This is a genomic window from Cupriavidus sp. 01L46 (genome assembly GCF_056399905.1).
On sequence record NZ_JBFTSF010000022.1, the window covers coordinates 1 to 57,172 of the forward strand.

General features: G+C 66.6%; 53 protein-coding genes and 2 tRNA genes (1 of these 55 cut by a window edge). 35 read left to right on the top strand and 20 right to left on the bottom strand.

The features are described from left to right. The first annotated feature begins 327 nt into the window (after positions 1–327). The 4 genes from AC1DS3_RS05980 (at position 328) to AC1DS3_RS05995 (ending at position 4,681) form a co-directional block, all read left to right on the top strand. A complete protein-coding gene (locus tag AC1DS3_RS05980; protein ID WP_441636119.1) occupies positions 328–618 on the top strand; it encodes a hypothetical protein in 291 nt (96 codons plus the stop codon). Positions 619–907: 289 nt separating this feature from the next. Next, positions 908–2,077: a 4-hydroxybenzoate 3-monooxygenase gene (pobA, locus tag AC1DS3_RS05985; protein ID WP_441636121.1), complete on the top strand. Its 1,170-nt coding sequence runs from the start codon at positions 908–910 to the stop codon at positions 2,075–2,077. Between the two features lie 98 nt (positions 2,078–2,175). Continuing rightward, on the top strand, positions 2,176–3,582 hold the full coding sequence (locus AC1DS3_RS05990) for an aromatic acid/H+ symport family MFS transporter (protein WP_477126840.1): 1,407 nt from the start codon (positions 2,176–2,178) through the stop codon (positions 3,580–3,582). A 265-nt stretch (positions 3,583–3,847) separates the two neighbouring features. Continuing rightward, on the top strand, positions 3,848–4,681 hold the full coding sequence (locus AC1DS3_RS05995) for a hypothetical protein (protein WP_441636125.1): 834 nt from the start codon (positions 3,848–3,850) through the stop codon (positions 4,679–4,681). A gap of 176 nt (positions 4,682–4,857) precedes the next feature. Here the strand turns inward: AC1DS3_RS05995 and AC1DS3_RS06000 are convergent, their stop codons facing one another. Then, the gene (locus AC1DS3_RS06000; RefSeq protein WP_441636127.1) at positions 4,858–5,385 is read right to left on the bottom strand and encodes a metal-dependent hydrolase; all 528 of its coding nucleotides are present in this window, start codon (positions 5,383–5,385) and stop codon (positions 4,858–4,860) included. Positions 5,386–5,547: 162 nt separating this feature from the next. Between AC1DS3_RS06000 and AC1DS3_RS06005 the strand changes: the two genes are divergently transcribed. From AC1DS3_RS06005 to AC1DS3_RS06015, 3 genes are all read left to right on the top strand, one after another. Then, a complete protein-coding gene (locus AC1DS3_RS06005) occupies positions 5,548–5,949 on the top strand; it encodes a hypothetical protein (protein ID WP_441636129.1) in 402 nt (133 codons plus the stop codon). A 426-nt stretch (positions 5,950–6,375) separates the two neighbouring features. Continuing rightward, positions 6,376–6,451 (top strand) — tRNA-Glu (locus AC1DS3_RS06010). Between the two features lie 78 nt (positions 6,452–6,529). After that, positions 6,530–6,606, top strand: a tRNA-Asp gene (locus AC1DS3_RS06015). Positions 6,607–6,821: 215 nt separating this feature from the next. On the opposite strand, the gene AC1DS3_RS06020 is transcribed toward AC1DS3_RS06015, so the two are convergent. Continuing rightward, positions 6,822–8,459 (bottom strand): sensor histidine kinase, encoded by a 1,638-nt coding sequence (locus tag AC1DS3_RS06020; protein ID WP_441636131.1) that lies wholly within the window; start codon positions 8,457–8,459, stop codon positions 6,822–6,824. Positions 8,460–8,539: 80 nt separating this feature from the next. On the opposite strand from AC1DS3_RS06020, the gene AC1DS3_RS06025 reads away from it, so the two are divergent. The 6 genes from AC1DS3_RS06025 to AC1DS3_RS06050 all read left to right on the top strand — a co-directional run bounded on the left by AC1DS3_RS06025 (position 8,540) and on the right by AC1DS3_RS06050 (position 16,478). Then, entirely contained in the window at positions 8,540–9,145 is a 606-nt protein-coding gene (locus tag AC1DS3_RS06025; RefSeq protein ID WP_441636133.1) for a response regulator transcription factor, read from the top strand. Between the two features lie 173 nt (positions 9,146–9,318). Then, positions 9,319–10,017, top strand: a complete 699-nt coding sequence (locus AC1DS3_RS06030) for a transposase (protein WP_441636135.1) — start codon at positions 9,319–9,321, stop codon at positions 10,015–10,017. Between the two features lie 575 nt (positions 10,018–10,592). Then, on the top strand, positions 10,593–11,915 hold the full coding sequence (locus AC1DS3_RS06035; RefSeq protein ID WP_441636137.1) for a TolC family protein: 1,323 nt from the start codon (positions 10,593–10,595) through the stop codon (positions 11,913–11,915). Between the two features lie 21 nt (positions 11,916–11,936). Next, the gene (locus tag AC1DS3_RS06040) at positions 11,937–13,136 is read left to right on the top strand and encodes an efflux RND transporter periplasmic adaptor subunit (protein ID WP_441636138.1); all 1,200 of its coding nucleotides are present in this window, start codon (positions 11,937–11,939) and stop codon (positions 13,134–13,136) included. Position 13,137: 1 nt separating this feature from the next. Next, positions 13,138–16,233: an efflux RND transporter permease subunit gene (locus AC1DS3_RS06045; protein WP_477126841.1), complete on the top strand. Its 3,096-nt coding sequence runs from the start codon at positions 13,138–13,140 to the stop codon at positions 16,231–16,233. Positions 16,234–16,295: 62 nt separating this feature from the next. Further along, positions 16,296–16,478: a hypothetical protein gene (locus AC1DS3_RS06050; RefSeq protein ID WP_441636142.1), complete on the top strand. Its 183-nt coding sequence runs from the start codon at positions 16,296–16,298 to the stop codon at positions 16,476–16,478. A 14-nt stretch (positions 16,479–16,492) separates the two neighbouring features. Here the strand turns inward: AC1DS3_RS06050 and AC1DS3_RS06055 are convergent, their stop codons facing one another. Then, positions 16,493–17,416 (bottom strand): LysR family transcriptional regulator, encoded by a 924-nt coding sequence (locus AC1DS3_RS06055; RefSeq protein WP_441636144.1) that lies wholly within the window; start codon positions 17,414–17,416, stop codon positions 16,493–16,495. 157 nt (positions 17,417–17,573) lie between these two features. Here AC1DS3_RS06055 and AC1DS3_RS06060 point away from each other — a divergent pair, with 157 nt between their 5' ends. From AC1DS3_RS06060 to AC1DS3_RS06075, 4 genes are all read left to right on the top strand, one after another. Beyond that, complete coding sequence (locus AC1DS3_RS06060; RefSeq protein WP_441636146.1) at positions 17,574–18,317, top strand: SDR family oxidoreductase; 744 nt, start codon at positions 17,574–17,576, stop codon at positions 18,315–18,317. A gap of 57 nt (positions 18,318–18,374) precedes the next feature. Continuing rightward, a complete protein-coding gene (locus tag AC1DS3_RS06065) occupies positions 18,375–18,512 on the top strand; it encodes a hypothetical protein (RefSeq protein ID WP_441636148.1) in 138 nt (45 codons plus the stop codon). Beyond that, the gene (locus AC1DS3_RS06070) at positions 18,509–19,066 is read left to right on the top strand and encodes a cyclic nucleotide-binding domain-containing protein (protein WP_441636150.1); all 558 of its coding nucleotides are present in this window, start codon (positions 18,509–18,511) and stop codon (positions 19,064–19,066) included. Before AC1DS3_RS06065 ends, AC1DS3_RS06070 begins: the two co-directional genes overlap by 4 nt. Before the next feature lie 86 nt (positions 19,067–19,152). After that, on the top strand, positions 19,153–19,992 hold the full coding sequence (locus tag AC1DS3_RS06075; protein WP_477126842.1) for a DUF3047 domain-containing protein: 840 nt from the start codon (positions 19,153–19,155) through the stop codon (positions 19,990–19,992). Positions 19,993–20,071: 79 nt separating this feature from the next. Here the strand turns inward: AC1DS3_RS06075 and AC1DS3_RS06080 are convergent, their stop codons facing one another. From AC1DS3_RS06080 to AC1DS3_RS06100, 5 genes are all read right to left on the bottom strand, one after another. Further along, entirely contained in the window at positions 20,072–20,278 is a 207-nt protein-coding gene (locus AC1DS3_RS06080) for a FitA-like ribbon-helix-helix domain-containing protein (RefSeq protein WP_441636154.1), read from the bottom strand. A gap of 165 nt (positions 20,279–20,443) precedes the next feature. Then, positions 20,444–21,226, bottom strand: coding sequence for a 3-oxoadipate enol-lactonase (gene pcaD, locus AC1DS3_RS06085; RefSeq protein WP_441636156.1), 783 nt, complete (start codon positions 21,224–21,226; stop codon positions 20,444–20,446). A gap of 7 nt (positions 21,227–21,233) precedes the next feature. Continuing rightward, positions 21,234–22,220, bottom strand: a complete 987-nt coding sequence (locus AC1DS3_RS06090; protein WP_183037122.1) for a tripartite tricarboxylate transporter substrate binding protein — start codon at positions 22,218–22,220, stop codon at positions 21,234–21,236. Between the two features lie 91 nt (positions 22,221–22,311). Next, positions 22,312–22,590: a muconolactone Delta-isomerase gene (gene catC, locus AC1DS3_RS06095; RefSeq protein WP_416051144.1), complete on the bottom strand. Its 279-nt coding sequence runs from the start codon at positions 22,588–22,590 to the stop codon at positions 22,312–22,314. 37 nt (positions 22,591–22,627) lie between these two features. After that, positions 22,628–23,749 (bottom strand): muconate/chloromuconate family cycloisomerase, encoded by a 1,122-nt coding sequence (locus AC1DS3_RS06100; protein ID WP_477126843.1) that lies wholly within the window; start codon positions 23,747–23,749, stop codon positions 22,628–22,630. A 116-nt stretch (positions 23,750–23,865) separates the two neighbouring features. Here AC1DS3_RS06100 and AC1DS3_RS06105 point away from each other — a divergent pair, with 116 nt between their 5' ends. Together AC1DS3_RS06105 and AC1DS3_RS06110 are read left to right on the top strand one after the other, a co-directional pair. After that, positions 23,866–24,762, top strand: a complete 897-nt coding sequence (locus AC1DS3_RS06105) for a LysR family transcriptional regulator (RefSeq protein WP_441636159.1) — start codon at positions 23,866–23,868, stop codon at positions 24,760–24,762. 106 nt (positions 24,763–24,868) lie between these two features. Next, on the top strand, positions 24,869–25,453 hold the full coding sequence (locus AC1DS3_RS06110) for a hypothetical protein (RefSeq protein ID WP_477126844.1): 585 nt from the start codon (positions 24,869–24,871) through the stop codon (positions 25,451–25,453). A 66-nt stretch (positions 25,454–25,519) separates the two neighbouring features. Here AC1DS3_RS06110 and AC1DS3_RS06115 read toward each other — a convergent pair whose 3' ends face one another. Continuing rightward, positions 25,520–26,224 carry a FadR/GntR family transcriptional regulator gene (locus AC1DS3_RS06115; RefSeq protein WP_477126870.1) on the bottom strand — a complete coding sequence of 235 codons (705 nt, stop codon included), beginning with the start codon at positions 26,222–26,224 and terminating at the stop codon, positions 25,520–25,522. Positions 26,225–26,650: 426 nt separating this feature from the next. Between AC1DS3_RS06115 and AC1DS3_RS06120 the strand changes: the two genes are divergently transcribed. The 14 genes from AC1DS3_RS06120 to AC1DS3_RS06185 all read left to right on the top strand — a co-directional run bounded on the left by AC1DS3_RS06120 (position 26,651) and on the right by AC1DS3_RS06185 (position 41,732). Beyond that, positions 26,651–27,898, top strand: coding sequence for a branched-chain amino acid ABC transporter substrate-binding protein (locus AC1DS3_RS06120; RefSeq protein ID WP_477126845.1), 1,248 nt, complete (start codon positions 26,651–26,653; stop codon positions 27,896–27,898). 117 nt (positions 27,899–28,015) lie between these two features. Next, complete coding sequence (locus tag AC1DS3_RS06125; RefSeq protein WP_477126846.1) at positions 28,016–28,957, top strand: branched-chain amino acid ABC transporter permease; 942 nt, start codon at positions 28,016–28,018, stop codon at positions 28,955–28,957. A 2-nt stretch (positions 28,958–28,959) separates the two neighbouring features. Next, on the top strand, positions 28,960–30,255 hold the full coding sequence (locus tag AC1DS3_RS06130) for a branched-chain amino acid ABC transporter permease (protein WP_477126847.1): 1,296 nt from the start codon (positions 28,960–28,962) through the stop codon (positions 30,253–30,255). Next, on the top strand, positions 30,252–31,010 hold the full coding sequence (locus AC1DS3_RS06135; RefSeq protein WP_477126848.1) for an ABC transporter ATP-binding protein: 759 nt from the start codon (positions 30,252–30,254) through the stop codon (positions 31,008–31,010). The genes AC1DS3_RS06130 and AC1DS3_RS06135 overlap by 4 nt, the downstream gene beginning before the upstream one ends. Next, positions 31,007–31,741 carry an ABC transporter ATP-binding protein gene (locus tag AC1DS3_RS06140; RefSeq protein ID WP_441636169.1) on the top strand — a complete coding sequence of 245 codons (735 nt, stop codon included), beginning with the start codon at positions 31,007–31,009 and terminating at the stop codon, positions 31,739–31,741. The genes AC1DS3_RS06135 and AC1DS3_RS06140 overlap by 4 nt, the downstream gene beginning before the upstream one ends. Then, on the top strand, positions 31,738–32,562 hold the full coding sequence (locus AC1DS3_RS06145; protein ID WP_441636171.1) for an SDR family NAD(P)-dependent oxidoreductase: 825 nt from the start codon (positions 31,738–31,740) through the stop codon (positions 32,560–32,562). The genes AC1DS3_RS06140 and AC1DS3_RS06145 overlap by 4 nt, the downstream gene beginning before the upstream one ends. Positions 32,563–32,620: 58 nt before the next feature. Next, positions 32,621–34,810 carry an alpha-ketoacid dehydrogenase subunit alpha/beta gene (locus AC1DS3_RS06150; RefSeq protein ID WP_441636173.1) on the top strand — a complete coding sequence of 730 codons (2,190 nt, stop codon included), beginning with the start codon at positions 32,621–32,623 and terminating at the stop codon, positions 34,808–34,810. A gap of 45 nt (positions 34,811–34,855) precedes the next feature. Next, entirely contained in the window at positions 34,856–35,341 is a 486-nt protein-coding gene (locus AC1DS3_RS06155; protein ID WP_441636175.1) for a VOC family protein, read from the top strand. A gap of 1 nt (position 35,342) precedes the next feature. Continuing rightward, on the top strand, positions 35,343–36,587 hold the full coding sequence (locus tag AC1DS3_RS06160; RefSeq protein WP_477109345.1) for a pyruvate dehydrogenase complex dihydrolipoamide acetyltransferase: 1,245 nt from the start codon (positions 35,343–35,345) through the stop codon (positions 36,585–36,587). A 10-nt stretch (positions 36,588–36,597) separates the two neighbouring features. After that, the gene (gene lpdA / locus AC1DS3_RS06165) at positions 36,598–37,998 is read left to right on the top strand and encodes a dihydrolipoyl dehydrogenase (protein ID WP_477126849.1); all 1,401 of its coding nucleotides are present in this window, start codon (positions 36,598–36,600) and stop codon (positions 37,996–37,998) included. 14 nt (positions 37,999–38,012) lie between these two features. Beyond that, a complete protein-coding gene (locus AC1DS3_RS06170; protein WP_441636181.1) occupies positions 38,013–38,753 on the top strand; it encodes an SDR family NAD(P)-dependent oxidoreductase in 741 nt (246 codons plus the stop codon). A gap of 138 nt (positions 38,754–38,891) precedes the next feature. Continuing rightward, the gene (gabD, locus tag AC1DS3_RS06175) at positions 38,892–40,340 is read left to right on the top strand and encodes an NADP-dependent succinate-semialdehyde dehydrogenase (RefSeq protein ID WP_441636183.1); all 1,449 of its coding nucleotides are present in this window, start codon (positions 38,892–38,894) and stop codon (positions 40,338–40,340) included. 112 nt (positions 40,341–40,452) lie between these two features. Next, positions 40,453–41,289 (top strand): shikimate dehydrogenase family protein, encoded by an 837-nt coding sequence (locus AC1DS3_RS06180; RefSeq protein WP_441636185.1) that lies wholly within the window; start codon positions 40,453–40,455, stop codon positions 41,287–41,289. Between the two features lie 140 nt (positions 41,290–41,429). Further along, complete coding sequence (locus AC1DS3_RS06185; protein WP_441636187.1) at positions 41,430–41,732, top strand: HigA family addiction module antitoxin; 303 nt, start codon at positions 41,430–41,432, stop codon at positions 41,730–41,732. Positions 41,733–42,040: 308 nt separating this feature from the next. Here AC1DS3_RS06185 and AC1DS3_RS06190 read toward each other — a convergent pair whose 3' ends face one another. The 10 genes from AC1DS3_RS06190 to AC1DS3_RS06235 all read right to left on the bottom strand — a co-directional run bounded on the left by AC1DS3_RS06190 (position 42,041) and on the right by AC1DS3_RS06235 (position 53,515). Beyond that, on the bottom strand, positions 42,041–43,006 hold the full coding sequence (locus AC1DS3_RS06190; protein ID WP_477126850.1) for a CaiB/BaiF CoA transferase family protein: 966 nt from the start codon (positions 43,004–43,006) through the stop codon (positions 42,041–42,043). A gap of 133 nt (positions 43,007–43,139) precedes the next feature. Beyond that, on the bottom strand, positions 43,140–43,895 hold the full coding sequence (locus AC1DS3_RS06195; RefSeq protein WP_441636191.1) for a lipoyl protein ligase domain-containing protein: 756 nt from the start codon (positions 43,893–43,895) through the stop codon (positions 43,140–43,142). Positions 43,896–43,960: 65 nt separating this feature from the next. After that, positions 43,961–44,737 (bottom strand): SDR family NAD(P)-dependent oxidoreductase, encoded by a 777-nt coding sequence (locus AC1DS3_RS06200; protein ID WP_477126851.1) that lies wholly within the window; start codon positions 44,735–44,737, stop codon positions 43,961–43,963. Between the two features lie 132 nt (positions 44,738–44,869). Continuing rightward, on the bottom strand, positions 44,870–45,982 hold the full coding sequence (locus AC1DS3_RS06205) for an acetoin dehydrogenase dihydrolipoyllysine-residue acetyltransferase subunit (RefSeq protein ID WP_477126852.1): 1,113 nt from the start codon (positions 45,980–45,982) through the stop codon (positions 44,870–44,872). Then, positions 45,982–46,998, bottom strand: a complete 1,017-nt coding sequence (locus AC1DS3_RS06210; protein WP_441636197.1) for an alpha-ketoacid dehydrogenase subunit beta — start codon at positions 46,996–46,998, stop codon at positions 45,982–45,984. Before AC1DS3_RS06210 ends, AC1DS3_RS06205 begins: the two co-directional genes overlap by 1 nt. A gap of 60 nt (positions 46,999–47,058) precedes the next feature. Further along, positions 47,059–48,063, bottom strand: a complete 1,005-nt coding sequence (locus AC1DS3_RS06215; protein ID WP_477126853.1) for a thiamine pyrophosphate-dependent dehydrogenase E1 component subunit alpha — start codon at positions 48,061–48,063, stop codon at positions 47,059–47,061. Between the two features lie 11 nt (positions 48,064–48,074). Beyond that, complete coding sequence (locus AC1DS3_RS06220) at positions 48,075–49,199, bottom strand: ATP-NAD kinase family protein (RefSeq protein WP_441636199.1); 1,125 nt, start codon at positions 49,197–49,199, stop codon at positions 48,075–48,077. Positions 49,200–49,460: 261 nt separating this feature from the next. Continuing rightward, positions 49,461–51,485, bottom strand: coding sequence for a sigma-54-dependent Fis family transcriptional regulator (locus AC1DS3_RS06225; protein ID WP_477126854.1), 2,025 nt, complete (start codon positions 51,483–51,485; stop codon positions 49,461–49,463). Between the two features lie 263 nt (positions 51,486–51,748). Then, positions 51,749–52,522: a haloacid dehalogenase type II gene (locus tag AC1DS3_RS06230; protein WP_441636203.1), complete on the bottom strand. Its 774-nt coding sequence runs from the start codon at positions 52,520–52,522 to the stop codon at positions 51,749–51,751. 27 nt (positions 52,523–52,549) lie between these two features. After that, positions 52,550–53,515: an aldo/keto reductase gene (locus AC1DS3_RS06235; protein ID WP_441636205.1), complete on the bottom strand. Its 966-nt coding sequence runs from the start codon at positions 53,513–53,515 to the stop codon at positions 52,550–52,552. Positions 53,516–53,825: 310 nt separating this feature from the next. On the opposite strand from AC1DS3_RS06235, the gene AC1DS3_RS06240 reads away from it, so the two are divergent. Beyond that, positions 53,826–55,397, top strand: a complete 1,572-nt coding sequence (locus AC1DS3_RS06240) for a methyl-accepting chemotaxis protein (protein WP_441636207.1) — start codon at positions 53,826–53,828, stop codon at positions 55,395–55,397. A 128-nt stretch (positions 55,398–55,525) separates the two neighbouring features. On the opposite strand, the gene AC1DS3_RS06245 is transcribed toward AC1DS3_RS06240, so the two are convergent. Beyond that, the gene (locus tag AC1DS3_RS06245; protein WP_477126855.1) at positions 55,526–56,308 is read right to left on the bottom strand and encodes an AraC family transcriptional regulator; all 783 of its coding nucleotides are present in this window, start codon (positions 56,306–56,308) and stop codon (positions 55,526–55,528) included. Between the two features lie 115 nt (positions 56,309–56,423). Here AC1DS3_RS06245 and AC1DS3_RS06250 point away from each other — a divergent pair, with 115 nt between their 5' ends. Then, positions 56,424–57,172 carry the 5' portion of an EamA family transporter gene (locus AC1DS3_RS06250; RefSeq protein ID WP_441636211.1) on the top strand. The gene runs 130 nt beyond the window's last position, so only the first 749 of its 879 coding nucleotides appear in the window; the start codon lies at positions 56,424–56,426; its stop codon lies beyond the right edge, outside the window.

Here is a 57,172-nt window from a genome sequence, read left to right on the forward strand (position 1 = left end):
AGCCAGCTTCCTGCCGCACAAGCGCGGCGGCCCCGATGAAGTGGTCCACCATCGCGTTGGTACTGCTCGGCTGGCTGGGCGGATGTACCGCCATCRGATGGCTGCTGATGGCCTGCGCGGGCATGTTGTCCCAGTAAGCCACAACAGCGCGCGGGCAGGCATCTCACCGCTCTGCCACCGATTCACCGGGCTATCGGACCCTCGGCCACACGCCATTTCGTAACGGGGTATTTCAGYGGCGCGGCCGGATCCGGCTGCGCACCCCAATCATCACTGGCCCATTTTCCTCATTTCCCCATTTCCCCATTCCGAAGGCAAGGAGAGACCATGTACGATCACGCCGCCATGCCGCGCGAGAGCCACGGCGCCCTCACCGCAGGCGCCATGCAAGACACGCCAGCACCGCGCACGAGCCCCGCGCGCCGTGCTCGCGCCGCACGGGCGAACGTTGCCTGCGCCGACGTCCTGATGTCCGATATCGGCCTGCTCAAGCTGTGCCGCCACTGCGCAGAGCACTGGCCGGCTGACGGCGAATTCTTCGCGCGGGACACACGCCGCCGGGACGGCCTTGAACACATCTGCAAGGCTTGCCGCAAGGAACAACGCTCGGGCCGTTGAAGCGCGGCGCGCATGTACGGAATGTGAAGGCCGTCGCGCGCGGATGGCGCCCTCGGACGCGTCGCCGCACACACTGGCAAATATCACAATTCCAGCCAAATTCAATCAAAAACTAGGGTTTTCCCCAACATCGACAGGATATTCCGGCATATTCCACGCCAGATACGGATGTTCGTTTTGTCCTGTTGATGGTTCGTTCCGTCTATTCCCTCCCGTCCCTGGCGCCGCTATTGTTACGTTCAATAGTTACGTTCAATAACAATCCCCATCCCGCACCAGGAGACACGCGATGCGCACACAAGTCGCCATCATCGGCGCCGGCCCCGCCGGCTTGCTGCTCGGGCAGCTACTCGCAAAAGCGGGCATCGATGCGGTTATCGTCGAGCAACGCAGCCCCGACTACATCCTTGGCCGTATCCGCGCCGGCATCCTTGAAAGCGTGACCGCCGATGCGCTGGAGCGCGCTGGCGTGGCGCAGCGGCTGCAGCACGACGGCCTGGTCCACCATGGCATCGAACTGTCCTATGGCGGCAAGCGCCACCACATCGACTTCCACGCGTTGATTGGCCGCTCGGTCACGGTCTACGGCCAGACTGAAGTCACGCGCGACCTGATGGCTGCCCGGCAAGCCGGCAATGCCGTCACCATCTACGACGCGCAAGATGTCAGCGTGCACGATTTCGATACGGCCACGCCCGTGGTGCGGTATCGCAAGGACGGCCAGCAGCACGAACTGCGCTGCGATTTCATCGCTGGCTGCGACGGCTTTCATGGCGTCACGCGGCGCAGCGTGCCCGAGCCGTCCAAGCGCATCTTCGAGCGGGTCTATCCCTTCGGCTGGCTCGGCGTGCTCGCCGACACGCCGCCGGTGGCGGATGAACTCATCTACGCGAGCCACGAGCGCGGTTTCGCGCTGTGCAGCATGCGCTCGCTCACGCGTAGCCGCTATTACGTGCAGGTGAGCGCCGACGAACGGGTCGAGGACTGGTCCGATCAACGCTTCTGGGACGAGCTGCGCAGCCGGCTCGACGCCGGCGCCGCCGAGGCGCTGGTGACGGGCGCGAGCATCGAAAAAAGCATCGCGCCGCTGCGCAGCTTTGTGTGCGAGCCGATGCGCTTCGGCAACCTGTTCCTGGCAGGCGACGCCGCGCATATCGTGCCACCGACCGGCGCCAAGGGACTGAACCTGGCCGCCAGCGATGTCCTCTACCTGGCCGACGGCCTGATCGCGCGCTACCTGCACGACGATGCCAGCGAGCTGGACGCGTACTCGCAGAAATGCCTGTGCCGGGTCTGGAAGGCGGAGCGCTTCTCGTGGTGGATGACATCGCTCTTGCATCGCTTCCCCGATGCCGATGACTTCGCGCTGCGCATCCAGCAAGCCGAGCTGGACTACCTCACTGGCTCGCACGCCGCCCAGATGTCGCTGGCGGAGAACTACGTCGGCCTGCCGTATTGAAACCGCTCAATACGCGCGCGGCCATGCGGCACGCCTTGAGATACCAAGAAAACCAGAGCATTCGCCGCCAACGAGCGGCATAGCAGGAGACCCGCACCATGACGCCCCCAACCAGCGGCCAGCCGGCCGCCTCCCCTGACCGTGCGCGCCATCCCGGCGCCGGCATCGACGTCCAGCAGTTCATCGACAGCCAGCCGTTCTCGCGCTTCCAGTGGATCATCCTGATCCTGTGCTTCCTGATTGTCGCGGCCGATGGCTTCGACACCGCGGCGATCGGTTTTATCGCGCCGATGCTGGCCAAGGAATGGGGCGTCAGCCGCGCCCATCTCGGGCCGGTGATGAGCGCGGCCTTGTTCGGCCTGGCTGCCGGCGCGCTGGTGGCGGGGCCGCTGGYCGACCGCTTTGGCCGCAAGGGCGTGCTGGTCGGCTCGGTGCTGTGCTTCGGCGGCTGGAGTGTGGCATCGGCCTTCTCGAGCTCGCTCGAAGCGCTCACCGTCCTGCGATTCCTGACCGGCCTTGGCCTGGGCGCGGCCATGCCGAATGCAGTCACGCTGATGTCGGAGTACGCGCCCACGCGGCGCCGCTCGCTGGCGGTCAACGCCATGTTCTGCGGTTTTACGCTGGGCTCCTCGGCCGGGGGTTTTGCCGCGGCCTGGCTGATTCCGCACTATGGCTGGCATTCGGTCCTGCTGGTGGGCGGCGTAGCGCCGCTGCTGCTGGCCGTGCTGCTGATCCTCTTCCTGCCGGAGTCCGTGCGTTTCCTGGTGGCGCGCAAGGCCCCGGACGCGCGCATCGCCGCCGCGTTGTCCAAGGTGCACCCGGGCGTGCTGCGCGCAGACGAGCACTTTCACGTGCAAGAGGCCGCGCCTACCGGCGCTTCCTCGCTGCGCACCATCCTGATGCCGCAGTTCCGCACCGGCACCGTGTTGCTGTGGACAACGTACTTCATGGGGCTGCTGATCTTCTACCTGCTGACGAGCTGGCTGCCGACGCTGTTCGCCGACGCGGGCTACCCCATCGAGAAGGCCGCGCTCATCACCGCGCTCTTCCCGCTGGGCGGCGGCATCGGTACGCTGACCGTGGGCTGGCTGATGGACCGCGGCCATCCGTGGCGCATCGTGGCCGGCACCTACGCACTGACTGGCGCGCTGGTCTATGCAGTGGGCCACGGCGCCGGGGACGTGTTCCTGCTCGGCATACTGGTGTTTGCCGCCGGCACCTGCATGAACGGCGCGCAATCCTCGATGCCCACGCTGGCCGCCGGCTTCTATCCCACGCAATGCCGGGCCACCGGCGTGGCCTGGATGCTGGGCATTGGGCGCTTTGGCGGCATCGTCGGCGCGCTGCTGGGCGCGCAGATCCTGGGATTGGGATGGAGCTTCGGCAAGATCTTCGGCCTGCTCTCGCTGCCTGCATTTGTTGCCACCGCCGCGCTGCTGATCGCCTCGGCGCGGCCACGCACCGCGGCGCGCCCTGCCATTGGCCAGCACGATGCCGCGCACTGATCGCCGCGCCCGCCTTCAAACCTTCGATCCGATATTCGCCATGAACTCGCCACGAATGCCCGGGTAGCCCGGTTGCGTCCATCCATCATTGGGATGGTGTACCCGCACGGTTGGTTCGCTGGCCCACACACCCTGTGTTGCCACAGGCAGGAAACGGCACCGCCCGCTTTGCCTGCCGCCCGGCCGCCGCCTACCATGCTAGCAAAGGTAAGCCCGGTTACAGGGCGGCTGTACCAGAGAGAAATCGTGGTGAGGCGGGGACATTTTGGCGAATTACCTGGAAGAGTACTGCGCACGCATCCGGCGCGCAGCGGCAACGGCCGTGATCGACAAACCAGTGCTGGTGGCTCGCGATGGCATCTACGCGATGTGCTACGTGCCGTTCGAGCACAGCCATGAGCGCGCTCGGCTGATATTGGTGAGCACCACGCCCGGGCACACCCACGTGCAGCTGGCGGCGGAGCTGACCGAGAGCCTGCTGCAGCGGCATGCGCCCGGGCGCACCATCCAGCGCGAGAACAAACGGCGCGTGGAACTTGGCGGCCCGCTCGTGCGGCCCAACCTGATTCGCATGCTGGATCATTTCGGCATCGCGCAACTGGTCGGGCTGCCCGACGCCGTATCGCTTTGGGATGATGGTTTCGAGCGGCTGCAGCCGCTGGCCTTGCTGCCCTATGCCACCACGCGGCGCGGCCTGGCTTTCGATGGCGACCTGGAAGAGCTGATGGCGGTGCCGATGCTGCGCAGGGTGTTCGAGAACCTGTTCCTCGGCGCGCTCAGGCAGATGGATGACCAGGCGCTCTACCTGGCGCTGGGGCGCACTGCGTGGGCCGCGCTGGGCCATGCCGTCGACCGCGGCCTGCTGCAGCGCCGGCAACTGCTGGGCATGCTGCCCGTGCCCGCGCGCGCGGGCAGCATGGTGAAGTACTTCCTGCGCGAGGTCAGCGTCGACGCACTCTCCCCGCGAGACCCTGTGCGCCATCGCACCGCGTGGCTCGACGCCGCGCATGACGAACTGGTGGCGGCAGTGTGCCGGCAAAGGCAGCATGCTGCGGACGCGAGCCAGCCCGGCACGGCGCAGACCTGCCTGGAGGCTTGAAGCCGGCCATCGGCCACTTCCCGATATGCCGAAGCCATCACCCCACGTCGGTGGGGTTCATTTGGCACTTTGGCGCGCCGTTAGCCTTCTGTGAGGGAATTGCCTCCCTCGACATTCCCGATCGGCGGCCCCTTGTGGCCGCCTCTTTTTTTGTGCGGGCGCTTGCGCCCAGCCATTCAAACCCGCAGGTGCCAGGCCCGCAAGTACTGGAACAGGTCCAGCCCGTGCGTGCCGTGGAACCAGACGTGGCGCGACAACGCCAGTGCGCCCATCCACGAGGCCGCAACCACCAGCAGGTCGCATCGTCCGCTCTTCCACCAGTTCAGCGAATGCCGCCCGAGAATCCAGGGCACGCCGAGTGGGTTGGGCCAATCGGCCAGCAAGTGCATCAGCCCGCCACAGGCAAACCCGAATGCCGGCGCGGCCAGCGCATGCGCGCCCAGGGCGCGGTGCGCGAACACCAGCAGCGCCAGCCAGGCGATGCCCCAGTGCGTCCAGGTACGGTGCGTGATCCACAGCCGGCGGGACCTGGACCACCAGGCAACCTCCAGCCAGTCGGGCGCGCCGCCGCCGGCCACGCCCGCGAAAAAGGCAAGCACCGCGGACATGTGATACGGGCCGCCGGCACCGGACTGGGCGACCACCGCGGCGGCGATCAGGCCTGCCGCCCATCCGGTGGCGTGGTGTGCTTTGCTGGAAGCCATTACGTAGATGCGCTCATCGGGAGCCGTGAAATGAAGGGGGCGCAATGGTGGCAGATCGCACCGCAAAAGAACAGGGCGCGGAGCGCGGCTTGCACCTATGCGCCGCGCGCGCTAAGTTGGAAGTTGCTTGCGGCAAACGCGCCGCGCACCTTGGGAGGTGTCATGAGATCGCAAATTGCCCGGCAGGCCCGCGCAATCCTGGCGGCATCCCTGTGGCTAGCCGTGGCGGCGCATGGGCAGCCGGTGGAATCCGGGCCGCTCACCATCGGCGGCTCGCTGGTGGTGGAAGGCCCCCTCACCGTCCATGGCACGCTGACCGTGGATGGCAGCGTCCTTGCGCACGGCCCGCTGACCGCGGCCTGGTTTGCCAATCGCCCACCGGTCTATGGACAGCCGCCTGGCGCAGGGCGGCAAAAGGTGTTTCACGGCCCGCTCACCGTGCACGGGCCCTTGGTGGTGGAAGGCAACATGCTGGTCAACGGGCCGGTCAACGTCGATGGGCCGCTTAGCGCGGGCGGCAGCATCGACGCCGACGGCCCCATGCGCGAGCGGCGGCGCCAATGACGCGCATGGGGACCAGGCCGATTGAAGGCGCGCGGACGTGCGCCGGCCGGTCATCGCGAACGCCGCGCCGCCGATGATGAGCGCGGCCGCGGCCGGCAGCGTGGCAAAGCCGAACCACACCAGCAGCAGCGCGAAGGCGCCGATGGCGGTGGGGCCGATCAGGCGGCCGGCTGGATGGGAGTGGGTCGGCATGGCAGTGGTGTCGAGAGTCGGTGCGAGAGCCAACGCGAGACGCAGGCGATCCCGCATGGACTGCATGSGTGGYCATGCCCCTGCCGCCTGTCTTGGCAAATACGGCTATGCGATGCGCGCGCCGTTTGACGATTTGCGAGGGAGAATAAACAGGGGCTTCCCATCGCGAAAAAAGGGCGCTATAATCGCGCCCCTCGCGACACGAAATGTACATGACGTAGCGAGCAAGTCTCAGTCCCCATCGTCTAGAGGCCTAGGACATCACCCTTTCACGGTGAGTACAGGGGTTCGAATCCCCTTGGGGACGCCAGTTTCGAGAGCAACGCCACCAAGCGCAGCCTCAACACGAGCGTCGGAAACCGCAACAAGCGGGTTCCACAGCCACTGCGGAGTGGTAGTTCAGTTGGTTAGAATACCGGCCTGTCACGCCGGGGGTCGCGGGTTCGAGTCCCGTCCACTCCGCCAGTCAGTATAAGTAAGGGTTTGCTGCAATCGAAATAGCAGCAAGCCCTTTTTTTATTCCAGATCCGGAATGCCTGCCCTTGATGCGGCACCCGGCGCGAGTCGCATTTGAAGGCGCCGCCCGGCGTCTGCGCGGAGCGCTAACGCCGGCACCAGTGCCTGCAGATCAGGCCGAGCGACGCACACCTGCGCACCGCCATGCCGCCCCGCCCACGCCTTCAGCCCAATGCCGCCGCGCGCGGCAGCCTGACCACGAAGCTCGCCCCCTGCCCTTCCTTGCTGGTGACCACGACCTCGCCCTGGTGCAGGTCGACCGCCAGCCTGACCAGGTAGAGGCCAACGCCTGCGCCTGCCGTGCCGGCGACATTGCCGCCGCGCACAAATCGCTCGAAGATATGCTCGCGGTCCTTGTCCGGGATGCCCAGGCCGTGATCGGACACGGACACGCGCATCATGTCGGGGCCGCCGGAAATATGCACGGTGACCGGGGTGCCTGCGGGCGAGTACTTGATCGCGTTGCCGACAAGGTTGCTGAAGGCCTGGAACAGCAGCTTGGCGTCGCCATGGAAGATCTCGTTCAAGCCCGGGTCGATGATCTCCTCGATGACGGCCGCGGGGGAACTCTCGCGGTGCATCTCGCAGACTTCGTGCAGCAGCAGGGTCAGTGAGAAGTCGACGCCTTGCAGCGTGGCAAGGCGCCCGCCGTCCAGCAGTTGCGAGGAATCGAGCAGGTGGTCGATCAGGTTGGTCATGCGCCGCACGGCAACCCGGATCCGCCCGCAGCGCTCGCCGAGGACTTCGGCGCTCGGCGCCTCCTTCATGCGCATGAGCCGCTGCGCGTGGCCGTCGATCACATTGAGCGGCGTGCGAAACTCGTGCGAGGCCATCGAGACGAAATTGCGCTGGAGCACTGCCAGGCGCCGCTCGTTTTCCAGCGTGTCCAGCAGCATCGTGGTTTGGGCGGCCAGCGCCGCCTTGCTGCGCTCCAGTTCGATCGTATTGTCGCGAAAGCGCACCACGGCGCGGGCGATTTCACCGATCTCATCCTTGCGCCCGGCCCCGGGGATCTCCACGTGAGGATCGTTGTCCATGATGCGGTGCATGCGCTCGACCAGCCCCGCAATGGGGTTCGACACCGCCCTGACCAGATAGATCACCGCCGCGATCACGAGCAAGCCCGACACCAGGATGACGCCGGCAATCAGTTGCCGGGCCTCGTGATAGGCGTCCGCCTCGCGCTCGGTTGCCTGCGCGGCGCCGACGACGTTGCGCTCGGTCAGCACGCCCAGCGTGCCATTGGCCTGCTCGAAGGCGCGGCGCGACTCGCCGCGATAGAGCGCCACGGCCTGCGTCGTGTCTTTCTGGTGGGCCAGCGAGACCACGCGGTCGACCAGTTGCCGGTAAGCCGACCATTGCGTCATGAACTGCTCGTAGAGCGCCAGCTCGGCCGGATCGTGCTCGATCTTGCCATAGCGGGCCTCGACCTCCTTGATCACATCGTCCAGCCGGCTGATCTGGCCCTCGGCCGCGCGCAGGTCGGCACGCGTCGTCGCGATCAGCGCGTCGCCCTCGAACGCGCGGTAGTCCGAAATATAATTGTTGAGGTCGCCCAGGATACGGTTGCTCAGCAGCCAGCGGCCGCTGATCTGTGCCGACACGCTGTGAAAGCTGCTGAGCCGGTTGATGCCGAACAGGCCCACACCCACCACCAGCAGCAGAAACAGCACGAACACAAGCGACAGCCGGACGCGAATCGGCCTGAGCATGGGCACTGAATCGGGCAGCCCGACCAGGCGCCGCCCCAGGCCGCGACGCACTCGCCGGCTGGCGGGCGCCGGACGAATCGAGTGATTCATAAGACTTTTATCCAGAATTTCGCTACGCTGTACGTTGGCGGGCCGCAAGACGCGGCTCGCTGCCGCCACCAAGGACCAGCATGACCGATGCCCGCCGGAAGATCCTCTGCATCGAGGACGATGCCGAAACGGCCGCACTGATCGCCGAAGAGCTGATCGAGCGGGGCTTTGCCGTGAACATCGCGCACGACGGCCAGCAAGGTTTTGCCGCCATCCTGCGCGACACGCCGGACCTTGTCCTTTGCGACGTGAGTATGCCAGTGATGACCGGCTTCGAACTGCTGGAGAAGATCACTTCGCTGGCGCCGCGCTTTGCCGACATGCCCTTCGTGTTCCTCACGGCACTGGCGCAGCGCGAGGCCGAGCTCAGGGGGCGCAGGCTCGGGGCCGACGACTACGTGACCAAACCGGTTGATTTCGACATATTGTCCAGCATTGTCGAGGCTCGCCTTGCCCGGGTTGCGCGCACACGGCCGGCCCTGCCTGCCGTGCAACTCAGCGAGCGCGAAGTGGAAGCGCTGGTTTGGTCGGCACGGGGCAAGACCTCGGGCGAGATCGCCACCATCCTGGGCCTGTCCAAGCGCACGGTCGACTTCCACATTGACAACGCACGCCTGAAACTCGGCGTGGCCACCCGCATCGAAGCGGTCGTCAAGGCCGCGTCCGCCGGCATCATCAAGCCCTAGCAGCGCGGCGCCGCCCGGCCTACTGTGATCAATCACAGTACTCGGCGGCGGCCAATCCTCATAGAATCGGCGCAATTTCATCGCTCCCGGAACACGGGTTAGCGGGATTTTGCGACCAGGGCGCCAGCCCCGGGGTCCACGGCGTCATGGCCGGATCTACCCGCGCCGACGATATGAGCAGACTTCAGCAGCAACGACCCACGCGAACCGAGGTTGATCCCACCGCCAGCCGCGCGAGCGCGCCTGTGTATCCCCATGCGGATGATCAGCGCCGCGCCACGACGCTGATCCATGTGCGCGCAGGCGGCGCGGCAGGCACCTCCGATGCCGACCTGACCGCCTTCCTGCTGGCCGCGTGGCGCAAGCTGCAAAGCGCGAGCCACCGCCCGCCGCAGTGCCCGCGTTGCCGCGCCCGCAAGTCGACCTTTGACGGCATCGATGGCAGCGGCCTGCCGCTCTTTCATTGCGCCGGCTGCCGCCAGCGCTTCAGCCGGCTGACCGGCACGCCCATGGCGCGGCTCAGGCTGGAGGACAAGGCGGAGGCCTTCTTCAACCTGGCCTCCCAGCAGGTGTCGGTCGCCGAAGCGGCGCGGCGCCTGGGGATCAAAAGCGAAACCGTCAGGCATTGGTCGATCCAGGCCCGCTTGTGGCTGCTGAAACTGGATCGGCAAGGCGACTGGGAGCGGCGCGTGCAGCTAGGCGTGCGCTACGCTGTCCTGCCGGCAAGCACCCGCGGCGAGCCCGCAAGCGCGGCGCGCGAATGCAAATGCAAATGCACCATCGCCTCCGACGATAGCGACGCGCTCGCCGAGATGGAAAGCGCGCCCCTGTTGATCCGGGTGTGCCCGCTATGCGAACAGATGGCGCATTAGCATGGAATAAAACAGCCCAAGGAAAGGCGGGATCCTCTTTCAATCTATCCTCGACCTGATTTAACTCTCAATACCATCGATCTGAATTTATTTCGATGTGGATATTCTGTCTCCTTTAAATACAGGCATCTATTAATTTCGCACGCCTGATATAAAGCGCACCGCGAAATAGATAGTCCCGGCCGCCTTCTCCTTCGCCCCCCAATTTTGCTGGGAATCGCACACGAACAAGCGCCAACACGCGTCAAAACACACTGACCGGCTTGCGACAGGACATGGCAATCCGATGGATTTCGATTGCGCATTTCGCCATCTCCATCCGGAATTTTCGACGCTTTACCCCAATACTCCATGCGGGTAATCCACTAAATTTCCGAAAGCCATTTTCAATGTTCTGGAAGGGCAATTGAAAGCTTGCCCTGTCATAACTGTTACAAGTAGCGATGGGAGTGTTTATGATTAAAAAACCAACTAATAGAAAAGTTGGAGCAGCCGTCATCCTGGCCTTTTCGGCTCGGGTCGCATGGGGTGTTCAACTGAGCGGAGATACCGATCCGGTCCCGCTTGTTCCGCCTGTGCAAAAAGCGCCTGCTGCCGGCAAAGCGCCAGCCAGCGGGTGGGATCAGGCGGCGCCGCGCGGCGCCGGCGCGAGCGCCACGCCGGCGGCCACGCTCAGTGCCGAAGAAAAAACAAAGGGCCTCGTTGGCCCCGGGTTCTCGCTGTGGGAGCTGTCGGAGGAGTTGCGCGCCAACAACCCGCAACTGATCCAGGCGCGCTCGCTCTATATGGCGGCCAAGGCCACGGTGCCGCAGATCGCCGCGCCAAACAACCCGCAGGTGGGCTTTATCTGGGGCAACCTGCCCAAGAACAGCCCGCTGGCGCTGGCGCGCGCCGAGAGCTTCAGCTATACGCTCACGCAGTCGATCCCGTTCCCCGGCAAGAAGGCGCTGGCCGCCGATATCGCCAACACGCAAGCCGAATCGATCGACGCGCAGCGCGACGCCCTGTACCTGCAGCTCTACGCGCAATTGAGCACGACCTACTTCCAGGCGCTGGCGCAGAAGGCGCAGCTCGATGTGCTGCGCCTGAACCTCAAGCGGCTGGAGCAGGTCAAGCAGGTGGCACGCATCCGCTACGCCAACAACGCGGCGGGCTATGTGGACTACCTCAACGCCCAAGTGGCACAGAGCAGCGCGCAGAACGATATGTTTGGCCTGGAGCGCCAGCATGACAACGCGCTCAAGGCCATCAACACGCTGATCGGCAAGAACCCCGAGTTCCCGCTGGAGCTGCGCCCGGACGCCAGCGCGGCGCGCCTGCCGCCCACGCCGTTGCCCGAGCTGGAAGACATGGCGCTGCGCGATCATCCCAATGTGCGGACATCACGCTTCCTGGTGGAAGCGGCCGAGAAGGGCGTGCGCCTGGCCCGCAAGGCCTACCTGCCGGACTTCCAGATCATCGGCACCTTCAACGGCAGCAACCCGCCGCTGGGCTTCAAGCCGGCCAGCTACGGCATCGAGTTCGACGTGATCATCCCGCTGTTCTTCTTCACCAAGGAGAAGTACGGGGTGGATGAAGCCGTGGCCAACAAGGTGGCGTCCGACGCCAATGACCAGTCGGTGCGCCAGCAGACGCTGCTGGCCGTGGATACCGCGCACAACAACCTGCGCCAGTCGGTGAACCAGGCGGAGTTCCTGCGCCAGCGGCAACTGCCGGAGGCCATGACGGCCTACAAGATGGCCTTCACCAACTACGCCAACAACAACGCCGATTTCACCGATCTGCTGACCGCCAGTTCCGCGCTCAAGAATGCCGAGCTGGCCGTGACCCAGGCCGAATCCGATGCGCGCCAGGCGTACTACACCCTCGCCGCCGCGCTGGGACAAGAGAAATTCTGACGGTCGCGAGGCCTTGAACCTATGAACAAGAATCTGATGATCGGTGCCGGCTTCGTGGTGGTCCTCGCCGGCGGTATCTGGGGCGGGAAATACTGGGCCCTGGCACAACAGCCCGAACAGGCACAACAGGCACAACAGGCCCAACGGGCACAACAGGCGGAGCGAGCCGGCAAGGCCGGCATGGCCGCGCCCTACGCCAAGCCCGAGACGGCGAAACCGCGCCGCGTGCCGTCGCTGCTGACGCTGCCTGAAGGCGGCTTCGACCCGAACGCGGTCAAGTCCGCGGTGTTCAGCGCGCAAGCCGTGACGGTCGACACGCCCACGCCCGGCAAGCTGGCCTACAACGTGCAGCAGGCCAAGCTGGCCTCGGCCCGCGTGGCCGGCCGCGTCGAGCGCATCCTGGTGTTCGAGGGGGCCGTGGTGCGTGCCGGCCAGCCGCTGGCCGAGCTGTACTCGCCCGAGTACATCTCCGCGCAGAACGAATTCCTGCTCTCGCATAACGCCTTCAAGACGCTCAACAACAGCGACCTGAAGGAACTGGTGGACGATGCCCGCCTGACCATGCAGTCGTCCGAGAACAAGCTGCGCGTGCTGGGCGCGACCACCGAGGACATCGCCCGCATCCGCGAGCGCGGCGTGGCTTCCGACACGCTGACCATCCGCGCGCCGATCGGCGGCACCATCGTCAAGCGCGACATGGACCCCGGCTCCTACCTTAACGTCGGCGATTCGCTGATGAGCATCATCGACACCCGCTCGATCTGGTTCACCGGCAACCTGTACGAGAACGACATCAAGAACGTGCGCCTGGGCCAGGTCATCGAGATCGAGACCCCGGCCTACCCGGGCCGGCACTACCGCGGGCGCGTCAGCTTTATCGCGCCCAATGTCGACGCCGATACGCACACCCTGCAAGTGCGCTGCGACGTGCCCAACCCGGATGGCACGCTCAAGCCGGAGATGTACGCCACGGCGCGCATCGTCACCGGCAGCGCGCAGGCGCTGGTGGTGCCGCAATCGGCCATCGTCAAGGACCAGGGCAAGCTCTACCTGATGACGCAGCCGGACGACAAGCACATCGAGCGCGTGGCCGTGCAGGGCACGCCACGTAGCGATGGCACCTTCCAGGTCACCGAAGGCGTGCCGGCCGGCGCGTCGGTGCGGGTGGTGACGCAGGGCGGCATGCTGCTCAACGAAATGCTGCTCAAGCAGGAGGCCTGAGATGGTCTTCTCGCCTATCAGAAGCATCCTCAAGCGGCGCCTGGTGATCGTCTTCCTGGCCGTTGGCCTGCTGGCGGCCGGCGTGCTGAGCTTCCTGCAGCTGCCGCTGCAGGCGTACCCGGGCGTGGCGCCGGTCACGGTGCAGGCCATTACGCAGTGGCCTGGCCGCAGCACGGTGGAGGTCGAGCAGCAGATCACGATCCCGGTGGAGAACGCGCTGGCCAGCGTGCCGGACGTGCAGTCCTTCCGCTCGGTCTCGCTGTTCGGGCTGTCGGTTGTGACCGTCAAGTTCAAGGAGGGCGTGGATAACTTCAAGGCCCGCCAGAACTTCGTCACCTACCTGTCGCAAGCCAACCTGCCGCCGGGCGTGCAGCCCAACCTGTCCCCGGACGGCGACGCCACCGGCGAAATCCTGCGCTACCGGATCGAGGCCGACGGCATCGACGTGACCACGCTGAAGACCTACCAGGACTACAACGTCTACAAGGAAATCAAGCACGTCCCGGGCGTGGCCGACATCACCGCCTTTGGCGGCAAGGTCAAGCAATACCAGATCGTGCCGACGCCCGAGAAGCTGCAGGCCTATGGGCTCTCGCTCAAGCAGGTGGTGGATGCGGTGTCGAACGCCAACGCCAACACCGGCGGCGGCCTGATGAAGGCCGGCGAGCAGCAGTTCGTGGTGCGCGGCGTGGGTCTGCTGCAAACGCTCGACGACATCCGCAACGTCACCGTGTCGGTGTCCAGCGGCGTGCCGGTGCGGGTGCGCGATATTGCCGAGGTGCGGGTGGGCAACACGCCGCGCCTGGGCATGGTGCAGTTCGACCAGTACGACGATATCGTCGAAGGCATCGTGCTGATGAAGCGCGACGAGAACGCCACCGAGGTCCTGGCGCGGGTGCGCGACAAGATCGCCGACATCAACCAGAACGTGCTGCCCAAGGGTATCCAGGTCAAGACGTTCTATGACCGGCAGAACCTGCTCGACATCACCATGGGTACCGTCGAGCATGCGCTGTTTGTCGKCATCTCGCTGGTGCTGATCGTGCTGTTCATCTTCCTCGGCAGCTTCCGCGCCGCAGCGGTGGTGGCGGCGGTGATCCCACTGGCGCTGTGCGTGTCGTTCATCAACATGGCCCACTTCAAGGTGCCGGCCAACCTGATCTCGCTAGGGGCGATCGACTTCGGGCTGATCGTGGACGCGGCGGTGATCGTGATGGAGAACATCATGCGCCACCTGGAGGAGGGCGAGACCAACGTGGAGGATGGCATCGTCAAGGCCACCAGCGAGGTCCAGCGCGCCATGATCTTCTCCACCGGCATCATCATCGTGGCCTACTCGCCGCTGTTCTTCATGGGCGGGGTGGAAGGCATCATCTTCAAGCCGATGGCCTTCACCATGGGCTTCGCGCTGCTGGCCTCGATCGTGCTGGCACTGACCTTCGTGCCGGCGGTGACGTCCTTTGTGTTCCGCGGCTCGCTGCGGCCGCACTCGCCGAAGTTCATCGCGGTGATCCTGCGCGCCTACAAGCCCCTGCTGCGCAAGCTGCTGAAGAAACCCGGCCTGGTGTTCCTGGCTGCGTTCATCGGCTTGGCCGGCACGCTGTACAGCTCGCGCTACCTTGGCACCGAGTTCCTGCCCACGCTGGAGGAGAACAACCTGTGGCTGCGCATCACGCTGCCCAACACCGTGGATCTCGACTATTCGGCGTCCATCTCGCGCGACCTGCGCGGCTTCTTCCGCCAGCAGCCCGAGGTGAAAACCGTGTCGGTGCAGATTGGCCGGCCGGACGACGGCACCGACTCCACTGGCGTGTTCAACCAGGAATACGCGCTGTACTTCAAGCCCCCGGCCGACTGGCCCAAGGGTGCGACCAAGCAGCAGGTGGTGGAACGCCTGTCCAAGCACCTGGATCGCATCCCGGGCATCGAGTACAACTTCTCGCAGTACATCCAGGACAACGTGAACGAGGCGCTGTCCGGGGTCAAGGGCGAGAACTCGGTGAAGATCTACGGCTCCGACCTGGTGACCCTGCAGGACAAGGCCAAGGAGGTCGAGTCCATCCTGAAGAAGGTGCCGGGCCTGGCTGACGTTGGCATCTTCAAGGAACTCGGCCAGCCCACGCTGAACATCACGGTGGACCGCGAGAAGAGCGCGCGCTTCGGCATGAACGTGAGCGACATCCAGTCCGCCGTGCAGTTCGCGATTGGCGGCGACAATGTGACCAACATCCTGGAAGGCGAGAAGACCTTCGGCCTCTCGGTGCGGCTGCACGACCAGTCACGCAACAACCCGGACGTGATCGGCCGCCTGCTGGTGGATACGCCTGACGGTCAGCGCATTCCGCTGTCGATGGTGGCCAAGGTGGAGGCTACCGACGGCCCGTTCTTTGTCTACCGCGAGACCGGCAAACGCTATATCGCCATCAAGTTCGGCGTGCGCGGGCGCGACCTGGGCAGCGCGGTGGCCGAGGCGCAGGACRAGGTCAACGCGGCGGTGACGCTGCCGGCGGGCTACAGCATCTTCTGGGATGGCCAGTTCAACCAGATGAAGATCGCGCAGAAGAAGCTGGCGGTGATCGTGCCGCTGACCATCCTGGTGATCTTCCTGCTGCTGTACAGCACCTTCGGCAACTTCAAGGATGCGCTGATGGTGGTGCTGAACGTGCCGTTCGCCGCCATCGGTGGCTTGCTGGCGCTGCATATCGCGGGAGAGACCTTATCGATCTCGGCGGGCATCGGCTTCTTGTCGCTGTTCGGCATCGCGATCCAGGACGGGGTGATCCTGATCTCCTACGTCAACCGGCTGGCGCAGTCCGAGGATCTGCACGAAGCCGTGGTCGAAGGCGCCGCGCTGCGCTTGCGCCCGGTGGTGATGACGGCCATGCTGGCGGGCCTGGGGCTGTTGCCCGCGGCGCTGTCGCACGGCATCGGCTCGGAAGCGCAACGGCCGCTGGCGCTGGTGATCGTGGGCGGCATGGTGACCACCACGCTGCTGACGCTGCTGGTGCTGCCGGTGGTGTTCGCCTGGGTCAACCGCCATCGCGGGCGCAAGGGCGGCCCGGACGCGGCCTCGCTGACGCCGGCTGAAGGTATTTGAACCTGAACCAACCAGTGGCTGGTCCGCCCCGAGGCGGACCAGCCACGCAATGGGAGTCAATCATGAGCATGCGAAAAAATGCACCGGCGGCAATGCTGGCCATCCTGCTCTGCGCCGGCGTAGGCGTAGCCGGGGCTGCATCGCAAAAGTCGTCATCGGGCGGCAAGGGACCGTCGGCGCAATCGGGCCAATCCGCCAAGCAGGCGAGCCGGAACTCGGTGCTGCCGTCCAACGTGCGGAAGTAACCGGCCGGCGCGCCTCAGGCGCCGAGGGGAATCAAGCCCTGGTTCCCCTCGGCGCCCGCCTCGAACACGTTGCGCAGCCATTGCACGAACACCCTCACCCGCGACGATAGCTGGCGGTTCTGCGAATACAGCACGGACACCGGCATCGGCGGCGGCGGCAGGTCCGCCAGCACGACCTGCAAGCGGCCCTCCCGCAGCTCCCTTGCCACCCGATAGCGCGGCACCTGGACCAGCCCCAGCCCGGCCACCGAGGCGCCGGTGTAGAGATCGGCGCCAGTGACCGAAATGGCGGCCGCTAGTTGCACGGCCGTCACGCGGCCAGCTACCGTAAATTCCAGTGGCACTGCCTTGCCGGTGCCGCTGGAGATGTAGTTGACCGCGCGATGCGCCGGCAATGCATCAAGATCCGCCGGTTCGCCATAGCGAGCCAGGTAGGCCGGGCTGGCCACGGTCACCTGCTCCAGCAGCGCAACCCGGCGCCCCACCATCGACGAGTCCTGCAGGTTGCCCGCGCGCAGCACGCAATCCACCCCCTCGCGCACCAGGTCGACCAGCCGGTCGTCCTCGCCGATATGGATTTCCAGCTCGGGATAGAGCGCCAGGAAATCCGGCAGCACCGGCACCACGAAATGCCGGGCCAGCGTCCCCTGCAGGTTCACGCGCAGCAGGCCCTTGGGCGCGGTATCCCTGAATGACCCCTCCGCTTCTTCCAGGTCGGCTATCAGGCGCACGCAGCGCCGGTAGTGCGCTTCGCCGTCGTGCGTCAGCCGCACCGTGCGGGTGGTGCGCTCCAGCAGCCGGGCGCCGAGCCGGTGTTCCATGCGCTTGATCAGGGTGGTGATGGTGGCGCGCGGGATCCCCAGGTCTTCGGAGGCCTGGGTGAAGCTCTGGCGCTCGGCAATGCGCACAAAAGCCTGCATTTCCTGGAATCGGTCCATGCGTAGCTGAACGGGGCCGGAGTGGGCAATGAAAGACCCAGGGGCGCCGTATTGTTAATGCAGATGGAGCAATGATATCAATTCTCCACCAATTATCTTTGCATGGGAATGGTCCATGATCCATTTCACCAACCCACCACCAGAAAGGAAACGGATCATGCGCAACGCCAACCCCACCCAAGTCGCCATCGTCACGGGCGCATCCCGCGGCATCGGCGCCGCCGTAGCCAGGCGTCTGGCACAAGACGGTTTCGCCGTCGCCATCAACTACGCGGCCGGCGCGGCCCAGGCCGATGCCCTCGTGGCCGAGCTGAAGGCCGCTGGCGCGTCGGCCATCGCAGTGCAGGCCGATGTGTCCAAGGCCGACGATGTGCGCCGCCTGTTCGAGATCACCGAGCAGCAACTGGGCAAGGTGAACGTGCTGGTCAACAACGCCGGCGTGCTCAAGACGGTACCGCTGGCCGACACCAGCGACGCGCTCTATGACCAGACTTTCGACATCAACGTGCGCGGCACCTTCAACACCCTGCGCGAAGCCGCCGCGCGGCTTGCCGACGGCGGGCGCATCGTCAATTTCTCCAGCACCACGCTGGCGCTGAACATGCCCGGCTATGCCGTCTACAACGCCACCAAGGCGGCGGTGGAAGCGTTCACGCACGTGTTCGCCAAGGAACTGCGCGGGCGCGACATCACGGTCAATGCGGTGGCCCCGGGCCCGATCGCTACCTCGCTGTTCCTCGACGGCAAGACCGAAGAGCAGATCCAGGCCTTCGCCAAGATGCCTCCATTGCAACGCCTGGGCCAGCCGCAAGACATCGCCTGCGTCGTCGCCTTCCTCGCCGGCCCGGATGCCGGCTGGGTCAACGGGCAGATCCTGCGCGCCAACGGCGGCGTGGCCTGATCGCTCGCGCAACACGGGGCCACGCATCGCCACGCACGACGTAAAAGGGGGAACATCATGCAAAGCACCAATCAACAAGTCATTGTCGTCACCGGCGCGGGCACGGGCATCGGCAAACCGAGCGCGCAGGCGCTGGCCCCCCGCATCGGGCACGGGCCCGGCGCGGCCCTTGCTCACCGGCAGGAACGACGATGAAACGATGGATCCAACTTGCGTGCGCCGCGTTGCTGCCGGCTGTCCTCGCCGCTGGCGAGGCGCAACCGGCGCGGCAAGACGATGCCGCTATCGCCCAAGGCAAATCCATGAAAGCCTCCAAGACTTACCTCTACCTGCTGAGGAAGACCCCGTTCTTCACCAGCCTGAGCACCGCGCAACTGCGCTGGACCATCGATCATTCCCGCGAGTGGGAGGTGGAACCCGGCACCGTCATCACCCAATGCACAGGCGCGGGCGCCACCGATGCCTGGGTGCTGCTCGACGGCGGCTGGCAACTCGAACACGATGGCCAGGCCTATCGCGCCGGCCATGCCGATTCCGGCAAGTGGTTCAGCGCGCGCCAGGCCAGCGGTGCCTGCCGCCTGGTGGCGACCGGGCATAGCTACGTGATGCAGATCGCCCGCGCCGAGTTCGACGCGATGCTGGCCCAGGGCTTTGCCTTGGGCAAGCATCTGGACGCGGGCTACCGCTACTACGCCGAGATCTTCGGCAATGCGCCGGCCGGCGCGCAAGGGCCGCAGGCAGCGCCCTAGTCACCAGGTGCGCCGCTAGCGCGAACGGCAACACGTCGCGCACACAAAGGCCCGGGCCGCTGCCTACAATGGAGACAATAAGAACAATGACGGCGACCATCGGGCAATCGATCATGACCCCCCATCTGGCTTTGGCGCATTCCACCCGCTCGGTGGCGCCGCGCGCTCACGGGCTGGCCGCCCTGCTAGCGTGCGGCCTGCTGCTGGCGCACGCTGCGCCGGCCCAAGCGCAGGCATCGGCAGCATCGGCGCCGGCCCCCGCCGCCCCCGGCGCCGCCTTCTCCGCCGGCACGCCCGGCGGCGCGTTKCCGGCCGGGTGGAAGAACCTGCCGGTGGCGCACGGCAAGACGTTGACCCATTACAGCCTGGTGGCGGAGGACCACGCCACGGTGCTCGAAGCCGACGCGGCCGCCTCCGCCTCGGCGCTGATGCACAAGGGCAACAACCTGGACCTGGAGGCCACCCCGCAGGTCAGCTGGCGCTGGAGGGTGGAACACCCGATCGATGCGGCCGACAACAGCGTCGCCGCCAAGGAAGACGCGCCGGCGCGCCTGGTGTTCATGTTCGATGGAGATACGGACAAGCTATCGCTGGGCGAGCGCACCGCCATCAAGCTCGCCAAGATGCTGGCGGGCGAGGAACTGCCCTATGCCACGCTGATGTACATCTGGTCCAACACCGCGCCGGTCGGCACGGTCATCGACAATCCCCACACCTCGCGGATCAAGATGATCGTGGTGTCAGGCGGGCCCGACGCCGCCGGCAAGTGGCTCGCGCTGAGCCGCAACGTGGAGCGGGACTTCGAGCATGCCTTCAAGGAAAAGCCCGGCAAGCTGATCGCCTACGGCCTGCTCACCGATACCGACAACACGGGAGGGAACGCGCGTGCCTGGTATGGGGATATCCGGTTCGGGGCGGCAAAGTAGTGAAAACGAGGGCCACCGCGTCAGGTCCGCCTTGGCCCTCGCCAACGTCACTTCGCCACAATGTCTTCAGCTAGTCGGCTCAAGTGCAGCGCGCGAAATCGGCATCCTCACCAACGTCCGGCATGCTCGCAAGTACTTCGGCCAAACTATTTCGCGTTGTTTGTCTCAGCGCCTGAATGAGAATCTCGCGGTGTTCCGCCTCTTCGCTGCGCCCATTTGCAGCAGCACGCTCGCGCAGTTTGTGCACCAGCAATTCGTCAACACCGCGAACCACAAGTCTGGCCATGCTCATATCCCCCTGATGCGTTGGCAAAACCATAGYAGATTTTGCCCAGCACACATCCTGCCAGGGTAGCGGGAGGGGATAGTTGAGTGGCCGGTCCTAGACCCGGCTGTCATGATATCGACGTTGCAATCGACGCGCGACTGCGTGAACGGCGTCCGGCAGGCCTCAGCCTGCCAGGAACCCGCGAACCGCCTGCGCAAACCCCTCCGGCTGCTCCCAGTTCGACAAGTGGGCCCCGTCCAGCTCCACGTAGCGCGCCCCGGCAATCCCTTGCGCCACTTCGCGCCCTTGTGCCGGTGTGGTGGCCATGTCATGCGTGCCGGCAATCACCAGCACCGGGCTGGCGATGCGCGGCAGCTGCTCGCGCAGGTCGGCGTCGCGCACGGCGGCGCAGTTGGCCGTGTAGCCTTCGGGCGATGCGTCCAGCAGCATCTGGCGCACCGGCGCGATGCGCGCCGCGTTGCCGGCCAGCCAGGCGGCGCTGAACCAGCGCGCCAGCACGGCGTCGACGATGGCGGCCATGCCTTGGCTGCGTACCGTCTGGATGCGCGTGTCCCAGCCGCTGGCCGGGCCGATGAGGGCGGCGGTATTGGCCAGCACGAAGCGGTCGAAACGCTCGGGGTGATTGGCAGCCAGCCACATGCCGGTCATGCCGCCCATCGACAGCCCGCAAAAATGCGCGCGCTGGATGCCGGCGTGATCCATGATGGCCAGCACGTCCTGCCCGAGTTTGGCAAACCCGAACGGCGCCGGGGACGGCAGGCCGGAGCCCCCGTGGCCGCGGGTGTCGTAGCGCAGCACGCGAAAGCGCGGCAGCAGGCTATCCATCTGCGGCGCCCACATCTGCATGTCGGTGCCCAGCGAATTGGACATGACCAGAACGGGTGCGTGGGGCGCCCCCTCGATCTCGTAGTGCAGCGCGATGCCTTGGTGGAATGCAGTGGTCATGGCGTTCTCAGTCCGCGCGGATGCCGCGTTCGCGGATCAGCTTGCCCCATTTATCGGTTTCGGCAGCGAGGTGCTTGCCCAGCTGCGCGGGCGTGCTGCCGATCGGCTCGGCGCCGATGGCGGCCAGGCGGGTGCGCACCGACGGCTTGGCCAGCGCGTCCACCATGGCCTGGTTCAGGCGCGCGACCACGGCGGGCGGCGTCTTGGCCGGGACGAAGGCGGCGAACCATGGCGACAGGTCATAGCCCTTGACGCCGGCTTCGGCCAGGGTCGGCACGTTTGGCAGCGTCGACGAGCGCTTGGCGGTGGTCACCGCAATGGGCGTGAGCTTGCCGGAGTCGATATGCGGCTTGGCCGAGGTGATGCTGTCGAACATATAGTCGACCTGGCCGCCCAGCAGGTCCGTCATGGCCGGGCCGCTGCCCTTGTAGGGCACGTGGAGCATCTTGACGCCGGTGAGCGAGGTGAACAGCTCGCCAGCCAGGTGAATCGAGGTGCCATTGCCGGCGGAGGCATAGGTGTACTTGTCCGGCGTGGCGCGCGCCGCGGCGATCAGGTCGGGCACCGTGGCGGGCAGCTTCTTGGCCTTGCTGGTGACCAGCACGTTAGGCACCACCGCCAGGAGCGAGACCGGCGCGAAATCCTTCACCGGGTCATAGCTGAGCCGGCCGTACAGCGCGGGGTTCACCGCCATGCCGTTGGCCACGATGATCAGCGTGTAGCCATCCGCGGGCGAGCGCGCCACCATCTCCGCGCCGATATTGCCGCCAGCGCCGGGGCGGTTTTCCACCACGATGGACTGGCCCAGGCTCCTCGACATTTCCTCGCCCAGCGTGCGGGCGATATTGTCCATCGCGCCGCCCGCGGGGAATGGCACGACCCAGCGGATCGGGTGATCGGGATAGGTGTCGGCGTGGGCGGCCGACGGCAGCACGGCCAGGGTGGCCAGCGCACAGGCGCAGGCGGCCCACGCGCGCAGGAATGGCAAGCGCATCAGAGTCTCCTCCAAATGGATTCGGAGTTGGTGTTGGAACGCGGCCAGCGGAGGCCGCGGCGGTATTCAGGGTAACGGCGCGCCGGCTGGCTTACTTGATCGACGACGGGTGCTTGGCCAGCGGCGTGACATGGATTTCCATGTACGGGAACAGCGGCAGGCTGGAGAGCATGGTGTGGAGTTCGTCGTTGGACTCGGCATCGAACACGCTGTAGTTGGCGTACTCGCCCACCACGCGCCACAGATGCGGCCACTTGCCCTGGCGCTGCAGGTCCTGCGAGTACGCCTTCTCGCGCGCCTTGATCTCGTCGGCCAGCGCGGCCGGCATGTCCGCGGGCATCTTTACGTCCATTCTCACCAGAAACAACATGCTTGAATCCTCGGTCTATGTTTGCTTGGGCAGCGCCTCAGGCGGCGCGGCGGTAATGGGCCAGCTTGTCTTCGTCCAGCGTCAGGCCAAGCCCCGGGCCAACCGGCAGGTGCAAGGCAAAGTCACGGTACTCGGGGCGGGCCGTCACCACATCATCCTTGAGAAGCAGCGGGCCGAACAGCTCGGTGCCCCAGGCCAGCCGCGGCAGCGTGGCAAAGCCGTGGGCAGCGGCGATGGTGCCCACGCTGCCTTCCAGCATGGTGCCGCCGTACAGCGCGATGCCGGCCGCATCGCCTACCGCCGCCGTGCGCAGCATCTCGAAGATGCCGCCGGATTTGGAGATCTTCAGCGCGAACACGTCCGCGCCGGCGATGCGCGCCAGTTCCATCGCATCCTCGGGACCGCACACGGCCTCATCGGCCATCACCGGCACCACGAAGCGCGCCGCCAGCCGGGCCAGCGCGCCGCGCTGCTCGCGCGGCACCGGCTGCTCGACGAGATCGATGCCGGCGGCTTCCAGCATGGCGATGCCGGTGGCGGCATCGGCTTCGTTCCAGGCCTGGTTGACGTCCACGGTCACGCGGGCACGGTCGCCCAGCGCGCGCTTGATGGCCGACACATGAGCCACGTCGTCGCGCACGCTGCGACGCCCGATCTTGAGCTTGAAGGTGTTGTGGCGGCGCTCGGCCAGCAGGGTTTCGGCTTCTTCGATATCCCGGCCGGTGTCTCCGCTGGCGAGCGTCCACAGGCAGGCCAGGTTCGGCCGCACCGCGCCGCCCAGCAACTCGGACAKGGGCAGGCCCAGGCGCTTGCCCTGCGCATCGAGCAGCGCGGACTCCAGCGCCGACTTGGCAAAGCGATTGCCCCGCGCCACCGAAGCCAGGCGCTGCATGGCGGCGTGGATATTGCACGCGTCGATGCCGGCCAGTGCAGGTGCCAGGTAGGTATCGATGGTCAGCTTGATGCCCTCGGGGCTTTCGTCGCCGTAGCTCAGGCCGCCGATGGTGGTGGCTTCGCCAATCCCCTCGATGCCGTCGCTGCAACGCAGCCGCACGATCACCAGGGTCTGGCGCTGCATGGTGGTCATGGCAAGCTGGTGCGCCCGGATGGTGGGCAGGTCGACCAGGATGGCTTCGACGGAGGTGACGGTTGCTTTCATGCTGGGTGTCTGCCAAGTATGGAATACGTTGAGAAGCAGTATGTGGCTTGACATCCAGGGTGTCCAAGACCGAGTATGTCCCGATCAATACCTTTTAAGTATGAAAGGATGGGATCATGGAGCTACGTCACCTGCGTTATTTCCAGGCCGTCGCGGCCGAACTCAACTTCACCCGCGCGGCTGAGCGCCTGCATATCGCCCAGCCGCCGCTGTCGCGCCAGATCCGCCAGCTGGAGGACGAAATCGGCACCGTGCTGCTGGACCGTTCCGCGCGCGCGGTGCGGCTGACCGAGGCCGGCCGCTTCCTGCTGGAGCAATCGCTGCAGCTGAACCAGCGCATCGACGAGATCGTGGAAGGCACGCGGCGCATCGGCCGCAATGAAAAGCGCTGGTTCGGCATCGGCTTCGTGCCATCGGTGCTCTATGGCTTCCTGCCGGAGCTGATCCGCCAGGTGCGCGGCTCCGACGCGGCCCTCGAGGTCGGCCTGTCCGAACTCACCACGGTACAGCAGATGGAAGCGCTCAAGGCCGGCCGCATCGATGTCGGCTTTGGCCGCATCGTGCTGGACGACCCCGCCATCACCCGCACGGTGGTGATGGCCGAGCCGCTGATGGCCGCCGTGCCCAGCGGCCACGCCGCGCTGAAGGGTCCGCCCATGACGCCGGCACAGCTGGCGGCCCACCCCTTCGTGCTCTACCCGGCGCGGCCCCGCCCCAGCTACGCCGATCACGTGCTGGCGCTGTTCCGCACGCAGGGCCTGCAGTTGCGCGTGGCGCAGGAGGCCAATGAGCTGCAGACCGCCATCGGCCTCGTGGCTGCGGGGCTTGGAATCTGCCTGGTGCCGGCATCCGTGCAGCGGCTGCACCGCGACGACGTGGCCTACGTGCCGATTGACGCCCCCGGCTTTACCTCACCAGTGATGATGAGCTATCGCAGCGACGACAGCTCGGCGCTACTGGCCGAGGTGGTCAGGCGCGTCGGCGAACTGGCCGGGACACCGCCATCGGCCTGAAATCCMGCCCCGGCCATAAGAAAACCCGGCGGCATCCCATGAATGGGTGATGCGCGAAGGCCGCTCGGTTTGTAGAGTGACTTTATAAAAAGGATACGGGGAAATCGTGCCATCGATGCACTCAGGGTCACTATCGGGCCGCGCCGCGCCACAGCGCGGCAGCAGGACAGCCAAGCCACGGCCGGGCAGCCTGCTCATTGCGCTGCTAAAAGCGTGCGGGGACACGCTGCGCAAGGCCTGGAGCAGCGAGCAAGGTGAGGTAGCACTCACCTTGCTCCACCCGCCCACGGCGCGCAACGCCACCTCCGGCCAGGCGCCGGACTGCGCCTGGCGCCTGCAACTCACCTACGCCGACACGCCGCTGACGCCGGGTGTGCCCCGGGTCACCGCCACCGCAGCGGTGCTGCGGGACGACGGCACCGACATCACCKCCTCACTTCCCCCGTCCGCATGGACCTGGCGCCAGGCTTCCGGCCTGTCGATGCGGGCCGGCTACGGCGCGGTCACGGTCGATACCGAGGGCCAGAGGCATGCCGTGTGCGTTTGCCCGCAGGGTGCCAGCGTGTCGGTCTCCGGCACCAGCCGCGCAGCCTGCCAGGCGATGGCATCGGGGGTGGAAGTGAGCGTGTTGCTAGCCAGCGGCGAGCGCTTGAGCCAGCGCTTCCAGCTGGGCCTGGCCGGGCTGGAATAAACCAGGCAAGCCCGGGCGGGACAAGAACGCGGACTGCCCATCGGCAGTTGCCGGCCGCCCCGCCAGTCACCCCTTGAGGTACATGTTCAGCCGCTTGGCGGCGTTGCGAAGGTGGGTCTCCGCCGCCTCCGCCGCCCGCTCGGCGTCGCCCGCCACGATCGCGTCGTAGATGGTCTTGTGCTCTTCCTGCACGGCCTCGACCATGTCCGCGTGATGGCTCTTGGTATTGCTCCTCGCCTGCCGGATCACGCGCCGCGCGCCGTGCTCCAGGTGTTCGCTCAACGCCTGGAAGTGCGGGTTGTGCGTCGCCTCGACAATGGCCTGGTGAAAGGCGAAGTCCTCTTCATCGCCCAGCCTGTCGTTGGCGATCTCGTACTCCATGCCAATCAGCGCGCGGCGGATCCGCTTGAGGTCTTCAGGCGTGCGGCGCATGGCCGCGAACCTGGTGGCCGCCACTTCGATCGTCACCAGCAGTTCCATCACCATGGCCAGCGAGTCTTTCTCGTCGATGGCCACATCCTGCATGCGAAACGCCTGGCGCTGGCTGCGCTCGGTCACAAACACGCCGCTGCCCGCCTTGGGCGCAACCAACCCCTCCGACTTGAGCTGCGACAGGGCCTCGCGCACCACCGCGCGGCTGACCGAGRACTGCTCGCACAGCAAGCGCTCGCTGGGCAGGCGGTCGCCCACGGCGAACTCGCCCGCCTGGATCGCCTGGATCAGGCGCCTGGCGATCTCGTCCGGCAGGTGTTTGGGCTCGGGATGGAACATGGTTCCCTCCGGGCGCTGGGTGGGCGGCGGCGCCGCGGCGCCGGGCACTGTCTTGTTCAATACGGGCTCCCTGGCGCCAGACAGCCTCTGGCTGGCGCTCGATTCTAAATTGGTCTTACAGGTCAATGTAGCACGTCTTAGCGCGCATGAAACGTGTGGAATGTACCAGCACGAAGCGGTGCCGGCACCCGTTATTCGTCCACAAGCCAAGCCCTTCAAGGGTATAAGCCCTTCGTTCCGCCACGCGGATACACATCCGATCGGACTCTCGGTAGAAACCCTCATGGCGCGCAAGTCGCCGTTGACGATCGCCGCCCATCTCCTTATAGTAAACCTGTCAGACCACTTTAACCACAGGTCAGACCACTATGACGGGCCAGTTTCGGCGCCCGCCAGATGAATCCAAACAATAGCCAGGAGACACCCATGAGCGGTAGCCGCATTACCCGTCCTTTGTTCGCAGCCGCGGCACTCTCCGTGCTGGCGGGCACGGCATCGGCGGCGCCGGTGAAGATTGCGCTGGTCGAGACGCTGTCCGGCCCGCAGGCATCCACCGGCCTGATGTTCCGCGCAGCGGCGCGCTATGCGATCGACAAGATCAACACCACCGGGGGCTGGAACGGCGAGCCGCTCCAGCTGGTCGAGTACGACAACCAGGGCGGCCCGGCAGGCGCGGCGGACAAGCTGAAGGCGGCCGTTGCCGATGGCGCCCAGATCGTCATGCAAGGTTCGTCGTCGGCCGTGTCCGGCCAGATCACCGAGGACGTGCGCAAGTTCAACCTGCGCAATCCGGGCAAGGAAATCCTGTTCATGAACGTCGGCGGCGAAGCCATGGAGCTAACCGGCGAGAAGTGCCACTTCTACCATTTCAAGTTCGCCACCAACGCGCAGATCCGCGTCAAGGCGCTGGTCGGCGCGATGAAGCCGCTCCATGCGCTGGGCACCCGCGTGTATTCKATCAACCAGAACTACTCCTGGGGCGTCGACATGGAAAAGGCCATCGGCGACTACGCCGGCGCCGGCGGCTACACGGTGGTGGAAAAGACGCTGCATGACGTGAACAAGGTGCAGGACTTCTCGCCCTACGTGGCCAAGATCGCTGCCGCCAAGGCAGACAGCGTGATCACCGGCAACTGGTCCAACGACCTGCTGCTGTTGATGAAGGCCAGCAAGGCAGCCGGCCTGAAGACGCGCTTTGCCACCGTGTTCCTCGACCAGCCGGGCAATATCGGCAACGCCGCCGACGTGGCGCTGGGCCACTATGTTGCCCACCCCTTCAATGTCGAGGCGGGTGGCGCCGACAGTGAGCGCTTCGCCAACGACTTCAAGGCCAGGCAGGGCCATATGCCCGCCTACATCGAGCCACAGACGGTGTTCGCGGTGGAGATGCTGGGCGAAGCACTGAAGACCGTGAAGCCGGAAGGCGGCAAGCTCAACACCAGCGCACTGGCCAAGGCGCTCGAAACCGCCAAGGTCAGATCGCCGCTGGGCGAGATGAGCATGCGCGCCGCCGATCACCAGGTGCTGCTGCCGATGGTGGTGTCCGTGGTCGCCAAGGATGCGAAGTTCAAGGTCGACGGCACCGACATGGGCTTCAAGCCGGTCAAGACCTTCTCTGCCGCCGAGGCCGCCACGCCGGCCCAGGCCAGCTGCAAGATGCAGCGCCCCAGCTGATTCCCCTGCCCAAGCCACCCTAGCAACATCAGCCACGCTCGCGCCGCTGCGGCGCGGGCGCTGGCAAGTACGGCCATGCGCCAGTTGGCCGCACAGCCTCGTTCCAAGGAAGCCTTCATGGAATACCTCGTCGTCTCATTGCTTAACGGCACCATCTACGGCCTGCTGCTGTTCATGGTTTCCGCTGGCCTGACCCTCATCTTCGGCATGATGGGCGTGCTCAACTTTGCCCATGCGTCGTTCTACATGCTGGGCGCCTACTTTGCCTATACGCTGCAGGGCGCAATCGGCTTCTGGCCGGCCATCGTGGTTTCGCCGATCCTGGTCGGGCTGGCCGGGGTGGCGGTGGAGCGCTTCTTCCTGCGCCGCGTCCATCACCACGGTCACGCGCATGAGCTGCTGCTGACCTTTGGCCTGTCTTTCATCATTGCCGAACTGATCAAGCTGTTCTTTGGCAACTTCCCGGTGGACTACCGCATCCCGGCGTCGCTGGACTTCGCGGCCTTCCACCTGGGCGTGTCCTCCTATCCCTTCTATCGCGTGTTMATGGGCGGCATCGCCGTGGCCATGTTCGCCGTGATCTACCTGCTGCTCACGCGCACCCGGGTCGGCATCGTGGTGCGCTCGGCGATCTACAAGCCGCGCATGGCCGAGGCGCTGGGCCACAACGTGCCGCTGGTCTTCATGGGCGTGTTCGGCATCGGCGCGGCGCTGGCGGGCCTGGCCGGCGCGGTGGCGGGCGCGTTCTACACCACCAACCCGAACATGGCGCTGGAACTCGGCGTGATGGTCTTCGTCGTGGTGGTAGTGGGCGGCCTGGGCTCGCTGGAGGGGGCCATGCTCGCCTCGCTGCTGATCGGGCTGATCACGTCGCTCTCGGTCGGCATCGATCGCAGCCTGGCCGACCTGCTGGCCTTGGCCGGGGCGGGCGCCTGGGCCGAACAAGCCGGCGGGCTGATGACCCTGAAACTCTCCAGCCTGGCCGGGACCATCCCGTTCGCGCTGATGCTGTTGATCTTGCTGGTCCGTCCGTCAGGCTTGATGGGCGAGAAGGAGTAACCATGACCAACCTCTCCAACACGCAGAAGACCTTGTTGCTGCTCGGCGTGGGCGCGCTGCTGGCGCTGCCGATGGTGCTATCGCAATCGCTGGTCAACGCATCCATCCAGATGCTGATCGCSGTGCTGTTCGCSGCCTCGTTCAACCTGCTGAGCGGCCAGGGCGGCATGCTGTCGTTYGGCCATGCGGCGTACTTCGGCATTGGCAGCTTTGCCACCGTGCACGCCATGAACGCCTTCGGCGGCAACGGCCTGCTGCCCACGCCGCTGCTGCCGCTGGCCGGCGGCGCCCTGGGCCTGGTCGCCGGCCTGGCCGCCGGCTGGTTCGCCACCAAGCGCACCGGCGTCTACTTCGCCATGATCACGCTGGCGCTGGCCGAACTGCTGCACTCGCTGGCGCCGCACCTGAAGGGCTGGTTCGGCGGCGAGGCGGGCCTGTCCACCATGCGCATGCCGGCGTGGGGCCTCACCTTCGGCGACAGCAACCAGGTGTACTACCTGACCCTGTTCTGGGTGCTGCTGTCGCTGGCGCTGCTGTACCTGTTCACGCTGACGCCGGTGGGCCGCCTGACGCTGGGCCTGCGCGAGAACGCCAACCGCCTGCGCTTTCTCGGCTATGACACGCACCGGCTCGGCGTGCTGGTGTTCGCCGTCTCGGCCATGTTCGCTGGCATCGCGGGCGCGCTGCAGGCGCTCAACATGGAAGCGGCCAACTATGTGGTGTTCGAGTCATCCGCCTCCGCGGCGGTGGTGCTTAACAGCTATATCGGCGGCGTGAAGATCTTCCTCGGCCCGGCACTGGGCGCGGCGGTGATGACCTTCTTCGGCTATGCGGTATCCGACCTGACGCGTTCGTGGCTGCTGTACCAGGGCATTGTCTTCGTGCTGGTGATGATGTTCTTGCCGACGGGCCTGGCCGGGCTGATCAAGTCCTTCGCCACGCACAGCAAGACCTATGGCCTGCGTGCGCTGCTGCCCATGGCGCTGGCATTCATCATCGGCACGTTGCTGCTCGCGGGCGGCACGGTGTTCACGGTGGAGATGCTGCAGCGCTTCTTCTCGCAAGACTACCGCTCCATGGCGGCCCTGAATGGTGGCGGCTGGCCCGCGATTGCGCTGTTTGGCCGCGAGTGGGATCCCATCTCGCCGCTGACCTGGCTGGTGCCCGCGGCGCTGCTGGTGGCAGGCATCGCCACGGCCCGCCTGGCCAACAGGCGCTGGCTGCGCCTGAAGGACGCCACCCCCGCCATCGACGCGCCCGCCACCGCGGCCACCAACGTCCKGAGKAACCCGGCATGAACACGCAAGCGATGCTCTCCCTGCGCGGACTGCGCAAATCCTTCGGCGACGTCGACATCATCCGCGGCGTGGACCTCGATCTCGTCAGCGGTGAGCGCCACGCGCTGATCGGCCCGAACGGCGCCGGCAAGTCCACGCTGTTCCACCTGATCTCCGGGCGCCTGCCCCTGACCAAAGGCGAGATCATGCTCAACGGCGAGCCGATCCACGGCCTGTCGCCGCAGAGCATCAACCATCGCGGCCTGGCGCGCTCGTTCCAGATCACCAATATCTTCGCGGGCCTCACGGTTTTCGAGAACTTGCGCCTCGCCGTCATGCGGCGCCACGGCCTGCAATACACGCTGTGGAAGTTCGCCCACAAGGTGCGTGCCGTGCGCGACGAGACCCAGCACCTGCTCGAACAGGTGCGGCTGGCCGGGCGCGCACAAACCATCGCCGGCGAGCTGTMGTATTCGGAGCAACGCTCGCTGGAGATCGCCATGACGCTGGCCTCGGACCCGAAGGTCATCATGCTCGACGAGCCGATGGCGGGCATGTCGCAGGAAGAAACCGACTACACCGMCGGCCTGATCCGCGAGATCGCGCAGGGCCGCACGCTGCTGATCGTGGAGCACGACATGGACGTGGTGTTCTCGCTCAGCGACCGCATCAGCGTGCTGGTCTACGGCGAGATCGTCGCCACCGGCACGCCGGACGAGATCCGCAACAACGCACGCGTCAAGGAAGCCTATCTGGGCGAGGAGGTCACGGTATGAGCGCGCAGTCMCTACAAAGCGCCGATCCGCTGCTGAGCGTGCAAGGGCTGCACGCGCACTACGGCAAGAGCCACATCCTGCACGGCGTGGATTTCCAGGTAGGGCGGGCCGAAGTGGTCAGCCTGCTGGGCCGCAACGGCTCGGGCCGCTCCACCACGCTCAAGGCCATCATGGGCCTGGTGCCGCCAAGCGCCGGCCACATCAGGCTGCGCGGGCGCGATCTGGCCGGCGCGCAATCTTATGCGATCTGCCGCAAGGGCATTGCCTATGTGCCGGAAGAGCGCGAGGTCTTCGCCAACCTGACGGTGGACGAAAACCTGCGCATGGGCGAGCAGCGCGCCACCGAAGGCGCGCCGCAATGGACCTTCGAGCAGATGTTCGACTACTTCCCGCGCCTGAAGGAGCGCCGCAACACCAAGGCCGGCAGCCTCTCCGGCGGCGAGCAGCAGATGCTCACCATGTGCCGCTCGCTGCTGGGCAACCCCTTGGTGATCCTGATCGACGAGCCCACCGAAGGCCTCGCGCCCAAGATCGTGACGGTGGTTGGCGAGGCCATCCAGGACATCCACCGCCGGGGCGTCTCGGTGGTGCTGGTGGAGCAGAAGCTCGCCATCGCGCTGAAGGTATCGAGCCGCGTCTGCGTGATGGGCCACGGACGCATCGTCTTTGAAGGCACGCCCGAACAACTCACTTCCAATACCCAACTTCTGAAGGACTGGTTAGCCGTATGAGCACCTCTTTGCCTATTGGATACCCGAACGCGCAGCCCTTTGCGCGCGCCAGCTACCCCGGCCTGGCCGGCAAGGTCGTGCTCAACACCGGCGGCGCCAGCGGCATCGGCCGCGCGATGGCGCATGGCTTTGCCCGGCACGGCGCGCGCCTGATGCTGCTGGACCTGGATGCGCAAGGACTCGCCAGCGCCAAGGCGGAACTGGAAGCGGCTTGCCCGGAAGCGCAGGTCGAAGTGGTACAGGCTTCGATCACCGACCCCGAGGCCGTGGAGCACGCCTGCGCCGCCACCGAGGCCCGCTTTGGCCGCATCGACATCCTGCTGAACAACGCCGGCATCTCGATGAACAAGCCGTCGCTGGAACTGACGCCCGACGACTGGCGCCGCGCCATCGAGATCGACCTCTCCGGCGTGTTCTTCTGCACGCAGGCGGCGGCGCGCCGCATGGTGCGCCAGGGCGGCGGCTCCATCCTGAGCACCGCGTCGATGTGGGGCCTGGCCTCGTCCGCGCGGCGCCTGGCGTACTGCGCCGCCAAGGCTGGCGTGGTGTCGCTCACCAAGTCGCTGGCGGCGGAATGGGCTGAGTACAACATCCGCGTGAACGCGGTCTGCCCGGGCTACACCAGCACCGCGCTGATGGAAACGCTGCTCGCCAGCAAGGCCATCGACGGCGAGGCGCTGCTGGCGCGCACGCCGCTGCGCCGCTTTGGCGCGCCGGAAGAGATGGCGGAGGTCGCCCTCTTCCTGGCATCGGACTCGGCCGCGTTCATCACCGGCCATGCGCTGGTCTCCGATGGCGGCTGGACCGCCGACGGCTTCTGAGCACGCAGTTCCCCAGCACGATTGAAAGCATCATCGAACGGTAATCAAGGATTCTCAAATGTCTGAACGTAGCGCCCTGCGCCCCGCCGCCGAATGGGTGGAACTGCGCACCACCGAGGAAGACTGGGCCAAGGCAGACCCGGCCCTGCTCGGCACCCTGCTGAGCCACCTGCACCTGATCCGCGGCTTCGAGGAGGCTGTGCTCGAACTCGCCGCCGAAGGCCTGGTCCACGGCCCGGCGCATTCCAGCATCGGGCAGGAAGGCGGCGCCGCCGGCTCCATCGTGCCGCTGACCGGCGCCGACCAGATCAACGGCTCGCATCGCGGGCATCACCAGTTTGTCTCCAAGGCGCTGGGCTACCTCGCGCCCAACGGCATCGATCCGCGCGCACCGCTGCCGGCGGACGTGCAAACGCTGCTGCAACGCACGCTGGCGGAAATCCTGGGCTTGGCGCAGGGCTATTGCAAAGGCCGTGGCGGCTCCATGCACTTGCAGTGGGCCGAGGCCGGCGCGCTGGGCACCAATGCCATCGTGGGCGGCGGCGTGCCCATGGCCGCGGGCGCGGCGTGGTCGCACCGGCATGCCGGCACGGATGCGGTCGCCATCACCTACTTCGGCGACGGCGCGGTCAATATCGGCTCGGTGCTGGAAACCATGAACCTGGCCGCCGCGTGGAAGCTGCCGCTGTGCTTCTTTATCGAGAACAACCGCTACGCCGTCTCCACCACGGTGGAAGAGTCCACCGCCGAGCCGCGCCTGTCCGCGCGCGGCATGGGCTTCAACATCCCGAGCTGGAAGGTCGATGGCATGGACCCGCTGGCGGTGTACCTGGCCACGCAGGAAGCGCTGGCGCATATGCGTGCCGGCAAGGGCCCGACGATCATCGAAGCCGATCTGTACCGCTTCTTCCACCAGAACGGCCCCTTCCCGGGGAGCGCCTTTGGCTACCGCACCAAGGAAGAAGAGCAGCAATGGCGCGCGCGCGATCCGCTCGAACTGATGGCGCGCCGCATGCAGGCGCGCGGCCTGATCAGCGCCGACGAGATCGCCGCGCTGCGTGAGCGCATCAAGCAAGCCATGCGCGACGCCATGGCCGCACTGACCGAAGCCGATCCTTCCGGCAAGCCGGGCAAGCGCCGCATCCGGCCTGAGCTGTGGCCGAGCCCGGACTTCCGCGATGTGGGCATCCGCGGCGACCTGAGCGAGCTGGCAGGCCTGCGCTGCGAGGACGAGGCCGGCTTCTCCGGCAAGCTGGACAAGCGCAAGTTCATCGACGTGGTGGCGGACGTCATGCAACGCCGCATGGAGACCGATTCGTCGGTGGTGGTGATGGGCGAGGACGTGCACCGCCTCAAGGGCGGCACCAACGGCGCCACCCGCGGCCTGCGCGACAACTTCCCGGACCGCGTGCTGGGCACGCCGATCAGCGAGAACGCGTTCGTGGGCCTGGGCGGCGGGCTGGCGCTGGACGGACGCTACAAGCCCGTGGTGGAGTTCATGTACCCGGACTTCATGTGGGTGGCGGCCGACCAGATCTTCAACCAGATCGGCAAGGCGCGCCACATGTTCGGCGGCGAGAGCGACGTGCCGCTGGTGCTGCGCACCAAGGTAGCGATGGGCACGGGCTATGGCTCGCAGCACTCGATGGACCCGGCCGGCATCTTCGCCACCAGCCCGGGCTGGCGCATCGTGGCGCCGTCCACGCCGTTCGACTACGTGGGCCTGATGAACACCGCGCTGGCGTGCAAGGACCCGGTGCTGGTGATCGAGCACGTGGACCTGTACAACGCCTCGGGCGTGGGCCCCGTGGATGACTTCGACTATCACCTGCCGGTGGGCAAGGCGGCGGTACGCCGCAGCGGTGGCGATGTCACTGTCATCACGTACCTGTCGATGGTCGGCCACTCGCTCGAAGCGGTGGCGCAAACCGGCATCGACGCCGAGGTGATCGACCTGCGCTGGCTGGACCGCGCCAGCATTGACTGGGACACCATCGCGCAGAGCGTGAAGAAGACCAACAACGTACTGATCGCCGAACAAGGCGCGCGGGGTACCTCCTATGGCGGATGGCTGGCCGACGAAATCCAGCGCCGCTACTTCGACTGGCTGGACCAGCCCGTGCAGCGCGTGACCGGCGCCGAGGCCGCGCCGAGCATCTCCAAGGTGCTGGAGCGCGCCGCCGCAGCCCGCACCGAGGAAGTGGCCGAGGGCCTGCGCCAGGTAATGCGCGACAAGGGCGCGGCGTGAGTCCCGATGCCCGCCTGGCCAACTGAACGAACCCAAGGAATACCAATGACCCTGAACGTGATTGTTCCCCTGGAGGTCGGCATCGCCGTGCGCGACCTGCCGCGCATGCGCCGCTTCTACGAGCAGGTGCTGGGCTTCGCCTTTGTCAGCGAAGTGGCCGTGCCAGCGGCAAATGCCATGCAGGCGGCCATGCACGCCGGCGGCTACACCGCGGTGCGCCTGCAGACCAACCATGGCGAGCGCATCAAGCTGCTGGCCCCCGTACAGCCGCCCGCGCCCGCGCCCGCTCCCGAGTACATCCTCGACAAGGCCAACGCCACCTACCTGACCTTTATCGTGGACGACATCCAGAGCGTGGTCGACAAGCTGCTCGCCGCCGATGTGGAATTCCTCACCGGCCCGCAGCGCATCGAAGTGCGCCCCGGCACCTACCTGGCGTTCTGCCGCGATCCCGAAGGCAATGTGCTGGAGATCGTGCAGTACGCGGATATCGCCGCCTACCGCCCCGACCTGCAACCAAGGACTGCCTGACATGGCCACCCTGCTACGCATGCCCGAGGTGGCGGCCAATGCCACCCAGGCCACGCTGCAAGCGTGGACCAAGAACGAAGGCGATACGATTGCCGTTGGCGACTGCATCGCCGAGATCGAAACCGACAAGGCCGTGGTCGAGCTCAATGCCGATTCGGCCGGCGTGCTCGGCCGCCGCCTGGTGGCGGCGGGCCAGGACGTGGAGGTGGGCGCGCCCATCGGCGTGCTGCTGGTCAATGGCGAAACCGGCGTGGATATCGATGCGCTGATCGCGGCGGCGGGTGGCGGCGCGCAAGCGCCTGAAGCCGTGGCGGCATCCGCTGGCGAGGCGCTTGCTGCTGCCACGATTGCTGCCACGACTGCTGCACCGCATGCCGCACGCATCTTCGCCAGCCCGCTGGCGCGCCGCCTGGCGGCGCAGCGCGGGCTGGACCTCGCGGCATTGCGCGGCAGCGGCCCCAATGGCCGCGTCGTCAAGCGCGATATCGAGCAGGCCGCCGCGGCTCCTGCCGTTGCCAGCGCACCTGCCGTTGCGCGCCCCGCCGCACCGCAAGCGCGGGCCAGCGAAGCGTTCACCGAAATCCCGCACAGCAATATGCGCCGCACCATCGCGCGCCGGCTGAGCGAGAGCAAGGCCACCATCCCGCATTTCTACCTCACGGCGGATTGCCGCATGGAGCAGCTGCTGGCGCTGCGCGCGCAGATCAACGCCGGTGCGCCGCGCAAGATCTCGGTCAACGACTTCATCGTGCGCGCCGTGGCGGTCGCCTTGCGCGAGGTGCCGGCGGCCAACGTGGGCTGGACCGATACGGCGATGCGCCAGTACCAGCAGGCCGATATCGCGGTAGCGGTATCCACGGACGCCGGCCTGATCACCCCCATCGTGCGCGCTGCCGATACCAAGCCGCTGTCCGTCATCAGCGCCGAAATCGCCGACCTGGCCGCGCGTGCGCGCGCTTCGCAACTGCGCCCCGAGGAGTACCAGGGGGGCAGCTTCAGCGTGAGCAACCTGGGCATGTTCGGCGTGTCCGAGTTCTCCGCCATCATCAATCCGCCGCAGGCCGCCATCCTTGCCGTGGGCGCCACGCAAGCGGTGCCGGTGGTGGAAGACGGCGCGCTGAAGGCCGGGCAGGTCATGCGCTGCACGCTCTCGGTGGACCACCGCGCCATCGACGGCGCACTGGCCGCGCAATGGCTGGCCGCGTTCAAGCGCCTGCTTGAAAACCCCTTGTCGATGCTGATCTAAGGACCATGACGTGGCGAACTCCTCATTTGACCTGATCGTCGTAGGCGGTGGCCCGGGCGGCTACGTGGCCGCCATCCGCGCCACACAGCTAGGCATGAAGACCGCGCTGGTCGAAAAAGAGCACCTGGGCGGCATCTGCCTGAACTGGGGCTGCATTCCCACCAAGGCGCTGTTGCGATCCGCCGATGTGCTGCGGCTGGTCAAGGACGCGGCGGCCTACGGTGTGCATGCCGCATCGCCTGCCGCCGACCTCCCGGCCATGGTGGCCCGCTCCCGCGCGGTGGCCGCGCAGCTCAACAAGGGCGTGGCCCACCTGATGAAGAAGAACGGCGTGACCGTGCTCAACGGCCACGGGCGGCTGGCGGGCAAGGGAACGCTGGAAGTCACCGCGCCGGATGGCTCGACAAGACTCGTTGCATCCGCCCACATCCTGCTTGCCACCGGCGCGCGCGCCCGCCAGTTGCCCGCGCTGCCGGCGGACGGCAAGACGGTCTGGACCTATCGCGAGGCGCTGGCGCCACCCGTGGTGCCAAAGCGCATGCTGATCGTCGGCGCCGGCGCCATCGGCATCGAATTCGCGAGCTTCTATCGCGCGGTGGGTGCCGAGGTGACGGTGGTGGAGATGGCGGAGCGCATCCTGCCGGTGGAAGATGCCGACATCTGCGCACAGGTGGCGAGCAGCCTGAGCCGGGAAGGCATCGTGCTGCATACCGGCACCAGCATCAAGAGCGCCGAGCGCAATGGGCAGGGCTGGTCCGTCGCGCTGCAAGGCGGCAAGTCCGGCGGCGCGAGCGTCGACGTCGACGTTGTGCTGGTGGCGGCGGGCATCGTCGGCAACGTGGAAGGCCTGGGCCTGGAGCAGACCGCCGTCAAGGTCGAGAAGACGCATATCGTGACCGACGGCTTCGGCCGCACCGATGAGCCCGGCGTGTATGCCATCGGCGACGTGGCGGGCCCGCCGTGGCTGGCGCACAAGGYCAGCCACGAAGGCGTGATCTGCGTGGAGCGGATTGCCGGGCTGCATCCGCATGCGCTCGATGCCACACGTATTCCGGCCTGCACCTACAGCCATCCGCAAGTGGCGAGCGTGGGGCTCACCGAGGCACAGGCCAGGGAGCGCGGCCAGCCGATCAAGGTCGGCAAGTTTCCTTTCGTCGGCAACGGCAAGGCCATTGCCATGGGCAGCACCGCGGGCCTGGTGAAAGTGGTGTTCGACGCAGGCAGCGGCGAACTGCTCGGCGCCCATATGGTGGGCGACGAGGTCACCGAGATGATCCAGGGCTACGCCATCGCGCAGACGCTGGAGACCACCGAGGCCGACCTGATGGCCGCCGTCCTGCCGCACCCGACCATGTCCGAGGCCATGCACGAAGCCGTGCTCGCGGCCTACGGGCGCGCACTGCATATCTGAACACGGGAGACAACATGTACAACTTCGATCAACGCACGCTGCTGCTGACCGGCGCCAACGGCGGCATCGGCCGTGAGACGGCCAAGCTGTTCCTGGCGCACGGCGCCAACCTGGTACTGACGGATCTGGACGAAGCCGGTGTCGCCGGATTTGCCAGCGAACTGGACCCGAGCGGCGAGCGCATCGCCACGCTGCGCATGGACGCCGCCAGCCCCGACGATTGCGAGCGCGCCGTGGCGCTCGCGCAGGCGCGCTTCGGCGGCATCGATTTCCTGGTACCGTCGGCAGGCTTGTACCAGGCCCAGCCTGTGGCCGGGATGAGCGACGCGCAATGGCGGCAGACGCTGTCGATCAACCTCGATGGCGTGTTCTATCTTGTGCGCCGCGCCATTCCCGCGCTGCGCGAGAACAGCGCCATCGTCAACCTGACGTCGGTGGCGGCGCACCGGGGCGCTTACTACAATGCGCACTATTCGGCCTCCAAGGGTGGCCTGCTCAGCCTCACCCGCAGCCTGGCGCGGGAACTCGGGCCGCGCACCCGCGTCAATGCTGTATCGCCGGGCGTGATCGAAACCCCCATGACCGCCGAGCTGATCCAGAAACGCGGCGCCGATTCCGTCGAGCAGACACCGCTCAAGCGCCTCGGCCACCCGCGCGAGATCGCCACCGCCATCGGCTTCCTGTGCAGCGACGCGGCCAGCTTTGTCACCGGCGAGGTGCTGCACGTCAATGGCGGGCTGTATATCGCGGGTTGAATCGCGGGTTGAATCGCGGCTTGAATCGCGGTTTGATCATCCGTCCGGCGGCCAAACGAGATCGCCGGATCCTGCTAACCTGCCGTCAGCGGCGCTGCGCCGAATCCCCCAACATCGCTACGGAACCGGAAACAGACCATGTTGCAACTCCAAGACCCCTCCCTGCTGCGCCAGCAGTGCTATATCGATGGCCGCTGGACCGATGCGCAGCGTCATATCGACGTGACCAATCCCGCTACGGGCGAGCGCGTCGGCCAGGTGCCGCTGCTGGGCGCCGACGAAACGCGCCAGGCCATCGAGGCCGCCAACCGTGCCCTGCCGGCCTGGCGCGCGCGTACCGCCAAGGAACGCTCCGCGCTGCTGCGCAAGTGGTTCGAACTGCTGCTGGCGAACCAGGACGACCTGGCCCGCATCATGACCGCCGAGCAAGGCAAGCCCTTTGCCGAAGCACGCGGCGAGATCGGCTACGCGGCCTCGTTCATCGAGTGGTTCGCCGAGGAAGGCAAGCGCGTCTACGGCGAGACCATTCCCGCACCGGTCAGCAACCAGCGCATCGTCGTCACCAAGGAACCGGTGGGCGTGTGCGCGGCCATCACGCCGTGGAATTTCCCCGCGGCAATGATCACGCGCAAGGCCGGCCCGGCGCTGGCGGCAGGTTGCACGATGGTGGTCAAGCCCGCCTCGCAAACCCCGCTGACCGCGCTGGCCATGGTGGCACTGGCGGAACGCGCCGGCATTCCCGCAGGCGTGCTGTCGGTCGTCACCGGCTCGGCTTCCGCCATCGGCGGCGAACTCAGCAGCAACCCGCTGGTGCGCAAGCTCACCTTTACCGGCTCGACGGAGGTCGGCCGTACGCTGATGGCGCAGACGGCGTCCACCATCAAGAAGGTCTCGATGGAACTCGGCGGCAACGCGCCCTTCATCGTGTTCGAGGATGCCGACCTGGATGCCGCCGTGGAAGGCGCCATCGTGTCCAAGTACCGCAACGCGGGACAGACCTGCGTCTGCGCCAACCGCCTCTATGTGCACAGCAAGGTCTATGACGCCTTCGCCGAAAAGCTGGTCGCGGCGGTACGCGCGCTGAAGGTGGGCAACGGCATGGAAGACGGCGTGCGCATCGGGCCGCTGATCGACGGCAAGGCCGTGACCAAGGTCGAGGAACATATCACCGACGCGATCTCCAAAGGCGCGCGCGTGCTGCAAGGCGGCAAGCGCCACGCGCTCGGGCAATCGTTTTTCGAGCCTACCGTGCTGGCCGACGTGAAGCCCGGCATGCTGGTCGCGCGTGAAGAAACCTTCGGCCCGCTCGCGCCGCTGTTCCGCTTCGAGACCGAGGACGAAGTCGTCGCCATGGCCAACGACACGGAATTCGGCCTGGCGAGCTATTTCTACGCACGCGATCTCGGCCGCGTGTGGCGCGTTTCCGAGCGGCTGGAGTACGGCATGGTCGGCGTCAACACCGGCCTGATCTCGAACGAGGTCGCGCCCTTCGGCGGCGTCAAGCAATCGGGCGTGGGCCGCGAAGGTTCGCACTACGGCATCGAGGACTACCTGGTCATCAAGTACACCTGCATGGCCGGCATCTGAGCCATCGCCATGCCCGCGGGACGGCGCGGCCGTCCCGCCTCCCGCGCCCGTCTTCCTCTCCCTTCTTCTCTCCTTTCTTCTCCCCCTCTTCCACGTTACCCGGAATCCCGCAATGCAGATCGATGGCAATACCCAGCTTGTCGGCATCATCGCCGCCCCCATCGCGCACGTGCGCACGCCGCAACTCTTCAATGCCTCGGTCGCCCGCCAGGGCCTGAACGCCGTCTGCGTGCCCTTCCATGTGGACGCGGCGCAATTGCAGGCATTCCTCGCCGGCGCGCCGGCCGCGCAAAACCTGCAAGGCCTGGTCGTCACCATGCCGCACAAGGAGGCGGTGGTGGCCATCTGTGGTGAACTGACCGATGCCGCGCGCCTGCTCGGCTCCGTCAATGCGATGCGCTTCGACCGCCAGAAGGGCTTTTGGGTCGGTGGCAACTTTGATGGCGACGGCTTCGTCGCCGGCCTGCGCGAACGCGGCCACAGCCTGTCTGGCAAGCGCGTGCTGCAGCTTGGCGCCGGCGGCGCCGGCAAGTCGATGGCCTATGCCATGGCCCGCGAGCAGCCCGCCGAACTGGTCATCTACAACCGCTCCGCCGACAAGGCGCAAGAGCTGGCGGCAAGCCTGAAAGCGGTGCTGCCGGCCGTCTCGATTCGTGCCGGCGATAACAACCCCGCCGGCTTCGATGTCGTTGTCAACGCCACCGCGCTCGGCTTGCGCGATACCGACGCCACGCCGCTCCCCGCTGCGCAACTGGACGCAGGCACGCTGGTCTGCGAGGCGGTGATCCGCGATGGCGATACCCCGCTGCTGAAGGCCGCGCGCGAACGCGGCTGCGCGGTGCATCACGGGCAATGGATGCTGTATGGACAGATCGTGGAGATCTCGCGCTTCCTGGGCGTTGCGCTGGCACCGGAGTTTGTCGAGCGGATCCTGGGGCCGGTGGACTGAGCACGAGCACGGCGGCATAACGAACGCCCGCMCTCTCCCCCGCCCCTCTCCCGCAAGCGGGAGAGGGGAGCAAACCGGTGGATGGCAAACAGCAACGCGACCGACGTCGAGATCGTCGACTACCACTAAAGGAGCAAACCATGGCACGAGAAATTCTGCTGGCCACGCCAGGGGAAATCCTGCAGTTGGACTGGCTTGAGCCGCTTGGGATCAGCCAATACGCGCTCGCCAAGGCAATCGATGTCCCGCCTCGGCGCATCAACGAGATCGTCAAGGGTGAGCGCGCCATCACCGCCGATACGGCCGTCCGGCTCGGCGTGTTCTTCGGCACCGATGCCCAAAGCTGGATGAACCTCCAAACCCACTACGACACCGAAAGGGCAAAGGAAAAGATCGGCGCGGAGAAACTGGCAGCTATCAAGGAGCATGCCGTCGCCGCTTAGCAAACCAGCGCGAAAAAAAAGCGATATCGCGCGATCAAGATTCGGTGTAGCCGTGCGGAGCGCCCCCAAGGGCGGTCCACACCAACCCGCGATGCGAAGCGAGCCGTCAAGGTTCACCTAGGCCGTATGGGGCGTCGCCCCATCCGGCGCGCCTTCTTTGCCTACTTTCTTGGCAAGACAAGAAAGTAGGTCGCCGCCCCGCAGGGGAGGTGAAACTGCCTTTGACTTTAAGCCTTTGACGTTGAACGGCAAGCAGTTACATCAGCAATATCAAACTCAAATCACCCCATCCCGCCGCAACCCGCCAATCACCTCCCCCGCCACCCCCCAATCCCGCAACACCGCCTCACTATCCGCACCTCGCTGCCTTCCAGCAGCTCGCACCACTGCGCGCGCGTGCGGGTGAGGAACAGCGCGGTCATGCGGGCCTTGAGCTCGGGCCAGTGGCGTTTGTCGAGCTGCTTGTCGAAGAGCGGATCGTCCAGGCCGCAGCGCTCGCGCAGCAGCGCGTAGAACTGCGGCTCGATGGCGCCCACCGCGACGTACTTGCCATCCGCGCAGGCATAGGTGTCGTAGAAATGCGCCGCGCCATCCAGCAAATTGTCGCCGCGCTGGTTGGTCCAGCGCCCGGCGGCCTTGAAGCCGTACATCATGGCGGACAGCAATGCGGTGCCATCGGTCATGGCCGCATCCACCACCTGCCCCTTGCCGGAGTTGCGGGCTTCGTTGATGGCGCACATCACGCCAAATGCCAGCAGCATGCCGCCGCCGCCAAAGTCGCCGACGTAGTTGAGCGGCACCACGGGCGGCTCCCCCGCCCGGCCGATGGCATGCAGGGCGCCGCCGATGGCAATGTAGTTGATATCGTGGCCGGCGGCCTGGGCTAGCGGCCCGTGCTGGMCCCAGCCAGTCATACGGCCGTACACCAGCGCCGGATTACGCGCCAGGCAAGGCTCCGGCCCCAGGCCAAGGCGTTCCATCACGCCAGGGCGAAAGCCTTCGATCAGTACATCGGCCTTGGCGATCAGGTCCAGCACGACCTCGGCCGCGCCAGGCTTGCGCAGGTCGATGGCCAGGGAGCGCCTGCCGCGTGCGGTCACGTCGCAGCGCGCCTTGCCCGCGCCGGTGGCCGGCGCCTCGCCCGGCTTGGCCGGGCGGGGGCGGTCGATGCGAATCACCTCGGCGCCCTGGTCGGCCAGCATCATCGCGCAGAACGGCGCCGGGCCGATCCCAACCATTTCCACCACTTTCAGTCCAGCCAACGGTCCCGCCATGTCCTGTCTCCGGTTGTCTGCTCCCGCGAGGGAAGCGTCTTGCCGGTCAGTTTGCCACGCTCGCCGGGATGTGGAATCGTCAATAACGACGAATACGCGAATACGCGAACACGCACGCAACAACGGCCTGGGCCTAGGCCGGGACCGTTGCCGCGAACGCCGGCGGCGTCGCGGCAAGCGCCTCGCGCAGCGCTTGGGACGTGCGCTCGGCAAGGTCGCCGGGTACCGGCCGGCCGCTGTCGGCCAGTGCCTGGGCCACGCTGACCACCTTGTCGGCACGGTAGTGGCGCCCGCTGCCGATGGCGGCCTCGAAATCGTTGGCGCGGCCATTGATCTCCTGAGGATCGGCGCTGACCAGCAGCACGGCGTGCGCCAGCACCACGTGCAGGCTGGCGTCGCCCGCGCCCGCCACGCGGCGCCAGTATTGCGCCGTGCCGGCAATCTTGCGGGCCTGCTCCGGCGGGCCCCAGGCCAGGTTGAAGCGGCCATCGCAAAACGACCCATCCACCGCTTGCCAGTGCGTCTGCAACCCAAGGCGGCTCAATGCGGCGGCCAGCACCTCGCACAGATGCAGATAGGCCGGCTCGGCATGGGTCCCGGCGCCGCCGCGCACCGGATAGGCCAGGCTCAGGTTGACGATGCCCGGGCCCTGCGGCACCAGCCCGCCGCCTGACAGGCGCAGCCAGACCGGGCAGCCACGCGCGGCAAAATCGGCGCGCGCGGCCTCCAGTTGCGCATGCCGCAGGTAGCTGCGCGGCACCACCAGCGAAACCGGCGCCTGCCACAGGTGCGCCAGCCAGCGGCCGGCGGATGCCTGCTCCAGCAGCGCCTGCTCGGCGTGCAAGGGATCGGGGTCGGTTGGATCGGGATCGAGAAATTCAAATCGCATGGCATGACCGGTAAGCGCCGGGACGGGACGCGCACATGCCGGGCCGCACCGCGGCCCGGTGCCGGTCAATGGAAGGTGAAGCCACCGTCGACGTTGACCGACTGCCCGGTCACATTGTCCATGGTCGCGAAGAACAGCGCCATCCGGCCCATGTCTTCGGGCGTCTGCGCCCGTCCCTGCGGGATCAGCGTGAGCTGATGACGCGCCCAGGAATCCTCCACCGATTCGCCGTCGGCCTTCCATTCGTCGGAGAGGCGATCCCACATATAGGTGCGCACAATGCCGGGGCAGATCGCGTTGACGGTGATGCCGTCGCGCGCCACTTCCTTGGCCAGGGCATTGGTGAAGCCAACCACCGCGAACTTGGAGGCGCTGTAGTGGGCAAGGTTGGGGAAGCCTTCCTTGCCGGCGATCGAGGCGACGTTGATGATGCGGCCCTTGTGCTGGGCTTTCATGTGTTCCAGCGCGGCCTGGCAGCCAAGGAAGGTACCTTTGGCGTTGACGTCCATGACGAAATCCCAGTCGCGCTCGCTGAGTGCATCGACGGGGTGGATGCTGATGACGCCTGCGCAGTTGACCAGGATATCCAGGCMGCCGAGCTGGTCGAGTGCTTGCTTGACCATGGCGCGGTGCATCTCGGGCTTTGTCACGTCGACCTTGAGGGTGCTCACCCGGCGGCCGAGCGCGCGCACGTCTTCCGCGGTCTCGCGCATGGCGTCTTCGAGAAGGTCGGCGATCAGGATGTCAGCGCCGGCTTTGGCGAGTGTCAGGGCGATGCCGCGGCCGATGCCGCGTGCACCGCCGGTGATGACGGCGACTTGTCCCGTCAGGGGGTGGTTCATGGGTGGTCTCCTTTGCGTGTTTTGTTGATTGTCTTAAGCGCGTACGGCACGAATGACATCGCGCGACGCGCTGGGTTTGCTCCCCTCTCCCGCTTGCGGGAGAGGGGAGCAAACCGGCGGGACTCCGCTTCGTCAGCCGCCGATATGCCGCTTGAGCAGCGCGTTGACCTCGTTGGCTTTCTCCATCTGGCTCATATGGCCGGCATCGTCGAACACCTTCACCGTCGCACCGGCTGGCGCGTTGGCCGCGTGTGATGCGGGGATGATCTGATCCTGCGCGCCCCAGATCACCAGCACAGGCTTGCCGGTATCGCCCAGCCTGTGACCGGGCAGTTCGGTTTGCCGGCCGCCACCGAACAGGCTGGCGCCTAGTGTGCCGAGCGCTTCCGTAATGCCGTCCAGCCGCTTGTACTTGAGCAGGTCGTCCAGCATCTGGCGGCTGACCAGCCCGGCATCGGCGAACAGCAGCTCCACCACCGGCTTGAGGTCGCGGCGGGATTGCGCGTTGACGAAGCCTTCGGTGTACCGGCTGTTGACCTCCTCGCCAAGGCCGGCCGGCGATACGAGCGCGACCGAGCGCACGCGTTRCGGCGCGTCCACCGCTAGCTGCGCGGCTACGCCGCCGCCCATCGAGTGGCCCACCAGGTGGGCCTGGCCGATGTCGAGTGCATCCATGAAATGCGCGACGAACCCTGCCAGCGATGCGAGCGTGGTGCCGGGCAGCCTRGGCGTGGCGTGTCCGTGCGCCGGCAGGTCCAGCGCGATGACGGTGTGCGCATCGGCCAGCGCGTCGAGGTTGAACAGCCAGTTGTCCAGGTCTCCGCCGAAGCCATGGATGAACAACACGGTGTCCGCGCCCTCGCCGCGCTTTGCGTAGCGCGTGCGGATGCCGTCGACTTCGATGAACTGATAGGCCGAGGCGGCGGCGCCCTCGTCTTGCTCATCGGCGGCGGGAGTTTCATAGGCGGCGACAAAGGCGTCGATGTCCGCGTCGCTGACCTCGGGCGGCGCCAGCACGCCCAGCAGCGCCTTGACCGGCAGGATGTCGCCCACGGCCGCCACCTTGCGGCGCAGGGTGCCGGCGTCCGGCGCTTCCACCGCGTTGGCGATCTTGTCGGTCTCCACGTCGAGGATGGGCATGCCGACCGTGATCTGCGCGCCTTGCTCGACCAGCCAGTCGTTGATCGTGCCTTCTTTCATCGACAAGCCCCATTTGGGCATGACGATCGGAGTGATCTCGGCCATCAGTGTTTCCCTCCTTTCACGGTCTTGCGCGCGGCATCGGCGATGTGCGCCGCGCTGGGGATGTACAGGTCTTCCAGCGCGGGCGAGAACGGCACCGGCGTATGCGGCGGGCAGACCATCTCGATGCCGGCCTTGAGCGCGCCGAAGGCGCGCTGCGCCACCTGTGCCGAGATGTCGGTGGCGATGTTGCAGCGCGGGCTGGCTTCATCCACCACCACCAGGCGGCCGGTGTTTTCCACCGACTCCAGCACGGTGTCGATATCCAGCGGCGAGAGCGTGCGCAGGTCCACGATCTCCGCTTCGATGCCTTCCTTGGCCAGCGTGGCCGCCGCCTCCAGCGCGCGGTGCACCATCAGGCCATAGGTGACGATGGAAACGTCCTTGCCGTCGCGCACGATATTGGCCTCGCCAAAGGGAATCGCGTACGAGTTCTCCGGCACTTCGCCTTCGAAACCATAAAGGTTCTTGTGCTCGCAGAAGATCACGGGGTCGTTGTCGCGGATCGCCTGGATCAGCAGGCCTTTGGTGTCATATGGCGTGCTGGGGCACACCACCTTGAGGCCGGGGATATGCGCGAACAGCGGCGTCAGCATCTGGCTGTGCTGGGCGGCCGCGCGGAAACCCGCGCCCACCATGGCGCGGATCACCACCGGTGTCTCGGCCTTGCCGCCGAACATGTAGCGGAACTTGGCCGCCTGGTTGAAGATCTGGTCGAAGCACACGCCCATGAAGTCGATGAACATCAGCTCGGCAATCGGGCGCATGCCGCAAGCCGCGGCGCCGATGGCCGCGCCCACATAGGCGGATTCGGACAGCGGGGTGTCCAGCAGGCGGTCGCCGTGCTTGGCGTACAGGCCCTTGGTCACGCCGAGCACGCCGCCCCAGGCGTCTTTCTCGCCGTCCGCGCCGGCGCCGCCGACGATGTCTTCGCCGAGCATGATCACGCTCGGGTCACGGGTCATTTCCTGGTCAATCGCTTCGTTGATCGCCAGCTTCATGCTTAATTTGCGGGACATGGTGTGGTCTCCTGATCGTGCTTTCTGTCGTTAGGTCTCGGAATGGCGGAGGTCGCGCGCTCAGTAGCTGACGTACACATCGGTCAGCAGGTCGGCGGGCGTGGGGAACGGCGCCGCCTTGGCCTGCTGCACGGCGTCCTCGATCAGTGCGGCAACCTGCTCGTCGATGGCCTTGAGTTCGTCCAGCGCGATCACGCCGGCCTGGGTCACGGTGGCGGTGAACTTCTTCAGGCAGTCCTTGTTGGCGCGGATGTCGTCGAGCTCGCCGGAGGCGCGATAGGTTTGCGCGTCGCCCTCGAAGTGGCCGTAGAAGCGGACCATCTTGCATTCCAGCAGGGCCGGGCCACCGCCTTCGCGGGCCCGCTTGATGACCTCGCCCGCCGCCTCATGCACCGCGAAGAAGTCCGTGCCATCCACCGTCACGCCGGGAATGCCGAAGCCGGCGGCGCGGTCCACGTAGCTGTCCACTGCCGTGCCGTAGTCGCGTGCGGTGGATTCGGCATAACCGTTGTTCTCGATCACGAAAATCACCGGCAGGTTCCACACCGCGGCCAGGTTCAGGCTCTCCAGGAACGTGCCCTGGTTGGATGCGCCGTCACCGGCAAAGGTGATGCCGATCTCGCCCTTGCCGCGGAACTTGGCGGCCAGCGCGGCGCCGCAGACCAGCGGCGCGCCCGCGCCCAGGATGCCATTGGCGCCCATMATGCCCTTGGACAGATCGGCGATATGCATGGAGCCGCCCTTGCCGTTGCAGGAGCCACCCTTGCGCCCGTAGATCTCCTTCATCATCGCCACCGGGTCAACGCCCTTGGCAATGCAGTGGCCGTGGCCGCGGTGGGTGCTGGCGATGCGGTCGCCGTCGCCCAGGTGGTGCAGGATGCCGACCCCGGCGGCTTCCTCGCCGGCGTAGAGGTGGACGAAGCCGGGAATATCGCCGCGCCCGAAGTCCACGTGCAAGCGCTCTTCGAAATCGCGGATGGTGCGCATCCTGCGATAAACGGCGAGCAGTTCCTGCTTGTCGAGGGGCAGCGTGTTCCCGGTGGTACCGGATGCGTTGGCTGTCATGTCTGTCTCCTTCATGGTTTTGTGGTGGCGGTAGAAAGCTCGGTGAGTGGCTGGGGTGGGGAATGYTGCTGTCGCCGAGGTGGCGGCGCGCGCCCGCCGCGCATCAATCCGGCGGCGGCGGCGTAGCGCATGCAGGCCGCCACGTCGATGCTCAGGAAGGCGCGCTCGCGCAGCGTCACGGTGACCTCGTCCTGCGGGCCGAACACCAGCTCGCGCTCGCCGTCCAGCGCGACGATGCCGGCGCGCTGGCGCACGCGGTGCGCTACACCGTCGGTCAGGCGCTCCCAGCCCGCGATGGGCACCGCGCGCAGCAGGCCCGGCGCAATCGGCGCGCGCAGCGCGAAGCGGCCTTCGCCGGGCGCGGCCAGCTCGATCGCCAGGCCGCCGGGCTCATGCCTGCCCACGGGTTCCAGCAAGCCGCCGATGGCGGACAGGCCAATCGCCTGCGGATCGGCAAAGGACACGTAGACCGCGCCCAGTGTCTCGGTCTTCCACAAGGCGCGCGCGCCGATGAAATGCTCGTGGGCGATCACCGCGTCGACCAGCGCGATGTCGTGGCGCACCTCGCCTTCGCCGGCAATCGTGATGTCGAGCCGCTTGTTGGCGGCCAGCGCATGCGCGGCGGGAATGCGGCCGCTGGCAAACAGCCCCGTGGCCAGCCCGGTGATGGTGGGCTCGCGCATTTCGGGGTAGGCGTTGTTGGTGCCGGTGGAGATGCCGGCAATCGGCACGTTGCCGCATTCGCGCACCACCGCGCGGTGGGTGCCATCGCCACCGAGCACGATGATGGCGGCAACGCCCGCCTCGCGCAGCATGCGTGCGGCCAGGAAGGTGTCGTCGACGCGCGCGGTGACCGGCATGTCAAGGTATTCCACGTCCGGCAGCGCGGCGTCCGGCCCCTGGCGGCGCGACAGGTGGCGCGCCAGCAGCACGCGCATGCCCTCGCGGTCCGGCATCATCAGCACGCGACCGACCCCGCAGGCAGCCAGCGCGGCCAGCAGGCGCAGCACGATATTGACGCGGTCGGCCAGTTGCAGCGTGTTGGCGTTGGCGATCACGCGGCGGATATCGCGCGCGGAAATCGGGTTGGCGATGATGCCGACCAGTGGCCGGTCGGCCAGCGCTTGCTCACCCATGCCTGTCTCCTGTCTTTCTGGTTATGACAGGCATATCGCAATGGCCGTGCCACCCCGCATCGGCACGCCGGAGACGGCAAAAACTCGGGATTACCCCAGGAAAAGACGGGGCGCGCAGGGACTTTGCGGGCCGTGCGCACGCCGCAGCGTGACAGGTGTCACAGCATCACGTGTACAGGGGGGTGAACAGGTGTAGCGGGGATCTCGCGCCGGGCAGGGAAGGCGGCGCGGGCGAGCCGCGCCGCCATGCTTGCCGGCTGGCTAGTGCGCCGCGTCGCGCTGGTTGGGCGACGCGATGCCGTAGCGCGCCATGCGTCGGTACAGCGTCATCCTGCTCACGCCGATCTGGCGCGCCACCGCGCTCAGGTTCCAGCCAGCCGCGCGCAGGTATTGCATCAGCAGCATGCCTTCCGGCGGCAGCTGGTGCGGGTCGAAGCCGGGGGCCGGCAAGGCCGGCGCGCTGGCGGCCTCAGTGGCCGCGCTGCCCGGCGGGACGCTGGCGAAAACCGCAAGCAAGCCCTGCTGCGGCATCCCCTCGCCAATCCCCTCCGGGAGATCCTCCACCTCGATGTGGCCGTCGTCACAGACCGCCCGCGCGTACTCCAGCGCATTGCGCAGCTCCCGCAGGTTGCCGGGCCAGCGGTGCGCGTGCAGCCGCGCGCGCGCCGCGGGCGACAGGCTCACGGTAGCTGGCTTGCCGCCCGCGTCCAGCATCTTGCCGATCAGCCAGTCCAGGTCCGTGCGCTCACGCAGCGGCGGCAGCATCAGCCGCGCGCCGTTGAGCCGGTAGTACAAGTCCTCGCGAAAGCGCCCGCTGCTCACCAGCTGGTCTAGCGGATGGTGCGTGGCGGAAATCACGCGCAGGTTGACCGGCACCGGGCGCGCCGCACCGATGGCAAGCACCTCGCCCTCGGCCAGCACACGCAGCAGGCGCGATTGCAGCTCGCGCGGCATGTCGCCGATCTCGTCGAGAAACAGCGTGCCGTCGTCAGCCTCCTGGATCAGCCCGCGCTTGGGCCGCGAACCCGCGCCCGAAAAGCTGTTGGGCAGGTGGCCGAACAGTTCGCTCTCGATCAGGGATTCGGGAATCGCCGCGCAGTTCACCGCCACGAAGGGGCCGTCGCGGCGCGTGCTGGCCTGGTGCAGGGCCTTGGCCAGGTACTCCTTGCCGCTGCCGGTCTCGCCGTTGATCAGCAGGTTGATGGGCGAATCCACCAGCTTTGCGGCCCGCAGCAATTGCTGCTGCAATGCGGCATCGCCACCGCACAGTGCGGCCAGCGGCGCCTGCAGCGGCGTAGCCCGCTCGGCGGTATCGCGCGCGCGCTGCCAGCGCAGCGCCGGCGGCATCACGCTCAGGTAAAGCTGCGCGCCGGTGCGCGCCAGCGCCAGCGCGCGCTGCTCGCTGGGGCGCGAATGYATGAAGCGGCCCAGCTCATCGAGCCGCGCCTCGAACAGCGACTCGAACGGCATGCCAAGCAGCGGCGCGCCACCCGGTGCCACGCCCAGCTCGGCCTCCAGCATCTGCTGCGCGCGGCGGTTATGGCCAACGATGCGGCCCGACGCATCGAGCGCGAGCAGGTATTCCGGGTTGACGTCGACAAATTCCGGTGCGGCGTTGAGCTTGAGGATCCAGTCTTCGCGGTGGCTGCGCACGAAGCTGGCGTTCTCGATCCGGCTGGCGTAGATGCGCACCATCTGCAGCGCCAGGCCCTGGCTGTCCTTGGCCTGCGGCGAGGTCAGCGCGGAAATGTCGAGGATGGCGCAGAGGCTGCCGTGCGAATCGAACAGCGGCGCGGCGGTGCAGGTCAGCGGAATATGGGTGGCGTCGAAATGATCCGCCTGGTGCACGGTCAGCGCCTGGCCGGTGGCCAGCGCGGTGCCCACCGCGCAGGTGCCGGCGCCGGATTCGCTCCATTGCGCGCCCAGGTACAGGCCGGCGTGGCGCAGGCGGGCATCGGCGTTGGCGTCGCCCAGGTAATCCACCGTCACGCCCTGCGCGTCGGTCAGCAGCACCACGTAGCCCATGCCGGCCACCTGGCTATAGAGCGTCTGCAGCCCGTGGCGGGCAATCCGCGCGAAATCGTCGATGCGCTGCTGGTGCTCGCGCAGCCGGGTCTGCGGCAGGATGCGCGCCTCTTGCATGCGCGCCGGATCCAGCCCGTACTGATGCACGCAGCGCCGCCACGAATTCTGGATGATGGTTTCCGGCGCACGCACCATCGGCGCGCCGGCGCGGGTGGTGAGCTGGACTACCGTGTCGATGTGCTCGCGTTGCCGCAGGTCCATCGTGGTCTCCTTGTCGTCTCCTGGCGCGCTGCCGTGCCGGCGCGCACCAACTCCCGGCTCTGGCATGGCCTCTGTGGCGCCGCAGGGTTGCGGCGTGGGCGGCCGGGAGTCCTAATGTATCCGACAGGCAGCGGCTTGGGCAAACCCGATCGCACTGGCCGGGCGCGCGAGGTGCGCGCCAAGTGCAGCCAGCGCTTCACGGCGGAAGGCCGCAAAGGCAGGCTTTCCCAAGCCGATGTGCGCTAGTTAGCGCGCGCAGGCGCTCAAACGCCCAGCCGCTGCGCCAGCGCCGTCAAGCTATCCACCACCACATCCCAGTCCGACTCGGCCGCCAGATCCTTCGCCTGGTTCGGCCCGTACTCCGTGGGCCGGTTGACATAAGCCGTCCGCATGCCATGCGAGCGGCCATGCCGCAGGTCATTGTTGTGCGCCGCAACCAGCATCACCTCCTGCGGCTGCAGGTCGAGGAAAGCCATCACGCCTTGATAGATCTCCGCCTCCGGCTTGAAGTGGCGCACGATGTCCGCGCTGAACACCGCGTCCCACGGCAGGCCGGCATGCTTGGCCGTGTCGACCAGGCACTGCACGCTGCCGTTGGAGAAGGTGGAGATGATGTAGCGCTGCTTTAGCCGGGTGAGGCCGGGCACGGTATCCGGCCAGCCGCAGAGGCGGTGCCAGGCGCGGTTGAGGTAGTCCTTCTCCGCTTCGCTGAGGTCCTCGATGCCGAACTGGTCAAGTAGCGCGTCGAGCCGTTCGCGGTGCAGCACGTCGATATTGGCCCACGGCCGCTCGCCCTTGCGCACGCGCTCCATGCCGGGCACGTAGCCGGCGCGCCAGGCGTCGGCAAAGGCGGTCCAGTCGGCCTCGATGCCCTTCTTCCGCCCGAACGCGGACAGGTCCGCAATCACGCTGGTACGCCAGTCCACCACGGTGCCGAATACGTCGAACACCAGCGCCTTGACCGCGCTCAGGTCCGCCGCCTTGCTGCCGGCGCTGTTGCCGGCGCTGTTGCCGTGGCGCATTCTGTTCTCATGCATCCCTTATCTCCTCCGGGGTAGGCCGGCTCACGCGCTGGCTTGGTCCAGCAGTGCGATATCGCCGGCGCTCAGTGGCAGGCGCGTGGCGGCAATCAGGTCGCCCAGCTGCGCCAGCGAGGTGGCGCTGGCAATCGGCGCGGTAATGCTGGGGCGCGCCATCTGCCAGGCCAGCGCTACCTGCGTCGGGTTGGTGGCGGTGCGTGCCGCGACGTCGTCCAGCGCCGCCAGAATACGCAGGCCGCGCGCGTCGAGATAGGCCTTGACGCGCTGGCCGCGCGCGCCGCTCTTGTCAAGGTCGGCCTCGGAGCGGTACTTGCCGCTGAGAAAGCCGCTGGCCAGCGCATAGTAGTTGAACACGCCCAGGCCTTCGCGCAGCACCAGCGGCTCAAGCTCGGCCTCATACTCGCTGCGGGTATAGAGGTTGTAGTGCGGCTGCAGGCTCTCGTAGCGCGGCAGGTTGTGGCGGCGGCTGGTTTCCAGCGCCTCGGCCAGGCGCGCGGCGCTGTAGTTGGAGGCGCCGATGGCGCGCACCTTGCCCGCCTTGATCAGGCGGGCGTAGGCGTCCAGGGTTTCCTCGAGCGGCGTGTCCCGGTCTTCGTCGTCATGCGACTGGTAGAGATCGATGTAGTCAGTCTGCAGGCGCTGCAGCGACGCGTCGACGGCGCGTTCGATATAGGCGCGCGACAAACCCTTGCGGCCCTCGCCCATGTCCTTGCCCACCTTGGTGGCCAGTACCACCTCGGCACGCTTGCCGCTGCGCTTGAACCACTTGCCGATGATCGCCTCGGACTCGCCGCCCTGGTTGCCCGGCACCCAGCGCGAGTACACGTCGGCGGTATCGATGAAGTTGAGCCCGGCGCCKACAAAGGCATCGAGCAGCTTGAAGGAGGTGGCCTCGTCGGCGCTCCAGCCGAACACGTTGCCACCAAATGCCAAGGGCGAGACTTCCAGCCCGGACCTGCCCAGTTTGCGTGTGGTGATGCTTGAGGTCATGCGTTTTGCTCCGCGGGTTGCATCGAGCCGCCCGTGATCCAGGCGCGGCGAAAGGCACATTGTAGGCAGGGATCGGAAAGCTTGCCGGGCGATGAAAAGCATCCCTTAAACCACTTACCTTTCCAACGTATCTCTCCAACTTATCTCTCCACCCATTCAAGTCCCAACGGTGATGGGTCGTTAACCGGCTGTGGCCAGGCTATGCACTGCGAGCGGATTCGTCTCGCCTGTGGCTCTMTGTCAACATCAAGGTCAGGCCGATGCCGCGCCGCCGGCGCAAACCGGCTGCCCATATCCGGTAAGCATGATCATGAATCGAATTTCGTTGAACGCCAAACTCTGGGCTGCGCTGGTGGCGATGTGGCTGGCCCTGCTCGCGCTGGGCACCTGGAGCGCCGTGCACACCCGCGCCACCATGATGGCCGAGCGCCGCGAGAGCCTGCAGTCGCTGGTGGCGACCGCCGAAGGCATCATCAAGCTCTACGTGGACCGCGCCGCCAAGGGCACCATGAGCCTTGAGGCCGCCCAGACCGCGGCCAAGGACGCGCTGCGCGTGATGCGCTTCGGCGACAAGGGCTACCTGTTCCTGCTCAACTCCAAGCCGCAGGTGGTGCTCAACCCCGGCCTGCCGGATACGGAAGGCAAGATGGTGGGCGACTTCAAGGATCCCGACGGCAAGCCGGTCTACCAGAGCATCGTCGATGCGGGCAAGGCGAGCGCGCGCGCCGGCGCCAGCCCCGATGACAGCTTCGTCACCTACCGCGGCCGCCTCCCGGGCACCGAAACGCCCGCGCGCAAGCTGACCTATGTGCGCTATGTGCCGGCCTGGGACTGGCACGTGGCCACCGGCGTGTTCCTCAAGGACATCGAAAGCAGCTTCCGCGACAACCTGATCTCCGCCGCAATCAGCACCTTGCTGATCGGCGCGCTGGTGTCGGCCTTCATGCTGGCCATCATGCGCACGGTGCGCAAGAGCCTGGGCGGCGAGCCGGCGTACGCCACCGAAGTGGTCACGCGCATTGCCGACGGCGACTTCACGGTGCCGGTGCGCATTCGCGCGGGCGACGAGCACAGCCTGCTGGCCGCCATGCAGCGCATGCAGCAGCGCCTGTGCGGCACGCTCGGCGAGATCCGCGGCGCGGCGGACTCGATCGCCTCGGCCACGCAGCAGATTTCCGCGGGCAATACCGACCTGTCGCAACGCACCGAGGAACAGGCCTCAGCGCTGGAGCAAACTGCATCGAGCATGGAAGAGCTGACGGGCATCGTGCGCCAGAACGCGGACAATGCGCGCCAGGCCAGCTCGCTGGCGGTCAACGCTTCCGATATCGCGCAACGCGGCGGGCAGGTGGTCAACCAGGTGGTGACCACCATGGGCGAGATCAACGGCGCCTCGCGCCAGATCGTCGACATCATCGGCGTGATCGAGGGCATCGCCTTCCAGACCAATATCCTGGCGCTGAACGCCGCCGTGGAAGCGGCGCGCGCCGGCGAACAAGGCCGCGGCTTTGCCGTGGTGGCGGGCGAGGTGCGCAGCCTGGCGCAGCGCTCCGCCACCGCCGCCAAGGAGATCAAGGGCCTGATCGACAACTCGGTGGCCCAGGTGGACAACGGCTCGGCGCTGGTCGCCAAGGCCGGCCAGACCATGGAGGACATCGTTGGCGCGGTCAAGCGCGTGACCGACATCATGGGCGAGATCAGCGCGGCATCGAACGAGCAGAGCGCCGGTATCGAGCAGGTCGGCCAGGCGGTCAACCAGATGGACACCGTAACCCAGCAGAACGCAGCGCTGGTGGAACAGGCCGCCGCCGCGGCCGAAGCGCTGGCCGAGCAGGCGCAATCCATGATGCGCTCGGTGGCCTCGTTCCGGCTGGCGGCTTAGGGAGCGGGACTGGGGAAAGGGAGCCGGGAGCCGGGAGCAAGCCAGACAGCAAGAATGAGCCGCGCCACACCGGCGGCGGGCTCTTTTCATTTCCTGCTGGCGCCCAACGTCCATCCAGGATTGGAAGCCTAAGCTCTATGCGCGGCGAAGTATTGGCTGGGCACCTCACCCAGGACATGCTTGAAGACGGTCGCGAATGCACTTGCGCTGCTGTAACCCAGCTCCATGGCAACGCGCGTGACAGGTTCGCCATTGCCCAGCCGAACCACGGCCGCGAGCAGGCAGRCTTGCTGCCTCCATTCGATATAGCTGACGCCGGTGTGCAGCCGAAACTGACGGGTAAAGGTGCGGCGGCTCATGCCGGTGCGCTGCGCCATGTCGTCGATGCCGATTTCCAGCGAGGGGAATGCCAGGAACTCACGGCAAGCGCGATCAAGACGCGGCTCCGCGGGCAATGGCGCATTGAGAGATAGCGCGGGCATGGCCGCGATCTCGTGCAACAACAAACCCATCAGGTAGCCGTCGCGCCCGCTGGCTGCATAGCGCGTGGGCACCTCCAGCGCCTGCTCCAGCAATTGCCTCAACAGCGGCGACACGTCGCAGACCTGGCAATGCGCAGGCAGGCCAAGGCGCTGCACGGCCGGCGCGCGGATGTAGGTGTTGAGCATGGTGACCGGGCCGCGCATCTGCATGGCGTGTGGCAGCCGGGACGGCACCCAGACTGCGCGCTGGGGCGGCACCACCCAGTTGCCTTCGTTGGTGAGTACCGTGATGACACCACGCGCGGCGTAGGCGAATTGCCCGCGATGATGGCGGTGCGATGGGAAAAGCTCGCCGTCCGCGTAGTCTCGTGCCGTCACGACAGCATCGCGCGGCGTGTTCTCGTAGGGATCGATCGTGATTTTCCGCATGGCCTGATTTTATTGCTTTTTGACCTGTAATCGAAAGCAGGCCATACGGATTTCCGGCAAATTTCCGTCGATGCCAGCGCTTTGCGCCTTGCGGCCAGGAAGAGACGCACCGACCATGCTGAAAAAACACCTGTTGCTGGCCGTCGTCGTGACGGCCGTCTGGGGATTCAACTTCCCCATCACCAAACTTGGGCTTGCCGGGATCGATCCACTGCTGTTGACGGCCATCCGTTTCACGCTGGCCGCTTTGCCGTGGGTGTTCTTCGTGAAACGACCGCAAGTGGCCTTCCATTGGCTAGCGGTCTATGGATTGATCTTCGGCGTGGCGATGTGGGCGTTGATCAACCTGGGAATCGCGATGGGCGTACCGCCAGGCAGCGCCTCGTTGTTGATCCAGTTCAGCGCATTCTTCACGCTGGGCTGGGGCGTGCTGTTGTTCCGTGAACGCCTGGCATTGCCCCAGTTGATCGGCATGGTGCTGGCTGCCATCGGGCTGGTGGGCATCCTGCTGGGCAGCCCCGGCAAGGCCACCACAATCGGTTTTAGTTTGGTGATGGTCAGCGCCGTGGCCTGGAGCATCGGCAACATCGTCATCAAGGTGTCCAAGGTGCGCGAGATCTTCGCCTTCGTGGTGTGGGCCAGCCTGTTCCCGCCGATTCCGCTGTTTCTGTTGACCTGGCTGCTGCATGGGCCGGAGCCATTTGCCGCGTTGCCCTCGCATTTGACGGGGGCCGCCATGTTTTCACTGGCGTTCCAGGCCTACGGCGCGACGCACTTCTGCTACTGGGGATGGAACCTGCTTTTGCGCGAATACCCGGTGTCGCGGGTTGCGCCCCTGTCGCTGCTGATTCCGGTGTTCGGCAT

Bases quoted from the DNA above. Each gene is read 5' to 3' on its own strand.
- AC1DS3_RS06150 (WP_441636173.1), top strand. From the start codon at position 32,621: ATGTCTGAACGTAGCGCCCTGCGCCCCGCCGCCGAATGGGTGGAACTG.
- AC1DS3_RS06080 (WP_441636154.1), bottom strand. From the start codon at position 20,278: ATGGCCAGACTTGTGGTTCGCGGTGTTGACGAATTGCTGGTGCACAAA.
- AC1DS3_RS06145 (WP_441636171.1), top strand. From the start codon at position 31,738: ATGAGCACCTCTTTGCCTATTGGATACCCGAACGCGCAGCCCTTTGCG.
- AC1DS3_RS06030 (WP_441636135.1), top strand. From the start codon at position 9,319: ATGAGCAGACTTCAGCAGCAACGACCCACGCGAACCGAGGTTGATCCC.
- AC1DS3_RS06020 (WP_441636131.1), bottom strand. From the start codon at position 8,459: ATGAATCACTCGATTCGTCCGGCGCCCGCCAGCCGGCGAGTGCGTCGC.
- AC1DS3_RS06070 (WP_441636150.1), top strand. From the start codon at position 18,509: ATGAAACGATGGATCCAACTTGCGTGCGCCGCGTTGCTGCCGGCTGTC.
- AC1DS3_RS06000 (WP_441636127.1), bottom strand. From the start codon at position 5,385: ATGGCTTCCAGCAAAGCACACCACGCCACCGGATGGGCGGCAGGCCTG.
- AC1DS3_RS06065 (WP_441636148.1), top strand. From the start codon at position 18,375: ATGCAAAGCACCAATCAACAAGTCATTGTCGTCACCGGCGCGGGCACG.
- AC1DS3_RS06185 (WP_441636187.1), top strand. From the start codon at position 41,430: ATGGCACGAGAAATTCTGCTGGCCACGCCAGGGGAAATCCTGCAGTTG.
- AC1DS3_RS06025 (WP_441636133.1), top strand. From the start codon at position 8,540: ATGACCGATGCCCGCCGGAAGATCCTCTGCATCGAGGACGATGCCGAA.
- AC1DS3_RS06105 (WP_441636159.1), top strand. From the start codon at position 23,866: ATGGAGCTACGTCACCTGCGTTATTTCCAGGCCGTCGCGGCCGAACTC.
- AC1DS3_RS06210 (WP_441636197.1), bottom strand. From the start codon at position 46,998: ATGTCCCGCAAATTAAGCATGAAGCTGGCGATCAACGAAGCGATTGAC.
- AC1DS3_RS06050 (WP_441636142.1), top strand. From the start codon at position 16,296: ATGAGCATGCGAAAAAATGCACCGGCGGCAATGCTGGCCATCCTGCTC.
- AC1DS3_RS06155 (WP_441636175.1), top strand. From the start codon at position 34,856: ATGACCCTGAACGTGATTGTTCCCCTGGAGGTCGGCATCGCCGTGCGC.
- catC (WP_416051144.1), bottom strand. From the start codon at position 22,590: ATGTTGTTTCTGGTGAGAATGGACGTAAAGATGCCCGCGGACATGCCG.
- AC1DS3_RS06060 (WP_441636146.1), top strand. From the start codon at position 17,574: ATGCGCAACGCCAACCCCACCCAAGTCGCCATCGTCACGGGCGCATCC.
- AC1DS3_RS06170 (WP_441636181.1), top strand. From the start codon at position 38,013: ATGTACAACTTCGATCAACGCACGCTGCTGCTGACCGGCGCCAACGGC.
- AC1DS3_RS06160 (WP_477109345.1), top strand. From the start codon at position 35,343: ATGGCCACCCTGCTACGCATGCCCGAGGTGGCGGCCAATGCCACCCAG.
- AC1DS3_RS06240 (WP_441636207.1), top strand. From the start codon at position 53,826: ATGAATCGAATTTCGTTGAACGCCAAACTCTGGGCTGCGCTGGTGGCG.
- AC1DS3_RS06090 (WP_183037122.1), bottom strand. From the start codon at position 22,220: ATGCGCTTGCCATTCCTGCGCGCGTGGGCCGCCTGCGCCTGTGCGCTG.
- AC1DS3_RS06055 (WP_441636144.1), bottom strand. From the start codon at position 17,416: ATGGACCGATTCCAGGAAATGCAGGCTTTTGTGCGCATTGCCGAGCGC.
- AC1DS3_RS06195 (WP_441636191.1), bottom strand. From the start codon at position 43,895: ATGCGATTTGAATTTCTCGATCCCGATCCAACCGACCCCGATCCCTTG.
- AC1DS3_RS05980 (WP_441636119.1), top strand. From the start codon at position 328: ATGTACGATCACGCCGCCATGCCGCGCGAGAGCCACGGCGCCCTCACC.
- pcaD (WP_441636156.1), bottom strand. From the start codon at position 21,226: ATGACCACTGCATTCCACCAAGGCATCGCGCTGCACTACGAGATCGAG.
- AC1DS3_RS06230 (WP_441636203.1), bottom strand. From the start codon at position 52,522: ATGCATGAGAACAGAATGCGCCACGGCAACAGCGCCGGCAACAGCGCC.
- AC1DS3_RS06040 (WP_441636138.1), top strand. From the start codon at position 11,937: ATGAACAAGAATCTGATGATCGGTGCCGGCTTCGTGGTGGTCCTCGCC.
- gabD (WP_441636183.1), top strand. From the start codon at position 38,892: ATGTTGCAACTCCAAGACCCCTCCCTGCTGCGCCAGCAGTGCTATATC.
- AC1DS3_RS06180 (WP_441636185.1), top strand. From the start codon at position 40,453: ATGCAGATCGATGGCAATACCCAGCTTGTCGGCATCATCGCCGCCCCC.
- AC1DS3_RS06005 (WP_441636129.1), top strand. From the start codon at position 5,548: ATGAGATCGCAAATTGCCCGGCAGGCCCGCGCAATCCTGGCGGCATCC.
- pobA (WP_441636121.1), top strand. From the start codon at position 908: ATGCGCACACAAGTCGCCATCATCGGCGCCGGCCCCGCCGGCTTGCTG.